The organism is Tautonia sociabilis (assembly GCF_003977685.1).
Lineage (GTDB): Bacteria > Planctomycetota > Planctomycetia > Isosphaerales > Isosphaeraceae > Tautonia > Tautonia sociabilis.
Genome location: NZ_RYZH01000006.1, coordinates 1 through 56,971 on the forward strand (window position 1 = coordinate 1; position 56,971 = coordinate 56,971).

General features: G+C 69.7%; 44 protein-coding genes (1 of these 44 cut by a window edge). 22 read left to right on the forward strand and 22 right to left on the reverse strand.

The window, feature by feature from the left end; translation table 11 throughout:
* Nucleotides 1-269: 269 nt before the first annotated feature.
* Nucleotides 270-1,817 carry a sigma-54-dependent transcriptional regulator gene (locus TsocGM_RS04350; RefSeq protein ID WP_126724098.1) on the reverse strand — a complete coding sequence of 516 codons (1,548 nt, stop codon included), beginning with the start codon at nt 1,815-1,817 and terminating at the stop codon, nt 270-272.
* Between the two features lie 250 nt (nt 1,818-2,067).
* Complete coding sequence (locus tag TsocGM_RS04355; protein ID WP_126724099.1) at nt 2,068-2,958, reverse strand: tyrosine recombinase XerC; 891 nt, start codon at nt 2,956-2,958, stop codon at nt 2,068-2,070.
* A 1,033-nt stretch (nt 2,959-3,991) separates the two neighbouring features.
* Between TsocGM_RS04355 and TsocGM_RS04360 the strand changes: the two genes are divergently transcribed.
* Nucleotides 3,992-4,477, forward strand: a complete 486-nt coding sequence (locus TsocGM_RS04360; protein ID WP_233578317.1) for an acyl-CoA thioesterase — start codon at nt 3,992-3,994, stop codon at nt 4,475-4,477.
* Between the two features lie 35 nt (nt 4,478-4,512).
* Here TsocGM_RS04360 and TsocGM_RS04365 read toward each other — a convergent pair whose 3' ends face one another.
* Complete coding sequence (locus TsocGM_RS04365) at nt 4,513-6,222, reverse strand: ATP-binding protein (protein ID WP_126724100.1); 1,710 nt, start codon at nt 6,220-6,222, stop codon at nt 4,513-4,515.
* A gap of 337 nt (nt 6,223-6,559) precedes the next feature.
* On the opposite strand from TsocGM_RS04365, the gene TsocGM_RS04370 reads away from it, so the two are divergent.
* Complete coding sequence (locus tag TsocGM_RS04370) at nt 6,560-7,867, forward strand: lactate racemase domain-containing protein (RefSeq protein WP_126724101.1); 1,308 nt, start codon at nt 6,560-6,562, stop codon at nt 7,865-7,867.
* A 440-nt stretch (nt 7,868-8,307) separates the two neighbouring features.
* On the opposite strand, the gene TsocGM_RS04375 is transcribed toward TsocGM_RS04370, so the two are convergent.
* On the reverse strand, nt 8,308-9,246 hold the full coding sequence (locus TsocGM_RS04375; RefSeq protein ID WP_126724102.1) for an NUDIX hydrolase: 939 nt from the start codon (nt 9,244-9,246) through the stop codon (nt 8,308-8,310).
* Between the two features lie 260 nt (nt 9,247-9,506).
* Nucleotides 9,507-10,349 (reverse strand): HAD family hydrolase, encoded by an 843-nt coding sequence (locus tag TsocGM_RS04380; RefSeq protein ID WP_126724103.1) that lies wholly within the window; start codon nt 10,347-10,349, stop codon nt 9,507-9,509.
* Nucleotides 10,350-10,507: 158 nt separating this feature from the next.
* Here TsocGM_RS04380 and TsocGM_RS04385 point away from each other — a divergent pair, with 158 nt between their 5' ends.
* Nucleotides 10,508-11,401 carry a sugar phosphate isomerase/epimerase family protein gene (locus tag TsocGM_RS04385; RefSeq protein WP_126724104.1) on the forward strand — a complete coding sequence of 298 codons (894 nt, stop codon included), beginning with the start codon at nt 10,508-10,510 and terminating at the stop codon, nt 11,399-11,401.
* A 12-nt stretch (nt 11,402-11,413) separates the two neighbouring features.
* On the opposite strand, the gene TsocGM_RS04390 is transcribed toward TsocGM_RS04385, so the two are convergent.
* Nucleotides 11,414-11,809: a tetratricopeptide repeat protein gene (locus tag TsocGM_RS04390; RefSeq protein ID WP_126724105.1), complete on the reverse strand. Its 396-nt coding sequence runs from the start codon at nt 11,807-11,809 to the stop codon at nt 11,414-11,416.
* A 37-nt stretch (nt 11,810-11,846) separates the two neighbouring features.
* Between TsocGM_RS04390 and TsocGM_RS25780 the strand changes: the two genes are divergently transcribed.
* Nucleotides 11,847-12,011 (forward strand): hypothetical protein, encoded by a 165-nt coding sequence (locus tag TsocGM_RS25780; RefSeq protein ID WP_158633375.1) that lies wholly within the window; start codon nt 11,847-11,849, stop codon nt 12,009-12,011.
* 248 nt (nt 12,012-12,259) lie between these two features.
* On the opposite strand, the gene TsocGM_RS04400 is transcribed toward TsocGM_RS25780, so the two are convergent.
* Complete coding sequence (locus TsocGM_RS04400) at nt 12,260-12,625, reverse strand: hypothetical protein (protein ID WP_126724107.1); 366 nt, start codon at nt 12,623-12,625, stop codon at nt 12,260-12,262.
* Between the two features lie 1,735 nt (nt 12,626-14,360).
* On the opposite strand from TsocGM_RS04400, the gene rimO reads away from it, so the two are divergent.
* The 6 genes from rimO (at nt 14,361) to TsocGM_RS04430 (ending at nt 25,316) form a co-directional block, all read left to right on the forward strand.
* Complete coding sequence (gene rimO / locus TsocGM_RS04405) at nt 14,361-15,809, forward strand: 30S ribosomal protein S12 methylthiotransferase RimO (RefSeq protein WP_126724108.1); 1,449 nt, start codon at nt 14,361-14,363, stop codon at nt 15,807-15,809.
* A 78-nt stretch (nt 15,810-15,887) separates the two neighbouring features.
* On the forward strand, nt 15,888-16,496 hold the full coding sequence (gene pgsA, locus TsocGM_RS04410; protein ID WP_233578320.1) for a CDP-diacylglycerol--glycerol-3-phosphate 3-phosphatidyltransferase: 609 nt from the start codon (nt 15,888-15,890) through the stop codon (nt 16,494-16,496).
* Nucleotides 16,497-16,662: 166 nt separating this feature from the next.
* Entirely contained in the window at nt 16,663-17,739 is a 1,077-nt protein-coding gene (locus TsocGM_RS04415) for an undecaprenyl-diphosphate phosphatase (RefSeq protein ID WP_126724109.1), read from the forward strand.
* On the forward strand, nt 17,654-20,941 hold the full coding sequence (locus tag TsocGM_RS04420) for a PD-(D/E)XK nuclease family protein (RefSeq protein WP_158633376.1): 3,288 nt from the start codon (nt 17,654-17,656) through the stop codon (nt 20,939-20,941). The genes TsocGM_RS04415 and TsocGM_RS04420 overlap by 86 nt, the downstream gene beginning before the upstream one ends.
* Entirely contained in the window at nt 20,938-24,474 is a 3,537-nt protein-coding gene (locus TsocGM_RS04425) for a UvrD-helicase domain-containing protein (RefSeq protein ID WP_126724111.1), read from the forward strand. The genes TsocGM_RS04420 and TsocGM_RS04425 overlap by 4 nt, the downstream gene beginning before the upstream one ends.
* Nucleotides 24,471-25,316: an inositol monophosphatase family protein gene (locus tag TsocGM_RS04430; RefSeq protein ID WP_126724112.1), complete on the forward strand. Its 846-nt coding sequence runs from the start codon at nt 24,471-24,473 to the stop codon at nt 25,314-25,316. Before TsocGM_RS04425 ends, TsocGM_RS04430 begins: the two co-directional genes overlap by 4 nt.
* 123 nt (nt 25,317-25,439) lie before the next feature.
* Here the strand turns inward: TsocGM_RS04430 and TsocGM_RS04435 are convergent, their stop codons facing one another.
* On the reverse strand, nt 25,440-27,284 hold the full coding sequence (locus tag TsocGM_RS04435; RefSeq protein ID WP_126724113.1) for a peptidase MA family metallohydrolase: 1,845 nt from the start codon (nt 27,282-27,284) through the stop codon (nt 25,440-25,442).
* A gap of 642 nt (nt 27,285-27,926) precedes the next feature.
* Here TsocGM_RS04435 and rsmD point away from each other — a divergent pair.
* Both rsmD and TsocGM_RS04445 read left to right on the forward strand, forming a co-directional pair.
* Nucleotides 27,927-28,529, forward strand: a complete 603-nt coding sequence (gene rsmD / locus TsocGM_RS04440; protein ID WP_261341620.1) for a 16S rRNA (guanine(966)-N(2))-methyltransferase RsmD — start codon at nt 27,927-27,929, stop codon at nt 28,527-28,529.
* Complete coding sequence (locus TsocGM_RS04445) at nt 28,530-29,831, forward strand: CCA tRNA nucleotidyltransferase (protein ID WP_126724115.1); 1,302 nt, start codon at nt 28,530-28,532, stop codon at nt 29,829-29,831. It abuts the gene before it with no gap.
* Between the two features lie 6 nt (nt 29,832-29,837).
* On the opposite strand, the gene TsocGM_RS04450 is transcribed toward TsocGM_RS04445, so the two are convergent.
* The 3 genes from TsocGM_RS04450 to TsocGM_RS04460 form a co-directional block, all read right to left on the reverse strand.
* Nucleotides 29,838-30,356 carry a 3-hydroxyacyl-ACP dehydratase FabZ family protein gene (locus TsocGM_RS04450; RefSeq protein ID WP_126724116.1) on the reverse strand — a complete coding sequence of 173 codons (519 nt, stop codon included), beginning with the start codon at nt 30,354-30,356 and terminating at the stop codon, nt 29,838-29,840.
* 190 nt (nt 30,357-30,546) lie between these two features.
* Complete coding sequence (locus TsocGM_RS04455; RefSeq protein WP_126724117.1) at nt 30,547-31,854, reverse strand: homoserine dehydrogenase; 1,308 nt, start codon at nt 31,852-31,854, stop codon at nt 30,547-30,549.
* A 506-nt stretch (nt 31,855-32,360) separates the two neighbouring features.
* Nucleotides 32,361-33,113 (reverse strand): 3-keto-disaccharide hydrolase, encoded by a 753-nt coding sequence (locus tag TsocGM_RS04460; protein ID WP_126724118.1) that lies wholly within the window; start codon nt 33,111-33,113, stop codon nt 32,361-32,363.
* A 273-nt stretch (nt 33,114-33,386) separates the two neighbouring features.
* Here TsocGM_RS04460 and TsocGM_RS04465 point away from each other — a divergent pair, with 273 nt between their 5' ends.
* A complete protein-coding gene (locus tag TsocGM_RS04465) occupies nt 33,387-33,812 on the forward strand; it encodes a hypothetical protein (protein WP_126724119.1) in 426 nt (141 codons plus the stop codon).
* Between the two features lie 91 nt (nt 33,813-33,903).
* On the opposite strand, the gene TsocGM_RS04470 is transcribed toward TsocGM_RS04465, so the two are convergent.
* Nucleotides 33,904-34,392 carry a hypothetical protein gene (locus TsocGM_RS04470; RefSeq protein ID WP_126724120.1) on the reverse strand — a complete coding sequence of 163 codons (489 nt, stop codon included), beginning with the start codon at nt 34,390-34,392 and terminating at the stop codon, nt 33,904-33,906.
* A 264-nt stretch (nt 34,393-34,656) separates the two neighbouring features.
* Nucleotides 34,657-35,394: an SDR family NAD(P)-dependent oxidoreductase gene (locus tag TsocGM_RS04475; RefSeq protein ID WP_199756698.1), complete on the reverse strand. Its 738-nt coding sequence runs from the start codon at nt 35,392-35,394 to the stop codon at nt 34,657-34,659.
* A 189-nt stretch (nt 35,395-35,583) separates the two neighbouring features.
* On the opposite strand from TsocGM_RS04475, the gene trpA reads away from it, so the two are divergent.
* Nucleotides 35,584-36,405 (forward strand): tryptophan synthase subunit alpha, encoded by an 822-nt coding sequence (gene trpA, locus TsocGM_RS04480; protein ID WP_126724121.1) that lies wholly within the window; start codon nt 35,584-35,586, stop codon nt 36,403-36,405.
* Nucleotides 36,406-36,750: 345 nt separating this feature from the next.
* Here trpA and TsocGM_RS04485 read toward each other — a convergent pair whose 3' ends face one another.
* Both TsocGM_RS04485 and TsocGM_RS04490 read right to left on the reverse strand, forming a co-directional pair.
* On the reverse strand, nt 36,751-37,068 hold the full coding sequence (locus tag TsocGM_RS04485) for a hypothetical protein (protein WP_126724122.1): 318 nt from the start codon (nt 37,066-37,068) through the stop codon (nt 36,751-36,753).
* A gap of 96 nt (nt 37,069-37,164) precedes the next feature.
* Nucleotides 37,165-37,431, reverse strand: a complete 267-nt coding sequence (locus tag TsocGM_RS04490) for a hypothetical protein (RefSeq protein WP_126724123.1) — start codon at nt 37,429-37,431, stop codon at nt 37,165-37,167.
* Nucleotides 37,432-37,753: 322 nt separating this feature from the next.
* On the opposite strand from TsocGM_RS04490, the gene TsocGM_RS04495 reads away from it, so the two are divergent.
* The 3 genes from TsocGM_RS04495 (at nt 37,754) to TsocGM_RS04505 (ending at nt 41,422) form a co-directional block, all read left to right on the forward strand.
* Nucleotides 37,754-38,353, forward strand: coding sequence for a hypothetical protein (locus TsocGM_RS04495; RefSeq protein ID WP_126724124.1), 600 nt, complete (start codon nt 37,754-37,756; stop codon nt 38,351-38,353).
* Nucleotides 38,354-38,627: 274 nt separating this feature from the next.
* Nucleotides 38,628-39,224, forward strand: a complete 597-nt coding sequence (locus TsocGM_RS04500) for an RNA polymerase sigma factor (RefSeq protein WP_158633377.1) — start codon at nt 38,628-38,630, stop codon at nt 39,222-39,224.
* A complete protein-coding gene (locus TsocGM_RS04505; protein WP_126724126.1) occupies nt 39,221-41,422 on the forward strand; it encodes a serine/threonine-protein kinase in 2,202 nt (733 codons plus the stop codon). The genes TsocGM_RS04500 and TsocGM_RS04505 overlap by 4 nt, the downstream gene beginning before the upstream one ends.
* A 250-nt stretch (nt 41,423-41,672) precedes the next feature.
* Here the strand turns inward: TsocGM_RS04505 and TsocGM_RS04510 are convergent, their stop codons facing one another.
* Nucleotides 41,673-41,891, reverse strand: coding sequence for a hypothetical protein (locus TsocGM_RS04510; protein ID WP_126724127.1), 219 nt, complete (start codon nt 41,889-41,891; stop codon nt 41,673-41,675).
* Between the two features lie 1,039 nt (nt 41,892-42,930).
* Here TsocGM_RS04510 and TsocGM_RS04515 point away from each other — a divergent pair.
* Nucleotides 42,931-44,091 carry an endonuclease/exonuclease/phosphatase family protein gene (locus TsocGM_RS04515; RefSeq protein WP_126724128.1) on the forward strand — a complete coding sequence of 387 codons (1,161 nt, stop codon included), beginning with the start codon at nt 42,931-42,933 and terminating at the stop codon, nt 44,089-44,091.
* Between the two features lie 21 nt (nt 44,092-44,112).
* Here the strand turns inward: TsocGM_RS04515 and TsocGM_RS04520 are convergent, their stop codons facing one another.
* Complete coding sequence (locus tag TsocGM_RS04520) at nt 44,113-44,943, reverse strand: hypothetical protein (protein ID WP_126724129.1); 831 nt, start codon at nt 44,941-44,943, stop codon at nt 44,113-44,115.
* A gap of 326 nt (nt 44,944-45,269) precedes the next feature.
* On the opposite strand from TsocGM_RS04520, the gene TsocGM_RS04525 reads away from it, so the two are divergent.
* From TsocGM_RS04525 to TsocGM_RS04535, 3 genes are all read left to right on the forward strand, one after another.
* Nucleotides 45,270-46,496, forward strand: coding sequence for a HEAT repeat domain-containing protein (locus TsocGM_RS04525; RefSeq protein ID WP_126724130.1), 1,227 nt, complete (start codon nt 45,270-45,272; stop codon nt 46,494-46,496).
* Between the two features lie 314 nt (nt 46,497-46,810).
* A complete protein-coding gene (locus tag TsocGM_RS04530; RefSeq protein ID WP_126724131.1) occupies nt 46,811-47,419 on the forward strand; it encodes an SCO family protein in 609 nt (202 codons plus the stop codon).
* A 61-nt stretch (nt 47,420-47,480) separates the two neighbouring features.
* Nucleotides 47,481-48,443 carry a diacylglycerol/lipid kinase family protein gene (locus TsocGM_RS04535; protein ID WP_126724132.1) on the forward strand — a complete coding sequence of 321 codons (963 nt, stop codon included), beginning with the start codon at nt 47,481-47,483 and terminating at the stop codon, nt 48,441-48,443.
* A 215-nt stretch (nt 48,444-48,658) separates the two neighbouring features.
* On the opposite strand, the gene TsocGM_RS04540 is transcribed toward TsocGM_RS04535, so the two are convergent.
* From TsocGM_RS04540 to TsocGM_RS04555, 4 genes are all read right to left on the reverse strand, one after another.
* Nucleotides 48,659-49,708, reverse strand: a complete 1,050-nt coding sequence (locus TsocGM_RS04540) for a tetratricopeptide repeat protein (protein WP_126724133.1) — start codon at nt 49,706-49,708, stop codon at nt 48,659-48,661.
* 66 nt (nt 49,709-49,774) lie between these two features.
* Nucleotides 49,775-52,441 (reverse strand): tetratricopeptide repeat protein, encoded by a 2,667-nt coding sequence (locus TsocGM_RS04545; protein ID WP_126724134.1) that lies wholly within the window; start codon nt 52,439-52,441, stop codon nt 49,775-49,777.
* A gap of 238 nt (nt 52,442-52,679) precedes the next feature.
* Complete coding sequence (locus TsocGM_RS04550) at nt 52,680-53,093, reverse strand: iron-sulfur cluster assembly scaffold protein (protein WP_126724135.1); 414 nt, start codon at nt 53,091-53,093, stop codon at nt 52,680-52,682.
* Nucleotides 53,094-53,128: 35 nt separating this feature from the next.
* Nucleotides 53,129-54,397, reverse strand: coding sequence for an aminotransferase class V-fold PLP-dependent enzyme (locus TsocGM_RS04555; protein ID WP_126724136.1), 1,269 nt, complete (start codon nt 54,395-54,397; stop codon nt 53,129-53,131).
* Between the two features lie 268 nt (nt 54,398-54,665).
* Here TsocGM_RS04555 and TsocGM_RS04560 point away from each other — a divergent pair, with 268 nt between their 5' ends.
* Nucleotides 54,666-56,096 carry an oxidoreductase gene (locus TsocGM_RS04560; protein WP_126724137.1) on the forward strand — a complete coding sequence of 477 codons (1,431 nt, stop codon included), beginning with the start codon at nt 54,666-54,668 and terminating at the stop codon, nt 56,094-56,096.
* A gap of 9 nt (nt 56,097-56,105) precedes the next feature.
* Here the strand turns inward: TsocGM_RS04560 and TsocGM_RS04565 are convergent, their stop codons facing one another.
* Nucleotides 56,106-56,971, reverse strand: the 3' portion of a protein-coding gene (locus tag TsocGM_RS04565) for a GTPase (RefSeq protein WP_233578323.1). Its footprint extends 715 nt past the window's final position; only the last 866 of its 1,581 coding nucleotides appear in the window; the start codon falls outside the window, past its right edge; it ends in the stop codon at nt 56,106-56,108.

Consider the following 56,971-nt stretch of genomic DNA (forward strand, 5'->3'; position numbering starts at 1 on the left):
AGAGCGTTGACGTACACGACGGGTCGCTGGGAGCAGTTCTGGGGCAGGCTCAGCCGGGAGGGATACCCGGTGGCGGCGTAAGCGAGTCCGGAGGGGCCGCGAACCACATCATTCGTCGGTCACACCCGGTCGATCGCGAGGTCTCGGAGGCTGACTGACTCCTGATCGGCGCCGGCGCGCAAGCAACGACGGCCGACGTCGGAGACCTCGTCCCCGGCCTCGGCCGTCGTCGCGATCCTGGGCCAACCGGAGGGGACCCACCCCCTGAGTCAGTTGGCCCAGACGACCTCGTCGCAGAGCAACCCGTACTTCTTCATCTTCTTGTAGAGCGTGGTCCGGTTGATGTCGAGGACGCGGGCCGTTTCCTGGCGGTTCCAGCCGAGGGCTTCGAGCGCCTCTAGGATGATCCGCTTCTCCGGCTCCTCGAGTGCCTCCTTCAGCGGGCGGATCTGACCGGTACCGACCCGGCCGCCGGGGGTGCGGAGGCCGCCGGACATCGGGTTCGCGGAGACGACAACGCCCAGGTCGCCCGGCTCGATGTAGCGGCCCCGGCAGAGCAGCACCGCGCGTTCGATGGCGGCCTCCAGCTCCTGGACGTTCCCCGGCCAGTGGTAGCGTCGGAGCATCACCAGGGCTTGCGGGGCGAAGCCGATGATCGGCCGGTCGAACCGCTTGGCGGCGCGGGCCCGGAAGTGCTCGGCCAGCCGCTCGATGTCGCTGCCGCGATGCCGGAGTGGAGGCAGCTTCAGGGTGACGACGCTGATCCGGTAGTAGAGGTCCTGGCGGAACCGGCCGCGCTCGACCTGTTCGACCAGATCCTCCCGGGTGCCGAGCACCAGCCGGACATCGGATCGCTCGACGCGGCTCGAGCCGAGGGGCTCGTACTCGCCGTCGCGGAGCAGGCGGAGCAGCCGGCCCTGGAGCTCGGGACCCAGGGTGGCGACGTCGTCGATGTAGAGCGTGCCGCCTCGGGCTCGGGCCAGCTCGCCAGCGGTGGCGGGCCCGACCGCCGGGCGTTCCCCGAAGAGGGCCCGCTCGATCTCCTCGGACGGGTCTCCCAGGCAGCGCAGCTCGATGAAGGGCCCTCGTCCGCGAGGGCTCTGGTGGTGCAGGGTGCGGGCCACCAGGCTCTTCCCCGTGCCGGGCTCGCCGTGGATGAGCACCGGGGCCCGGGTGGCGGCGATCGTCTCGGCCAGCTCGATCGCCTGCCGGAGGCTTTCGTCCTCACCGACGAGGACGGCCTCGGTCCGCTCTGCCCCCGTCCACGACGCGGTGGCCGGGGGGGCGGTGGTCGAGCTGAGGACCGTCCAGCCGTGGCCGGCGTCAGCCTCCACGGTGGCCGGTGAGGCCGAGTTCATCGCGCTCTCGCCGTCCGTCGGGCCGAGGGGCCCGCCGTGGCCGATCGCCGCGGTGGGTCCGTTCCCGAGGGCCGACGAGCGTGGGGCCGGCTCGGCCTGACCCAGCAACTGCGCCACCGCGGCCCGCAACTGAGTGGCGGGCAGCGGGAAGCGGACGACCACCTCGGCGCCGCGCTGGCGCGCTTCCCGGGTGCGCTCGGCGTCGGCGACCGAGAAGAGCAGGATCACCGGCAGGCCGGGGAATTTCCGTTTGACATAGTGCAGCAGTTCCAGGGCATCCGGGTCGTCGGGGTCGACGCCCGCGATCAGCAGGTTGATGTCCCCCCGCTCGAGGCGGCGCACGGCCGCCCGGTCGCTGTCGGCCTCCTCCAACCGGACGCCGAGCGTCTGGAGCATGGAGGTCATCAGCGTGCGCGCCGAGGAATCCGGGTGGACGATCAGGATGCGAGTCTCATTCATGGGAGCATCTCGATGCGAGGCCGCCGCCATCTCCGGCGGGGCTCCAGCGTCTTCCGCGATGGCCGAAGCCCTTCGGCCGACTCGAGCAGGCGCGACGTGACGGTGTCCGCTTCGATCGATCGGGGCCGCGACGGAGCGGCGGGGAGAGTCCCGGGGCCATCAAGGGGCCCTTGGCGGAGGGGTTGGCGGGGGGGCCGGCCCGACTCGGGGGCGGCCAAAGCGAGGGCGAGCCCGGAGGGATGGGCCCGGCTCAGGCGTTCGGTAAGCTTTTCCGGTAGGCTTCCAGCAACCGCTCCCGAGAAACGTGGGTATAAACTTGGGTTGTCGTCAGGCGACGATGCCCCAGCAATTCCTGAACGCTGCGGAGGTCGGCACCCCGGTCGAGCAGGTGCGTGGCGAAGCTGTGCCGCAGGGCGTGGGGGCTGGCCTTGGGATCGAGTCCCAGGGCGAGCAGCCGGGCGCGAAACAGCCGATCGACGCTGCGCGTCGAGAGTCGCTTGCCGTATCGGTTCAGGAAGATCGCCGGTTCGTCGGGCCGGGCCGGGCGACGGGAGGCCAGCCATCGGCCGAGCCAGTAAACCGCTTCCGGCCCGATGGGAGCGAGCCGTTCGCGACGCCCCTTGCCGCGCACCCGGACGGTCCCCCGCTCCGTGTCCAGGTCGTCCAGATCCAGACCGACCAGCTCGGCCACCCGCAGTCCGCCGCCGTAGAGCGTCTCGAACATCGCCCGGTCGCGCAGGTCCAGCGGGGTCGCCGAGGGGATCGACTCCAGCAACCGGATGACGTCCTCGACCCGAAGCGCGCGCGGCAGCCTCCTCGGCTGCTTCGGGTTGCGCAGACTGGCCGTCGGGTCGACCGGCACCGTCCCCTGCCGGCGATGGAAGCGGAAGAACGATCGAAGGCTCGCCAGCCTCCGGGAGATCGTCCCCGCCGAGTAGCCCCGGCCCGACAGCCAGGCCGCATACGCCCGGAGCCGCTTGCCGTCCGAGACGAGCGGATCCGGGGCGTCCTCCCCCGCCGACTCGCCCAGGAACTCCAGGAACACCGCCAGGTCCCCCTGATATCCCCTGAGCGTGTGGGCCGAGGCTCCGCGTTCCCTCCTCAGGTGCTCCAGGAACTCCAAGATCGACGGATGTGTCATCTCCCCGGTCCACCCTCGATCGCACCTCGACTCGCTCTCCCGGACGGACGTCGCCCGGGGCCGTCCCGCTGCCGACCAGGAGTACTGATCGGCAGGACGACCGGCCCGACGACAGCGCGGTGACCGCGGACGCTCGCCCAGCCGGCGATGCCGGCCCTGCGAACCTCCTCGAATCACCCTGTCGGCTTGCCGGAAGCCAGGTCATTGTTTGAATAAGCTCAAGGTTGGCTGATTAAACGTGAGTGGTGATCGTGGGCCTCATGGGGGTGGCTCCGCATCAACGCGAAACCGCCGACTCTACGATGCCCCGCCCTCGCTGTGACCGAATCTCGTGGACTCGGGGTCCTGAGCGGGGGCGATCGCCAGTATGAAAGCCATACCACGAGCATGCGATCCAGGGCGGTCGAACCCGTGAATGATCGAAGAAAACCTATGTCATTCCCGGGGACTCGTCTGAGTCGCGGATGGTCGGTCCCTGAGGGGAGACTGTCGAGCCTAGGCTCGCCCCGATCCCGGGGGGGGGAGGCGTCGAGGTTCGGGTGGTGGGGGCGGGCGCCGGAGTTCAGAGGGGGTGCTCGCCGGGAGCGCAGGCCTGCCGATCTCTTCGACAGGGGTGGAGGTCGGCCGACCGTCTCGCAACCCAGGGCCTCCGGCGTGGTTTGTCCGTCTTGGACCCTGGCGGGGCCGCACCGCGAGGGATCGACGACGGCGCGATCGCACGGGAGGGACCCGAGGCGGAGGGTCTAGAGAAAACCCTGTGCCGGCCCGATCGGAGTCAGGAACTCGACCTCGGTTCGACTCGGGTCGGATCCGACTCCCAGGGGCTCGGCGATCGGTGCTTCGATCGGGGAACCCTGGGCAGACCCGGCGCTCGAGGCACCCAAGCCTCCAGGACGAATCGACGTCGATCAATCGAGCCGAGCGCCCCGGGAACTCACGCCGGGCCGAGTTGCCGACTGGGGACTGCCGTGATAGGCTCGGGGCGATCGGGGACGGCTGGGCCGCCCCTCGGGTCGTTCGGAGGATCGTCGGGATGGCAGCCGAGGAGCCCAGTGAGACCCTCACGCATCGCCTGATCCTCCCCCGGGATGCCAACCACCACGGGACCCTCTACGCCGGAGTGCTGCTGTCCCTGGCGCTGGAGGCAGCCTACGCGACCGGATATCGCGCCGTGGGGGAGTCGGCCAACCTCGTGCTCAAGCGAGTGCTCGACCTGCGGTGCTACGAGCCGGTCCCCGTGGGCCAGGTCGTCGAACTCCGAGGGAGGGAAGTGCATCGCTCCCGGGCCCAGGTCGTCGTCGCCCTGCGGGGAATGCCCCTGGCGGGGAGATCGGACGACTGGATGGATGGGCTGATGCAGTTCGTCCAGGTCGACGCCCACGGCCGTCCCGATCCGATCGATGATCGGGCCGGGAGTGCCCCCGGACCGCTCCCCGAGCGGTGGCGGGAGCTCGGCCAGCGTGCCGGCCGGCTGCTGGCGGTCCGGATCCGGCCGAACGAGGCGAAAGGCGGCCGGTGACGGAGGGGGGCTCCCTCTTCCGGGCGATTGAGCGATCAGTCGCCGCCGGTGGCGAGGCCGTCCTCGTCGGCGGCCTCCTCGGCCGGTCGAATCGGCAGCTCGATGGTGAATCGGGAGCCCTGGCCGGGGGTGGACTCGACGAGGATCCGGCCGCCGTGCTCTCGGACGATCTTGTCCGAGACCGGCAGGCCGAGCCCGGTGCCTCGTGCGCCCTTGGTCGAGGCGAACACCTCGAAGATGGTCGCCTGCTCGGCCTCCGGGATGCCGATGCCGTTGTCCTCCACCGAGATCCGGGCGAGGGTCGCCGTCGGGTCGATCCCGGTTGAGACGACCACCTTCGGATCCGGCCGGCCCTCGGCGGCGTCGAGGGCATTGGTGACGATGTTCAGGACGGCGCGGTGGATGCCGTCGGGGTCGAGCTGGACCTTGGGGAGCTTGTCGGCGGGCCTCCACTCCAGGGTGACGGCGAGCTCGGCGGCTCGGGTTTGCATCAGCTCGACGACGTCGCCGACCACCTCGTTCAGGTCGCTGGGCTCCAGGGCCGGCTCGCGGTCCTTGGAGTAGGAGAGCATGTCCATCACGAGGTTGTAGATCTTGGCCTGATTCTTCTCGACGATCCCCCAGCCCTTGCGGATGATCCCCTCGTCTTGCTGGCTGAGCCCCATCTCGACGAGGTAGCTGCCTCCCTTGATACCCTGCATGATGTTTTTGATGTGATGGCTCAGGGTGGCGATCGTCTGGCCGACGGCCGCCAGCCGCTCGGCCTCCAGCTTGTCTCGGTAAAAGTTGGTGCTCTCGATCGCCATCCCGGCCTGGTGGCCGATGGCGACCATGAGCATCAGGTGCTCCTGGGTGAATTTCCCCTTCGGTCGGCCCCGATCGGGTCCCTCGACCTCGACTTCTCGGGAGCCTCGGACGTCGGCGTACAGGACGCCGAGCGTCGTGTGCCGGCCCTGGACCGGGACGCAGATCGCCTCCCGGATGCCGTAGTCGACGATCGACTGGGAGGGCCCGAAGCGGCGGTCGACGGGGGCGTCGAAGGTGATGACCCCCTGGCCCTCGGTGAGCACGTGGTCGACGATCGACCGGGAGATGCGCATCCGCTCCTCGGGGTCCTCCACCGGGCCTCGCCAGCGGACGGCCTTGGGGTGGAGCTCCCTCCGATCGTCGAAGAGGAGGATGGCGCCCCGGTCGGCTCCGATCGACTCGAAGACCAGTTGGAGGATCTGGGGCAGCAGGGCGTCCGGGTCGAGGACGTGGCTGATCGCCCGGGTCGCCTGGTACATGACCGAGAGGTTGGCCAGGCGGACCTTGAGCCACTCGTTGGCCGACTCGGGTTCCCCGAGCACCCGCTGGCCGTGGCCGACCGGCAGGCTGCGCACGATCTCGGAGCGGTCCTCGGCCCGGGCCAATGCGAGCACGTCGACCCGATCGGTCAGGTCGTCTCGGGAGGCCGGACTGGAGTCGAAGAGAAGGACGGTCGAGCCGATCTGCACGCGGTCGCCGGGGCGGAGCGTCGCCTGGTCGACGAGCTGACCGTTGACGAACGTGCCGTTGGCCGAGCCGAGGTCGACGATCCGGTATCCTTCAGGGCCTTCGGGGCGGACCTCGGCGTGGCGTCGGGAGACCTCGCTGTCGTGCAGCCGGATCGGGCTAGTCCGCTCCCTCCCCAGCGCCGCCGGGCCTCCTGGCAGCTCGAACCGCTTTCCCCGATCGGCCCCCTGGACGACGAACAACGAGGCCACGGCGCACCCTCCCCGGGCCCGGCTCCGGCGGCCGGCCGTCCCCTCGGACCCGACTTCCGTCAGGCTATCGGCCTCCCGCCGGGGCCGTCAATTCCCCTTTGCCGCCGCCGGGAGCCGACCGGAAGGACCGGAGCCGGGTCAGGAGGGCTCGGATCGGTTGCGAAGGCCCCGCATTCTTGCGGCTCGCCGTGGCCAGGAGCGTCTCCCACCCCTTCCAGGAGGCCGTCCCCACCTTGTCTCATCGGTTATGCCCGATTCTAATGAGGGACAGGAGCCCCGTGGGCTTCTTCCCGCCAACGTTCCCCCGCCTCGAACCGCTCGAAGAGGGTCCGCCCCGATGGAGTTCCCGCCGATCGCCCGGGTCCGGCAGACGATCCCCCAGCCCTGTGTCGAGGACGTCGCCGGCACGGTCCGCCGCCTGATCCGGGGGAGCCGGATCGCCGAGCGCGTGCCCGCCGGCGGGAGGGTCGCCGTGGGGGTCGGCAGTCGGGGCATCGCCGCGATCCCGACGATCGCCCGGGCGGCGGTCGACGAGCTGAAGGGGATGGGCTTTCGCCCCTTCATCGTCGCCGCGATGGGCAGCCACGGCGGGGCCACCGCCGAGGGCCAGCGCGAGCTTCTGGCCGGCTATGGCATCACTCCCGATCGGATGGGGGTCGAGGTCCGCACCGAGATGGAGTCGGTCGTCCTCGGGACGAATCCCGTCGGCCTGCCGATCTACTTCGACAAGAACGCCTACGAGGCCGACGGCATCGTGCTGCTCAACCGGGTGAAGCCGCATACGGACTTCACCGCCGATCACGAGTCGGGCATCCTGAAGATGCTGGTCATCGGCCTGGGCAAGCGAGAGGGGGCCAGCCAGGTCCATACCCTCGGCCTGACCGGCATGCGGGAGGTTCTTCCCGCCGTCGGCCGGTTCCTGGTCGAGCACACCCGGTTCGCGCTTGGCCTGGCGATCCTGGAGAACGCGAAGGACGAGCCCGCCGAGATCGTCGCCCTGGAGCCGGAGACGATCTTCGAGCTCGAACCCCAGCTGCTTCGCCGAGCCCGGGAGCTGATGGGGCGCCTGCCGTTCGACCAGATCGATGTGCTGATCGTCGGAGAGCTGGGCAAGAACTATTCCGGTGCGGGAATGGATCCCAATGTCATCGGCCGCCTGATGGTCGAGACGATGCCCGACTTCGACCGGCCGAAGGTCACCCGGCTCGCCGTGCTGGATGTCTCGGAGGAGAGCCACGGCAACATCGTTGGCGTCGGTTTTGCCGACCTGACGACCGAGCGCCTGGTGAAGAAGATGGACCCGGAGCCCTTCCGGATCAACGTGCTCACCTCGTGCTTTCTCGAGCGCGCCCGCATTCCGATCACCCTGCCCACCGATCGCGACGTGCTCCGCGTCTGCCTGGAGACGTGCTGGCGGATCCGGCCGGAGGAGGCCCGCGTCGTCTTCATCCCCAACACGCTGGAGGTCGACACCCTCTGGGTCTCTCCCGCGATGAAGGCCGACGTAGAGGCTCACCCCCACCTCACGTTCGAGACCGACTTCCAGCCCATCCCCCTCGATCCCGCTGGCACCCTGGACCAGGAAGGGCTCTTCCCCCACAGCGTCCGGGGTCGGCGATCCGCCGGCGCCTACGTCGCCGGCTGAATCGCGCCGCTGCCGGTTCGCGCCTCCGGGATCGTCGCTCGCTCTCCCGCGGTCGGGACGAGGAGGCGGAGGTCGGCCGCCTCGCTCGGCGGTCGAGCCGACCTCCCGAACGATCGAGCCAACCGAGCCTGCCAGGCCGAATCGGACCCAGACAAGCGGAAGGCCGGCGGTCGAGTCCGGCCCTGGTGAGCTGGCCGATTGTCGAGCGGCGGCCGGCTCATCGCCTCGGATACCGGAGGAGGATCGGTACTTGGCCGGGCCCTGCCTCCTGACCGATCCACCGCAAGGGCCCTCCCCAGGCGCTCTACCCGTTTCCTCGGACCCGATGCCCTCGATCTCCGTTCAGGATCTTCGCGAGCCCGGGATCCACGAACGTTCCCCCGGATCGCTTGAGACGTGCTCCGCCCTGAGCCGGGAGGGCTTCGCTTCAAGGGGGAGGATCAGCCCTGGGAAACCCAGAGCACCAACGCCCCTCCGACCCAAAGGAACAGGGCGAGGCCGAAGCTGGCGAGGAGCCGGATCAGGCTTCGTCGGGCGAGGCGGGGCCTGGAGCGGGAGAGGATGGAGCGGGGTCGGGGATCGAGGACGCGATCGACGAGGAGGTAGGACGGGAGCAGGAGCATCAGGTACAGCAGGAAGAGACTGATCGGCGGGTCGATCGCGGAGATCCAGCGGATCGAGCCCAGGACGAGGGCGACGACGGAGACGGCGATCATCACCGAGGAGAGGTTGAGCTGGCGGTCGGCCGGGCGGAAGACCTCGGGGAGCTCCAGGGGGGTGTCGGGGAGTTCGGAGACGAGCCACCAGAGCAGGCCCTGAACGCAGAGCGCGTGGCTGATCCGGCCGTCCCGGAGGAGGCGGGGGACTTCCCGAGCGGGGACGAGCTCCAGACGCAGCTCCTCGCCCTCGTCGCACGTCGGCTCCGAGACGCGGCGGGCGTTGGTGATCAGGATGGTGCTGATCCGGGAGGTGAGCAGCGATGGGCAGGACCAGACCGTGTTGAGCAACACCGGCGGGTCGCCGGCGTATCCGGTTTCCTCCAGCAGCTCCCGGGCGCCGGCGGCCAGGGGATCTTCCCCCGGGTCGAGCAGCCCGCCAGGCGTCTCCAGGCTGTCTCGTCCGGAGCCGGCGCGAAACTGGTCGACCAGGAGGAGGCGGCGATCCGGTGTGAGGGCGATCACGTTGACCGCATCCGCCAGGTGGACCACGTAGAACTCATGCACCAGGCCCGAACGCCGAGATCGATACCGCTCCCGACGGAGGCTGAACAGCCAGTTCTCCTCGATCGTGGCGTCCCCCTCCGGCTCTCGGGACCAGGACGCCGGCGGGGTGGAGCGGGAGGGAGTCTGGGAGTGGCTGGGCTCGGGGTCGGAACGCATGGCGGGCTCTCGTCGGTTTCGGCGACGGATCCTCCTCTCGGATCCGTCGGCGGGAGGGGAGGTCGAGTGGGGGAGGACGTTCACGAGCCGATGGTAGGTGATTGAGGCTCGCTGGGTGTCGTCACCGGGCGGCTGATGGCGGTCGCTTGTCCGATGGAGGAGGAGGGACGGGGGTCGGACGCGATCCTCGGTGCCGGTCAATTGGCCTGATCCCCGGGCAGCATCTCGTGGAGATCGGGCATCGCTCGCCATCGCCCTCCTCAGGAGAGGAGCACCTCGTCGATGACGGCCGCCACCCCGTCGGCCTCGAACTCGGGGGCGACGAGGTCGGCGGCGAGGCGGACGACCTCAGGGGCCTGGCCCATGGCGACGCCGAGGCCGGCGCCCCGGATCATGGGGAGGTCGTTGACATCGTCGCCGACGGCGGCGATCGCCTCGGGGCCGATCCCCCAGCGCTCGGCCAGGTGGAGCACGGCCGACCACTTGCTGGCCTCGGGGTGGAGGATCTCGCACATCGTCCCGGGATAGGCGGAGGTGTGCAACACGAAGGTGCGAATCGACTCGGGCACGGCGTCGAGCAGCGCGGCCTCGACCTCGAGCATCGCCTCCCGTTCTCCGACGGCGAAGAGGTGGAAGTGGGAGTCGTCGCCGGGCCGGTTCATCCAGTCCGGGTCGACCAGGGCGTAGGGCCCGTTCCGCTCCACGAAGTCGTCGAACAGGAGGCGGCCGGTCGGCCGGGCGGGCACGAGGAAGTCGGGGGGGGATTCGGCGTGGTCGACGATCGAAACCGCCGGTTCACCCAGTCGTCTCAGCTCGGAGAGCACCGCCCCGGCCAGCTCCGGACCGAGTCCCGCCCGCCAGAGCGTGGCGTGGGTTCCGGTTTCCTTGACCAGAGCGCCGGAGTTGCACACGACCGGGGCGTCGAGGCCCAGTTGCCGGGCCACCGGCAAGGCCCTCCGGTAGCGTCTCCCGGTACAGAGGACCGGGCGAATCCCTGCGGCGGCGGCTCGGGAGACGGCGGCGGCGGTGCTCGGCCGGAGGACGCCGTCCTTGCCGATGAGGGTGCCGTCCACGTCGAGGGCGAGAAGCTTGAATTGGGGCATCGGCTCGGCGAAGGTGGGGCGGTCCGGACTCCCGGGAGATGGTCATGGTAGGCCGCTCAGGGGCGTCCGGCAATCGATCCTTCCCGACCCCGCTCTCCCGACGGTCGCGATCTCCTCCGGAAGGTGAGAGCCTGGCTGTCCCTCGGAGCTTGACGACCATGTTCACCGCGATCCTGGCCCCGATGCTGCTCTGGACGCCGCTCGCGTCTTCGACCGCGCCGGGGGCCGACGACCCGGACGGCCTGTTCGCCCGGGAGAATCTGGTCGCCTGGTGCATCGTGCCGTTCGACGCTTCGAAGCGGGGGCCGGAGGAGCGGGCCGCGATGCTCGACCGGCTCGGAATCCGTCGCCTCGCCTACGACTGGCGGGCGGAGCACCTGCCAACGTTCGACGAGGAGCTGGAGGCCCTCGACCGCCACAGCATCGAGCTGACCGCGCTCTGGTTCCCCGGGACGATGGACGCCGACGCGAGGTTCCTGCTCGATCGCATCGCCGCCCGGGGCCTGACCCCGCAGCTCTGGGTGACGGGAGGAGGAGAGCCGACCTCCTCGCCGGAGGAACAGGCCGCCCGAATCGCCGCCGAGGCCGACCGCATCCGGCCGATCGCCGAGGCCGCCGCCAAGGTCGGTTGCTCGGTCGCCCTCTACAACCACGGCGGCTGGTTCGGCGAGCCGGAGAACCAGATTGCCGTCATCGAGGCCCTCAACCTGCCGAACGTCGGCCTCGTGTACAACCTGCATCACGGCCACCCGCACCTTGACCGATTCCCCGAGCTCCTGGAGGCGATGAGGCCGCACCTGCTCGCCCTGAACCTCAACGGCATGGACCGCGACGGCGAGGCGAAGGGCCGCAAGATCCTCGTGATCGGCCAGGGCGAGGAGGACCTCCTCCTGCTCCGCACGATCCGGGAGAGCGGCTGGACCGGCCCCGTCGGCATCCTCGACCACGTCCCCGAGGCGGACGCCGAGGCCCAGCTCCGGGCGAACCTGGAGGGCCTGGACCACCTCCTCGATCATCTTGATCGCGAGGTCGGAACGCCGGGCCCGCGTTAAGGACGGCCGAGGTCACTCCGAGGGGTTCGTCTGGCCGGGCGATCCGTCCGAGTCGGGCACGAGCATCCGCCAGCCCTCCGCTTCCCGTTCCCAGCCGAGTTGCTCGCAGAGCAGGGCCAGGTGCTCGACGGCGATCCGAAACGCTCCTGGTTCGGCGTCGGGCTGCTTGACGACGTCGAGATAGGAGTCCAGGGCCTCCTTAAGCTCGGCACCGGCCTCCTTGAGTCTCCGGTGGATCGCGAGGTGCTCGGCGGCGCGGTCGGTCTGGCCGAATCGGTTGGCGATGATCGCCAGCCGGTAGTGGTATTCCGGCTCAAACGGCTCGAAGAGGATCGCCTCGGTGAAGGCGGCGGCGGCCCCGTCGAGGTCGTCCTCCTGCTCCCGGTCGAATCCGAACCGATTCGGCAAAGACCCCTTCGCAGTCTTGGTCGAGCGGCACGAGCAGATGCTGCTTGGCGCCTACCGCTGGCGGTTCAGCGACCCGCGTGTGGGCGACGACACCCTCCAGGCCACCTTCCTCATGCTGGCAGGGCGGATCTCGAGCATCCCGGGCCGGAAAGGGGTCGAGAACCGGCGTTCGAGGTCGGTTTGCAAGCTCCTTGCAAGGTGAGAGTTCGCGAAGCCCGGTGGGGAGTCGGTCAGAGACGGCGTGGATTTCCGGAGCGTTCCCCTCGGGGGAGGTACTCCTCGAGCGAGCCGTCTCGGATCCTCTCGGAGATTGAACTGTGACTTGGCATGATACAACGAGGACAATTGAACCGTAATTTGATGTGATATAACGACACGCGGGCAGGGAACCGCCGTGACAGCCCCGATACCAGATACAATTCGGGGCCGTCACGGGTTATCGGCAAGTCCTCACCACGGCCGATCAACTCGATAGGCCGTGACGACAGCTATCCTCCGGAATTCACTCAGAAAAGTGTTTGGATCCAATTGACCGCCCAATCCAAACCAGCTACTTTCTGCTTGAATACGTAGATCGTGTCGTAGCCCCCAACGGAGACGTCGGACATCGCGGCGCAGGGGGGAGAGAATGCATAAGGTCCCCGTCAGGTTGTAGGTCTTCACTTTATTCGTGGTGGCGTTGATCCCGTGGCCACCGATGACGCTGCCTCCGGTGTCGATGTATGCGACGGCGATCGTCCCATTGGTCCGCCCCATCGCGACCCGAGCATTAGCCCCTGCGTCGACCAAAATTGGTGCGGAGTCGTTGATCTTCAAGTAGACCGTTCTGGTGTTGGAATTATTCGGGTTGGGGGCGATCCATACAATCGCAGAGTTCCCGTTGTCGTCGACGTCGTTGCATGGGAGACTGCCACTGGCAAACGGGACAGGGGAAGCCCCATTACGAGAAACTACATCAGCGAGCCAGTGCCGCTCTTGAAAACAATATCGACGTATTGGCCGTTGCGGTCGACGGCGACCCTCGGATCAGTGCTTCCTGGGAACTGGGCGAGTGCTGTGATTCCGGTTAGTAGCGCAAATGTTGCAATCATGTTGTTTCCTCCGTGGAATGCGCGGACGCTGAACCAGCCCTTCGATAATGAAGAACAGGTTCGTCGTCGGTGAGAACTCCGAATCGCTCCGCGAACGATCTCTAGCCGAGCCGCTTTCGGCCCGCGCATTTCGTCTGCAGCATAGCCTCCTCCGGTCTGTTCTCGTAGAACCGGCGGCTCGCTATGGCCGAGTCTTGCTTGTTCAAGCGATCGCGCATTGCATGCGCGGGATAGAATAAAGTCAAGAAAAAAGTAGGCGAGTTCGCGAAAATCGATGGTCGGTTGAGAGCAGCACTGTTGTATGTGCAGTCGATCGTTGTCCACTCGGCTGTGGGTAAGGAAAACCCTGACGGCGTCAGAATCGTCGGTGATCGCTCCCGGGAGGCCTCGCTCCGGCCCGGATCTGGACTCATCCCGCATCTCGTGACCTGGCATATGAGGAGGTCGGAAGAGATCGGTGTTGTTCGTTTTGAGTCGAACTCGCGTGGCCTGGAGCTGGATACGGTCGCCGTCGCCAGCTGCGGGGGCGCGGGGCGCTCGAGCGGCCCAACCGCCGCATCGGAGAGACGAACATCGACCGGAGGAGAGGCCGATCGGGAAGGGACTCGCACGGAGCCGAGCCACCGATTCTGGCAGAACAGCTCCCATTTTGTTATGAGCGAGGTGTTTCGGGCACAGCTCGGCCGGTCGAGCCTGTCGGGGTGGAGTCGCGACGCTCGATTACTACCTCGACCGCGGCAGTGATGGCGACATTGAACCGTTCTTCGCCTAGGGCGATCCCTTGCCGGTCGGTTCGCCAGGGACACTACCCGGCCGACGTGGCGCTGGAGATCCTCGGGTCGGCTGGTTCGAGGGGGGGGGGAGGATGCTCCGGAACCGGGCTGACGAGTCCCGAGGGGCGGCCCGGGCCCCGCTCGGGGAGCCCCGGCATCATGGCCTCGAGTGTCGGATCGAACCGGATTGATCCTCAATGACCTCCAGTAGCAATTCGAGGTGATCGCATGCGGAATCGCATCTGGGCGTCGATGGCCCTCTCCATCCTGATCGGCTGCGGAGGGGGGGATGAAGGACCCGAAGCCGGGGCTCCCGATCCCGGCGTCCCCTCGGGGCCGGTGTCGGGCCCGGGAGAGGGGGCCGATCCCGAAGTCCAGGGGGGTGGGGGCGGTGCTCCGAAGGGAATGACCGGCCCCTCGGAGCGGCCTCCGGGGTATCCTGCCCCCGTTTCCCCGAAGGCGGAGGAACCGGCCGAGGAACCGGCCGACGAGGTCACGGCCGATCCTGCCGGGGACCCGAACGGCTGAGCACTCCCGGCCTTCCCGAGTCGCGCCGACCGATTCCAACGGTGGTCGGCGATTCCTCCATCGATTCCTCGGACCTCGGGCTCCTGGAATCGGGCGGCCTTGGCGGTAGCGGTGGCCCTCGCCTATGATGGGGGGTCACCAACCAGGAGCCGAGCCGGGATGAGATCAGACCAAGACGCGCCCCCGAAGACGTTCGCCTTCGTCAGCCTGGGCTGTCCGAAGAACACGGTCGACTCCGAGCGGATGCTCGGCCTGCTGGCGCAGGACGGCTATGTGCCGGTTCGGGAGCCGGACGGCGCGGACCTCGTGATCGTCAACACGTGCGGGTTCATCGACGCCGCCCGGGCCGAGAGCCTGGCGGTGATCCGGGAGATGATCGACCGCAAGCAGGCCGGGCAGATCAAGGGGGTGGTCGTTGCCGGCTGCCTGGCCGAGCGGCAGAAGGAGCTGCTGCTGGAGGAGGTGCCCGAGGTCGACCAGATCATCGGCGTCTTCGGCCGGGAGGAGATCGTCAAGGCCGCCGATCGCATCCTCGGCGGCCTGGACGAGCAGCGGACCATCTTCAATCCCGCCCCCATCCGGGCGCTCGACGATACGGCCCGGCTCCGCATCACGCCTCGCCACCTGGCGTACCTCAAGGTCTCCGAGGGTTGCAGCCGCTTCTGCACCTTCTGCGCGATCCCTTACATGCGGGGCAAGCACGTCACCAAGCCGATCGAGGCGGTCGTCGCTGAGGCGAGGGAGCTGGCTGCCGATGGCGTGGTCGAGCTGAACCTCGTGGCGCAGGACATGACGTATTACGGTGTCGACCTCTACGGCCGTCCCCGGCTGGCCGAGCTGCTCCGGGAGCTGGACGAGGTCGACGGCATCCGCTGGATCCGCATCCTCTACAACTATCCGAATTACTTCTCGGACGAGTTGTACGAGGCGCTGTCGGGATGCAAGAAGGTCATCCCGTACCTGGACATGCCGCTCCAGCACGTCAACGACCGCATGCTCAAGCTGATGAACCGCCGGCACACCCGGGCCGAGACGGAGGAAATCATCCGTCGGCTCCGAGAGGCGATGCCCGGTCTGGTGCTGCGGACGACCTTCATCGTCGGGTTCCCGGGGGAAACCGACGAGGAGTTCGAGGAGCTGCTGGCGTTCGTCGAGCAGACGAAGTTCGAGCGGCTGGGAGCCTTCCCCTACTCCCTGGAACCCGACACCCCAGCCGCCAAGCTGCCCGACCACCTGCCCGAGGAGGTTCGGCGGGAACGCCGGGATCGCCTGATGGCCGCCCAGCAGCCGATCGCCTTCGGGTTCAATGCCTCGCTGGTGGGGAGGACGCTCGACATCCTGATCGACGCGCCGGCGCCGGCGGAGCTGGGCCCCGGGGTCTGGTCGGGACGGTCGTATGCCGACGCCCCGGACGTGGACGGCCTGGTGTTCGTCCGAGATCGGGACCTCCGGCCGGGGGACCTCGTCTCCTGCGAGATCCTCTCGAGCGAGGGGTATGATCTCGTCGCCCGGCCGATCGAGGGGGCTTCCCCAAGGCGGAAGGGACGGAGCCGCCCGAGGCCGAGGAAAGCGCCGCCGGCCTCCCCGTTCACGATCCTGCCGGGCTAATCGACCGGGGGGAGGGGCTCGGGCCGTGCGTGGCCGGGTGGCAGGGGATCGAAGACCAAGAGCCGAGGGGGGCGGGCCATGAGCGTCGAGGCGGGGCCGGGGCCGAAGACGAGAACGTCGATGGGGATTGTCAACGTCCCGAACGGGCTGAGCGTCTCTCGATTGTTCCTGGGCGCCTCGGCACTCGGGTTGATCCATGCCGGAATGTTCGGCTGGGCGCTGGTTCTCTTCCTGCTGGCGGCGATCACCGATACGCTCGACGGTTACGTCGCCCGGCTGCTCCACCAGGAGACCGCGTTCGGCCGCCAGCTCGACCCGATGATCGACAAGCTGCTGATCGCCGCGGTGCTGATCTTCCTTGTCGCCGTGCCCGGCGGCGGGGTGCCGGCCTGGATGGTGGCGGTGATCGTGAGCCGGGAGCTGATCATCCAGTGGCTCCGGAGCATGATGGAGGGCAAGGGAGTGGCCTTTGGGGCGAAGTCGGCCGGCAAGTTGAAGACGGTGCTCCAGTGCGCCGCGATCGTGGCCGCGCTGCTCGCCCTGGCGATGGCCCCGGACGCACCGTCCTGGGTGGTGAGTGCCCGGGACGTGTTGCTCTGGGCGGCGGTCCTGCTGACGATTTATAGTGGAGTGGAGTACTTCGCAGCCGCCGCCCCCCTCCTCCGAGAGGATCGGGCCGGGGGCTGACCCGAGGAGCGGCGAGCCGGCGTCCTCCGATCGGGGGCTCCGCCGGGAGGGAACGCCCGCCGAGGGAGGCGGGCCCGAAGTCTTGTTGTCGATCGAAGGCATTCCGCCCCTTCCGGTTCGGGCGAGGCCGAGTCGACCGGCCGGCTCCAGTGAGGTCCCCGCCTTCATGGATTGGCTCGAAGCGCTGACCCTGGCGGTGATCCAGGGCCTGACGGAATTCCTCCCGGTTTCCAGCAGCGGGCATCTCTCGGTGGCCGACGCCGCCTTCGAGGCGATCCGGGGGGCGCCGACCGAGGGCGGGCTCTTTTTCGCCGTGATGCTGCATGTCGGCACGCTGGGGGCGATCGTCGCCTACTACCGGAAGCCGGCCCTTCGAGGAGCCGTCGACCTGGTCGGTGGGGGCATCCGCCGGGAGACCTCGAACCCCGCCCAGGCCCTGGTGATCCGGTCGGTCTTGCTGGCCTGCGTGGCGACCCTGCCGGCGGTCGTCGTCGGGCTGGGGCTGGAGGACCAGGTCGAGGCGGCCTTTGAGAGCCGACTGGCGCCGGCCTTCGGTTTCCTCGTCACCGCGACGCTTCTCCTGGCCGTCGGTCGGCTTCCCGAGGGGGAAAAGGGCCCCTCCCAGACCTCCTGGCGGGACGCGCTGCTGGTTGGGATGGCCCAGGCGATTGCAATCACGCCCGGGATCAGCCGCAGCGGCTCGACGATTGCCGCGGCGCTCGCCCTGGGATTCTCCCGGACCTGGGCGGTCGGCTTCAGCCTCTTGATGGCGGTGCCCGCGATCCTCGGTGCCGCCCTGCTGGAGGCGAAGGACATCGACCCAGGCTCGCTCTCGCCCGAGACGGTGCGGATGACCGCCTCGGCGACCGCCCTGGCCGGGGTGATCGGATACGGCGCGATTGCCTGGCTGGTCCGGATTGTCCGGGCCGGTCGGCTGTGGTATTTTTCTGTATACCTGCTCGTGATGTCGGGCGTCGTGCTCGGCTCGGTCGCCCTCTCGGAGGGACCTTCGTCGAGTGGGGAGAGGCGAGGCGAGCGATCGTCGTCGGTGGAGAGGACCGATGGGCAAGGCCGCCGATCGGAGGCTCTGGACCGGCCCGGTGGGGTCATCCTGGGCGGATCGGGTGCGGGGGCAGTGGGGGGCGTCGACCTGGGTCATGCCGACCCCGCTGGCCAGGGATCGTCTGGCCCGTCGGCTGTCGCTGGCGTCGGGGACGATCGGCCCGTCCCGGTCGGAGAGTGACCGGGTTTACTGCTGGGACGATCTGTGGCGGTCCCTCCGGGCCGATCGGCTCGACGGGCCGCTGGTGCTCTCGCCGGCCGGTACCCGAGCGGCGCTGGTGGAGGCGATCGATCGGGCCCGGCGGGAGGGGGAGCTGACGGTCTCGGCCTCCGTGGCCGGCTCGTCCGGGTTCCGACGGCGGGTCGCTCGTCGGATCGCTCCCTGGATGTCCGCCGGCCGGGCTCCGGACGACCTGCCGGCGCCGACGGGGGCGGTCGAGCTCGAGCTGCATCGGATCTACCGTCGCTACAACGAGGTGCTCGCCCGGCTTGGCGCGGTCGACGCTCCTGGCCTGGAGGCGTACTATGCGTCGCTCTATCGTCTGACCCGGGAACTCCCCCGGTCGTGGGGGAGAGTGGATCGGCTGGTCCTGGTCGAGCCCCCTGCCGAGGACCGTCCGGTTCGGCTGGCGATCGATGCGATGCGGCATTCGATCCGGCAACTCGGCGTGGTGCTGACCTTCGACGGCGACCCGAGCCGCGCCGAGGTCGACGCGACGGCCGCCCGATTCCGAGAGCGCCTGCTCTCCTGGGGATTCCTCGAGGAGCGGATTGAGCCCCCCGAGGATCGGCCGGCCGGCCTCCTGGCGATCGGCCAGGCGCTGTTTCGCGAGGGGGATCCGGGCGGATACCGGATCGACCGGTCCGAGGGGATCGCCCTGCGGGGGGCCTCGACCGGCGAGGGGCTGGCCCGGCTGGCCGCGGTGTGGGCGAGACGGCTCCTGGACGAGGGGGAGGCGCCGGAGGAGCTGATCATCCTCGTGCGCTCCTGGGACGAGCAGTCGAGGATCGCCCTCGACCAGCTTCGCACCTGGGGCCTCCCCGTGGGCAACGGGAAGGGGAGGGGAATTGCCTCGGACGCGGCCGTCCAGGCGCTCCGGCTGGCGATGACCATCCCGGTGGAGGACTGGGATACCGACCTCCTCGGCCGGTTGCTCCGCAACGGCCGGCTCCGGCCCGACTGGAACGAGGCGGCCGCGCACCCGATGGCCCTGGCCGCCACGGCGGCCGCCTTGCGCGAGACTCGCGTCTTCCGGGGCCGGGACGCCATCGCCGAGGCGATCGACCGGATGGGGGGAGATCCTTCCCCCGAGGCGGAGCAGAGCGGCGGCAAGCCGGATTACCTGCGCCGGTACCGTCAGCGCCGCTCCTGGCTCGCCGGGATCGCCGGGCCGGTGTTCGGGAGGTTGTCGGCGTTGATCGATGCGGTCGCCCAGCAAGGGCCGTGGGCCTCGCAGGTGGACCGCCTCTCCCGGCTGGCGACGGGCCTGGGGCTCGACCCGAACGAGGAGCCGCTGGGCCTCCTCTTCGCCGCCCTGGATGATCACGGCCTGGTGCTCGATGGGGTCGGTCGCGGCGGTGAGCCCTGGACCTGGGCCGCGTTCGTCGCCGAGGTGGAGGCGATTCTCCGGGATCTGCCGGCCCCGGAAGCTCCGGGGTCGGGAGCGCTCCGCATGGCGACGGTCGACGAGGCCGCCGGGGTCGTCTCCCGGCACGTCCTGCTGACGAACCTGGCCGAGGGGGCGTTTCCCGATCGTTCCGCCGTCGGGCCGGCCGCCGAGCCGGACGACGGCTCCCATGACGAACCGGAGCCCGGGGACGACTCGTCGACCGAACCGGACGCCGAGCCGGGGCGGGCCGAGCTCGGCGTCCGGGACCTCCGGATCGGCCCGCTTCGCCTGCCATTCGACCCGGCCCCGACCGCTCCCTCCCGACCGACCCCCTTCGGCCGGGAGATGGCCCGGTTCCTCCGCGTCATCGGTTCGGCCGAGCGGAGCCTGACGCTGGCCTACCCGACGGCCGACGAGAAGGGGGTGGCTCTGTCCGACTCCGGGTTCCTGGCTGAGGTCAAGGCGCTGCTTACGCCGGACGTGGACAGGGAGATCGTCCGGGAAGACCGCTCGCTCGACCCCGCACTGCGGGAGACGACGCCGCAATCGCCGCTCGAACACCGAGTCCGGGCGATGGCGAGGGCCGCGATCGAGGACCCGAGCATCCTGTCGAGTCTGGCACGATCTCCCGAGCACCGCTCGGCGCTGCTCGCGTCGGCCTCCGCCCTGCTGGTCAACGAGCGGAGAGCTCGGGCGGCATCGTGGCGGAGGGTCCGGCAGCCGCTTAGCCGGTACGAGGGAGTGCTCCGCGATCCGGCGATCGTCTCCCGACTCGCAAGCGACTTCGGGCCGGAGTACGCGTTCAGTGCCAGCCAGCTGGAATCGATGGCGTTCTGCCCGTTCCAGTTCTTCCTCCGATACGTCCTGCGGCTCGACCCGATCGAGGAGCGCGACGAGCTTGAGGAGGACCGCACCCTCGGCGGCAGCCGGATGCACGCGGCGCTGGAGTCGCTCCATATCGCGCTGAGGGACGATCCCCCCGGAGACGGCATCTCGCTCGACGAGGCGGTGGCCGACCGCATCGAGCTCGCCGTCCGTGACCAGCTTGAACGCGAGGCGGAGCCCCCCTCCGACGTGGGCCGGGCCTTGCGGGCGATCGAGGCGGAGCGGATGGTCCGGGTCGGCAAGACCTACGCCGACCAGTTCCGGAGGTATGCCGAATCCCATGGCCTGGGACTCCGACCCGCTCACTTCGAGTTCCAGTTCGGCAGCGGGAACGAGGGGACCGGCCCGGCGCTGGTGATCGGTGAGGGGCAAGGGCAGGTCCGATTGCAGGGGATGATCGACCGGATCGACGTGGCGCACCACCCCTCCGGCCTGTTGTTCCGAGTGATCGACTACAAGACCGGCTCGACGCCGTCTCGGACGAAATTGCAGAAGGGACTGGCGCTGCAACTGCCGCTCTACGCGATGGCCGTCGAGCGGGCGTTTCCCCCCGAGCCGGCTCCAAGGGCGCTGGATGCCGGCTACTGGGCCTTGCGGGGCAAGGGGTATACCCCCCTGGTGACCATGGCCGAGTATCGGGACGGCGACCTGCGTCCAGGGAAGGTCTGGGAGCCCGGCCCCGAGAAGATCGTCGGCTTCGTGCTCGACCTGGTCGACCGCCTCCGCCGGGGCATGCTGCCGGTCCATCCCGCCGAGCCGGATTGCGACCGCACGTGCGACTACCGCACCGTCTGCCGAATCCACCAGGTCCGGCAGGCCCGCAAGCCCTGGCCGGAGGCCCCGACCATGAGCGACCCCGACCAACCTGGCGAGGAGGACGGCCGATGAGCGATCCCGGACTCGCCGATCTGGCTTCCCGAGTGCTCGCCCCTCCTCCCCCCCCCACCCCGGAGCAGCGGCAGGCCCTCGAGGCGATCGTCAGCGTGGCGCTCAGCTCCGGCGCCGGCTGCGGCAAGACCCGGGTGCTGACCGATCGGTTCGTGAAGGCGCTCGAGAACCGAATCCCGATTGATCGGCTGGTCGCCGTCACCTTCACCGAGAAGGCGGCGGCCGAGATGAGGGGCCGCATCCGGGCCGAGTGCCGGCGCCGGATCGCCTCGGCCGGGGACGACGCTGGGCAGTGGCGCCGGGTGCTTCGGGCCCTCGAGGCGGGGAGGATCGGCACCTTCCACGGCTTCTGTCTCGACCTGCTGCGGCGGTTCCCGGTCCAGGCCGGCCTGCCTCCGGAGTTCTCCGTCCTGGAGGAATCGGTGGCGCCGACGCTCCGGGACGACGCCCTCCGCTCGTGCTTTCGCCGCTGGCTGGCCGACAGTCATCCGGACCTGATCGCCCTCGCGGTCGAGCTGGGGCTGGATGCCGTCCGGGAGGGGCTCCGCTCCCTGCTGCTCGGCCGGGTCCTGGCCGATCCGGGACGGTGGGCGCAGCTCAGCCCGGAGGAGCTGATGGAGCACTGGCGGGAACGATGGTCGGTCGAGGGGCGTCCCGCCCTCCTCCGTCGCTTCGTTGAGGATGCCCGGCCGCTGCTCGATCTGCTGCGGGAGTACGAGTGCGAGCACCCCGTCGGGGCGGAGCGCCGGGCGGTCCTGCTCTCCGAGATCCCGATGTTGCCCGAGGCCCCGCACCCGGAGCTGTCCTTCGACGTGATCCGGGAGCACGCGACCGTCTCCGGAGGGGGGACGGGCAAGCACTGGCCGGCGATCGCCGTGTACGAGGCGGTGCGCGACCATTACAAAACGCTCCGAGACGCGGTCGATCGTGCCCGCAAGGCGATCCGGTGGGACGAGGACCTCACTCGTCGCTCCGCCGAGCTTGGCGTCCGGTTCGCCCGACTGGCTCGGGAGGCGCTTGAAGAGGTCGACGCGCTAAAGCGTCGTCGAGAGCTGGCCGACTTCGACGACCTGCTCGTCCGAGCCCGTTCCCTGCTGGAGTCGGACGCGGACGCCCGGGGCCGGATCCGGGACGAGATCGCGCTGCTGCTCGTCGATGAATTCCAGGACACCGACCCGGTGCAGGGGGCGATCGTCCAGACGCTGGCCGGCGACGCCCTGGAGGCGGGCCGGCTGTTTCTGGTCGGCGACTCGAAGCAGTCGATCTACCGCTTCCGGGGGGCGGAGCCGCAGATCTTCGATCGCTTCCGGTCGGCCCTGCCCGGGGACGGCCGCCTCTCGCTGACGGGGAACTTCCGCAGCGTGCCGGGGGTGATCCATTTCGTCAACGCCCTCTTCCACGACCTGTACGCCGACCCCTCGGAGGCCCTTCGCGCCGAGCGCGACGTGCCGGCGGCCGAGGAGGACCCGCCAAGCGTCGAGTTTCTCTGGGCGTTCGACTCGAACACGTCCGGCAAGGGGAAGGCCGCGAACCGCCGCGTCGAGGCCGGCTGGATCGCCCGCCTGATCGCCGATCGACTGGACCAGGGGTGGCGGATCCCGGACCCGAAGGATGGCTCCTGGCGGCTTGCGAGGCCATCCGATGTGGCGATCCTGTTTCGGGCGCTGACCACCGTCGGCGTTTATGAACAGGCGTTGGCCGATGAGGGGCTGGACTACCACACGGTTGACGGCTCGGCCTTCTTCGCTCAGCAGGAGGTGCTCGACGTCGTCAACCTGCTGGCGGCGATCGAGGACCCGTTCGACCCGCTCTCGCTGGCCTCCTCGCTGCGCAGCCCGATCTTCTGCCTAAGCGACGAAGGGCTGTACTGGCTGGCCAACGCCCGGCCCAACGACCGCCCGGCGGATCTGCTCCAGAACCTCCGCCGGGCGGAGCACGTCGCCGAACTCGGCCGGGTCGATCGTCGGCGGGCGATCCGGGCCCGGACCTTGCTGGACCGCTGGCGGTTGCTGAAGGACCGGGCGCCGATCGCGACCTTGCTGGACCGCGTGCTCGACGAGTCGGGCTTCGAGGCCGCCGTGGCCGCCGAGCCGCTGGGGGACCGGAAACGGGGGAACATCCGCAAGCTCGTCCGGTTCGCCGGGGAGTACGACCGCGGCGGCTATCCGCTGGCCGACTTCGTCGCCCGGCTCCGGGCCGACCTCCGCCAGCTCGCCCGCGAGGATCAGGCCGCGACCAACACGGAGCAGGGGGACGCCGTCCGCCTGATGTCGATCCACCGCGCCAAGGGGCTCGAATTCCCGATCGTCATCGTTCCGGACCTGGACCGTGTCTCGCCGCCGTTCTCGAAGCCGGTCGTCGTGCACGACCGCTTCGGGCCGATCGTTCGAGTCGCCCCCGAGCCGGGCGAGGAGTCGTCGTTCTCGAGGCAAGACGACTCCCCGAAGGGCCTGGGAGAGCTGCTCTTTCGGTCCGCCGAGGAACTCGAGGAACGCGCCGAGGCCGACCGGCTCTTCTACGTGGCGACGACCCGGGCGGCCAGCCACCTGATCCTCTCGAATGGGCTCGACAATCCGCTGCCCCCCGGGCCGGGGGAGCAGGAGGCTCCGTCACGACGGTGCTATCGCCCATCGTCTCCGGCGATGGAGCGGATCGCCCGACGCTTCGACCTGGCGACCGGCATGCTGAAGGACCGGCTCCCCGAACACTGGCCGGCTCCTCGAGTCCATGTGATCCGCACCTCTCCGGAGCGGCAATCGCTCCGCGGAGCGGCCCGTCGCCGTCGGGCGGATCGGCTGACGATCGTCCGAAGCATCACCCGGGTGCGTCCCGAACCGGAGCCGGAGCGGGTGGCGGCCGTTCTCCTCCCGGGTTGGGTGGAACACGATCCCGAAGCGGGGCTCTCGCCGTTCTCGGCCCGGGTGCTCCGCCTGGTGCTGGCGGTGGTTGGCGACCCGGAGGCGAGCTGGGCATCGGATCCGTCCTCGGCGATCGCGAAGGCGGCCCGGGCCACGATCCCGGCGTCGCCGACCCGAGTCGCGGAGGAGGCCCGGGGCCTGTTGCTCCCCTGGCTGAACGGCGGCCTTGCGCGGCGGATCGCGGCGGCCGACGAGCGCGTCGGGCGCATCTCCTGGACGATCGGCGGCGACGGCGAGGGCCAGGACGCCTCGAGCGTGGTTCATCGCGGCGTACTGGACCTGGCGTTCCGGGAGGGCCGGGCCTGGCGGATCATCTGCTGGGAGCACCCGGAATCTCCTCCGGGCCAGGCGGCTCGCCGACTGGTACTCTCGGGCCGGGCGGCGCCGGGCCTGGGGCTAGGGCGGGTCGCGGGGGGCTGGCTCGTCTCCCTCGGGCCCGACCCGGCCGGGGCGAGGGAGGAGGCCCTCGACGGACGGCAACTCTCCCGTACAATCCCCGGCGACGATCCCCGACGATCTTCCCCCGGTTCCCACCCCCGCCCCCGGCCCCGGCCCCGATCCGGCTCGGCCACCCGGCCGACGGGAGGGGCGCCCTCCACCGAGTCCGACGCATGAGCCCCGCCTCCGATCCGAAGTCCCTCCAGGCCGACCTCGACCTCGCCCTCCGGCTGGCCGAGCACGCCTCGGAGGTCATCCTGCCGAAGTTCCGCCGCTGCGCCGTCGAGATCAAGCCGGACGGCACCGAAGTCACGGCCGCCGACCGTTCCGCCGAGGAAGTCATCCGCGACGTGCTCGGCCGAGAGCGGCCGGGTGACGGCGTGCTCGGCGAGGAGTTCCCCGAGCGCGTCGCGGCGGAGGGGATCTCCCGCCAGTGGATCGTCGATCCGATCGACGGCACGGCCGCCTTCGCGCTTGGCCTGCCGACCTTCGGCACCCTGATCGCGCTGATGGAGGGAGGGGAACCGGTCGTGGGAGTCATCCACCTGCCCGCCATGGGAGAGACGACCTACGCCGCGATCGGCCTCGGCTGCTGGTGGCGTCCCTCCCCCGGCGAGCCGGCCGAGCGCGTTCGAGTGGCTCCGCCGACTCCGCTGGGCGAGGCCTACGCCTCGACCACCAACCCCCGCTCCAGCGACATCGTCTCCAGGCCCGGCCAGGTCCGCTACCGTCTCGGCACGCTCATCCGATCGGCCGGCAAGTTCCGGTTCGTGGGGGATTGCGTTCAGTTCGCCCTCGTCTGCCGAGGACGCTTGCACGTGGCCTTCGACTCGATGATGGCCCCCTGGGACATCGCCGCGCTGGTCCCCTGCATCGAGGAGGCGGGCGGTGTCGCCTCGGCCCTCGACGGCTCCCGTCCTGGGATCGTCTTCAGCCGGAGCGTGCTCAGCTCGTGCGACCCGGAGCTGCACCGAGAGGTGCTTCGCGTGCTGACCCCGGACGAGACCGATCCAGAATGACGCATCCTTGATGGCCAATGAATGGGCCATGCCGGAAGGCCGATAAGGGATGACACGCTCGGATGACCACCGGTGCCCGGCGATTCCCGGCGTCATCCCTCATCCGCCTTCAGGAGGCGATCGTCATCGCGCTTGGGCCGCTCCGCCTTCCGGCCGAGCGGCGATCGCTTCGGTTCCACCCCCGCGCCGGGCATGGGAGAGCCATCGGGCGTGGAGGTCGTCGAACCCCTCGAAGCCGTAGATCTGGCGAAGGGCGGGCTCGATGCCGAGCCGTTCGGAGGCTCGGAGGAAGGAGACGAGCCGGTCCGGGGAGTCGAGCTGGATGAGGTATCGGGTGAGCGAGGTGCTCTGGGCGATGAACAGGTCCCAGTATCGGCCGTCGGGCATGGGGGCGGTCATCAGGGCGCCGGATCGGAAGACGCGTCCCTCGGCCAGTGCGGTATTGAGGGAGGAGAGCCGGTCGGCCTGGGCCTCGATCGGCTCGGCGAGCACGGCGAGGCCCTCGTCGACCCACCGAGGAAGCTGTCGGGTCGGGAAGAGGTCGGCCATGACGACGTGGGCGACCTCGTGAGGCACGACCGCCTCGACCAGCCCAAGGCGATCGGCCCGCAGGTTGATCCGGCGGGCCACCACCTTGCCCGCGCTGAGGCCCATGGTCGAGAAGCCGGGAGAGCTTCCCGGCTGGCCGGTCATCTGGGAGAAGATGGCGGCGTCGGGGTAGACGTACACGTCGCACCTGGGGGACCAGGGGGCAGGCGTCTCGGCCCCGTTCCAGTACCGGAACAGTTCGGCCCTCGCCTGTTCGGCCCTCCGGGCGATGCGGTCGGCCAGGGAGGCATCGGCATGGAAGATCCGGAAGTTCTCGGTTTCCATCACCTGCCACGAGCCTCCCGGGGAGGACTTGGGGACCGACGAGGAGTCGCCGTCTGGATCCGGCTCGGACTGCCCCCGGATGACGAAGGAGCTGGGCCGCGCGCCGACGGCGGCCGAACGCTCGGTGGCCAGGCGGCGGAGGTATTCGCTGAACCAAAGCTCGGGGGCCAGGGCGCGGACCTCCTTGATCTCGGCGTGGATGGACGCCCATTCGGTCGGGCTGGTCGGCTGGGCGTTGATTCGCTTCGCCACGGCCACGAACCGGCAATAGGCCCACACCGGGCGGTGTGACTCCGGCAATTCTCCCTTCCGGTAGAGGCGGGCGTAGATCGCTCCTGCTTCCTCGTACTTCTGGGCTCGGAAGGCCGCATCGGCCGACCGGAGCTGTTCGGCCGCGGTTGCCGGGGCCGGCGACGAGGGGGAAGGCGTCGGGGCCTCCGATCCCGGGCTGGCCATCGGGGCGGAATCGGCCGGGGCGGCGTTCCGGGCCGGGGCGACCTCCCGATCGATTCGAGAGGGGGCCGGCGAGGACCGTGGTGGAGTCCCGGGATCGACGGACAGGAGGGCCGGAGCCTCTGGGCGAGGCCTGGGGTTGGCCGGAGGCGGAATCGTCTCGGGGGCGGGCGACTCCGGCGACGGTTGACCGGCCGGGGGTACGACGGGGGAGGGAACCGGCTCGGACCGCTCGGGAGATTCGGGGGTGTCCGCCGGGGAGTCGGTCGGCGTCGCCTCCGGCGACGAGGCCGGATCCGGCGCCGGTCGTCGGGAGCGGTTGATGATGAGCAGGTTCTCGCGATAGGAGCGGGCGCGGAGCGCGTCGCCAGCGGCCTCGGCCTGGGAGGCGGCCCGTTCGTAGGCGCGGCGGAGGTCGTCGAGCACGGCCGGCCGCTCGGCCGCGGGGGCGGCGATCAGCGCCGACTCCAGCAGCTTGACGGCGGCCGGCCCGTCTCCTCGGCCGAGTGCCTCCCGGCCGGCCTCCAGGTCATCGCCGGCCGGGGCGGCTCGGCCGATCGTCGACATCGCGAGCGGGAGCAGCAGGATGAGCCTCAGCGCCAGGGCCGGCGCGGCCGGGCGCGGGGAGCAGGGCCGGTGCATGACGATCCGTGTCCTCGGTTGGTGGAGCCGGCCCGAATCCGGACGGACCCGACCCGGGATCGGGTCGATCGCCCAGCCGCTCCTGGGGGCGCGTCGATGAGTCGGGAGGTGCGGGGTCGTGATGCGGTTCGACGGGCCGAGAGGCCGGGAGCCGTCGCGTCGGGCCGACCCAGGCGTCCTGGGGGTCGACCTCGCCGAGAGTCGGTCAAGGGGGCATCGCTCGTGTTGCCGGTCATCGACGGCCAGACACGGGGCGTTGCGAATCCTGCGGGCAATCCGAGCGAGGAGTATGGCCAGGATGCCCGGGACGGTCAACCCGAACCGCCATGGGAGACGAACCGTCGCCGATGGGGCCCTCTCCTGGCCGCCGAGAAGGGAGACCGTCTTCCGGAAGCCCGACGATCGAGGGCTCGGAGCGAGTCGCCTCGGTCGGCCGAGCAGACCGTCAGGGGATGCTCGGTTCTTGAAGCCGGCATGGCCTCCGCTCGGGGAGCCGGGTGCTCGAGGAGCACTGATCCCCGGCGGCAGGGCGGGGACGAGCCGATCGACCCGGGGAGAGCCCTCGGGCGAGGCTGATCGGTCGGGCCATCCCTGGTATGATGGGACAATGGGGCATCGGCCGATCGGGACGCGAGGCGGACGATCCAGGAGGGGCGAGGAACGATGCGGATCATCGCCGGCATCCGGCGCGGGCATACGATCCAGGGGCCGAGCGGTTCGGATCGGACCCGGCCGACGAGCGATATGGTGCGCGAATCGATCTTCAACATCGTCGGGCCGGAGGTCGACGGCCGACCGGTGATCGACCTCTTCGCCGGCACTGGAGCGCTCGGGCTGGAGGCGCTGAGCCGGGGAGCGACCTCGGCCACCTTCGTCGAGAAGCGGGGGCAGAACGCCGCCCTGATCCGGAAGAACCTGGCGACCTTGCGGTTCGAGGGGATGGGAGAGGTGGTCGTCGCCAACGCGTATGCCTGGGTCAATCAGCTTGAGCCCGACGCCGACGACGGGCCGGTGATCGTCTTCATCGACCCGCCCTACCGGGACTACGAGCAACAGCCGGGCAAGATCCGGACATTGTTCAAGACGCTGGTGGAGCGTCTCCCGGTCGGGTCGATGATCGTCGCCGAGGCTGGAGGCCGGCCGGATCCCGAATTGCTGCCGGATCCCGACCGCTGGGATCTGCGCCGCTACGGCGGCACTCACCTGGCGATTCGGGCCCTCGAACCCCCGGGCGAGGAGGAGTAGATGGGGGCGCAAGGCCATCGGATCGAGGACCCCGAGCGCAAGCGATCGTTTGCTGTCGAGGTGGTCCGCCGCCTGAGGGAGGCCGGCCACCGGGCACTCTGGGCCGGCGGCTGCGTTCGGGACCTGCTCATCGGCCTGGAGCCGAGCGACTACGACGTGGCGACCGACGCTCCCCCCGAGCGCGTCATGCAGGTCTTCCGGCGGACGGTGCCGGTGGGGGTGAGCTTTGGCGTGGTCAAGGTGCTCGGACCAAAGGGGGCGGGGGAAGTCGAGGTCGCGACCTTCCGGAGCGACGGGGCGTACATCGACGGGAGGCGTCCCGAGTCGGTCGTCTTCAGCAGCCCGGAGGAGGACGCCTCTCGGCGGGACTTCACAATCAACGGGATGTTCCTCGACCCCATCTCGGAGGAGGTGATCGACTATGTCGGCGGCCGTCGCGACCTGGAGGCGGGGCTCCTGCGGGCCATCGGCGACCCCTCGGCGCGGTTCGAGGAGGACAAGCTGCGGCTGATCCGGGCGGTCCGCTTCGCCAGCCGGTTCGGCCTCCGGATCGAGCCCGAGACGAGGGCGGCGCTGGTGGCGATGGCGCCGAAACTGCCGGTGGTGGCCGCCGAGCGGATCGCCCAGGAGCTGCGGCGGATGCTCGTCCACCCGAGCCGGGCCGCGGCGATGAGGGAGCTCATGGAGGTCGGCCTTGCGGCGGCCATTCTGCCGGAGCTGCCTCCGCTGGTCGGCGAGCCGAGCGATCGGTCGGGGAGGGATCGCTGGGAGCACACGCTGGCGGTGCTCGAGGCCCTGCCGCACGATCCGAGGGTGCCGATCTCCCTGGCGGCGCTGCTGCTGGAGGCGTCTCGGTCGGACCCGGACGTGGTCGAGCGGGTGGCCGATCGGCTGAGACTGGCGAACGTCGAGCGGGATCGGGCCTCCTGGCTGGTCGCCCGGCATCGGGACCTGGACGATCCGGCCGCGCTCCCGGTTTCTCGGCGGAAGCGGCTGCTGGCGGAGCCAGGCATCGAGGATCTGCTGGTGCTGCTCCGGGCCGAGGCCGAGGCGTCCGGCGTCCCTGCCGAGCACGTTGAGTACTGCGAGCGCTACCTTCGGGAGCTGCCGGATGGCCCCATTCGGCCGGAGCCGTTGCTCAGCGGCAACGACCTGAAACGGCTCGGCCTTCCGCCGGGGCCGGCCTACAAGGAATGGCTCGATCGGGCCTACGATGCGCAGCTCGAGGGGACGATCGCCGATCGGGAGCAGGCGATCTCCTGGGTCGAGCGGCTGGTGGCGTCCGGGGGAGGGGCGGGATGAGCGGGTTCAGCCGTCGCCGCGCTCGCCGACGGGGGCGCCCTCGGTGGCGATGATCGGTACGCCGATGATGCGGCCGTGGTAGACCATCGTGTCGTCGACGAACCCCTGCGTGTCGAAGATGGTCTGGCGGCGGTGCAGGCGCTGGGCCTTGCCGACGATGACGAGGCGGTCGCCGGGGCGGACCTGGCCTCGGAAGCGGACGTCTTCGAGGCCGCCGAAGCCGAGGAAGCCGTCGGGCACCAGGCGGACGGCCTGGCAGTAGTAGCTGCAAAGCTGGGCGGCGACCTCGCAGATCAGGACGCCGGGCATCAGGGGGAATCCGGGGATGTGCCCTCGGCACCAGAACTCGTCGTCGGTGATGTCCTTGTAGCCAACGATCAGGTGCTCATCGGTGTCGATGTGGACGATCGCCGAGAGCTGCTCCATCTCGAAGCGCTGGGGGTTGAAGCGTCGGATCTGCTCCTGGTCGGCGACGACTCGGTCCAGGTCGATTTCGCTGGGCGGGATGATGGCGACGGGTGGCATGATAACGCTCGGTCCCCTCCGGGAGCCGTCTCTCGACCTCGGGGAAAGGGGGCACCGGCGAGGTCCTCCGGCCCGGTCGGCTGGCTCGGAATCCCTGTTTGAGTCCGCCCCGGGGGCGAACGATCCTCGTATGATGACGACCTCGCCACTGGCAAACAAGTCATTTCCCGGCGTCGCGTCGGCGTCGCAATCAGTCCTCCACGCCCAGCCGGACGCTCGGCGGCGAGACGACCAGGAGGCGGTCGATCGCATCCAGCGCCGCGTCGAGGTCGGCCTCGGAGGCGACGTGGGTCATCATCACCAGGGGGACCGGTGCGTCGGGCTGGTCGTCCTCGCCGGGGTCGTGCTGGATGACGCTGGCGATGCTCACGTTGTGTCGGCCGAGCACCTGGGCGATCGAGCCGAGCACCCCGGGGCGGTCGGCGATCGAGAACCGCAGGTAGGCCCGGCCGCGCACGTCCTTCGGGGAGCAGAGCCGGGGAGGGGGAGCCGCCTCGGGCCAGAGGGCCAGTGATCGGGCGGTCAGCGCGGCCCGGCCGACGATGACGTCGATCAGATCGCCGAGGACGGCGGAGGCCGTCGGCCCGGCGCCGGCTCCCTGGCCAGAGATGAGGGTCGATCCCACCGGATCGCCGACCGTTCGGATCGCGTTGTCGGGGCCCGATACCTCCGCCAGCGGCGACCCCTTTCTCACCAGCCGGGGGGCGACGCGCAGCTCGAGGCCGGCGTCGCCGTGGTCCCGGGCGACGGCTAGGAGCTTGACGGTGTAACCCAGCTCGGCGGCGTACTGGATGTCGGCCGATTGCAAGGTATCGATTCCCTGCTTCGGGATCATGGACGTCGTCACCGACGCCCCGAAGGCGAGCTGGGCGAGGATGGCGAGCTTGTGGGCGGTGTCGGTGCCGTCGACGTCGAGCGTCGGGTCGGCCTCGGCGTAGCCGAGGCGCTGGGCCTGGCGGAGCGCCTCGGCGTAAGAGAGGCCCGATCGCGCCATGCTGGAGAGGATGAAGTTGCAGGTGCCGTTGAGGATCGCCGCCATCGCCTTGAATCGATTGGCCGCCAGGCCAACACCGATCGTGTTGATGATCGGGATCCCGCCACCGACGGCCCCCTCGAAGGCCACGGCCCTCCCCGATCGCCGGGCGGCGGCGAAGAGCTCGGCCCCGTGCTCGGCCAGCAGCGCCTTGTTGGCCGTCACCACGTCCTTGCCCGCCTCCAGCGCCGCGAGCACCGCGGTTCGGGCCGGCTCGATTCCCCCCATCAGCTCGACCACGATGTCGACGGCCGGGTCGGCCGCCACGGCGATCGGATCGGTCGACAGGACGTCGATCGGCAGGGCGAGGCCCCTCGACTTGAGCCGGTCCCGGACGGCGACCTTCTTCAGGACCACCTCTCGGCCAGCCCTCGTGGCGAACGGCCCGTTCCGGTCCTCGACCAGCCGGGCCACCTCGGCCCCGACGGTCCCCAGGCCGAGCAGGCCGATGGAGACGGGTTGCATCGATCCTCCGTGTTCGAGCGGGCGCTCCGACCGCGATCGGGGCGGTCAGAGGGTAAGCGAACCAGGATATCATTCCCCGAGGCAGCCCGATCGGATCGGGAACGCGGTGAGGCACCAGGGCGGCAAGCCGGACCACCTTCCCAACCCTCCCTCGAGGAGCCTCGCCCCTCGCGAGACGGCCGTTCGGGCCATTGCCGCCGACGGACCTCGACCGTCCAGGAGCCCCGGCCGACTCCAGGTCCGGGAAGGCCGGGGAGGGAGAACGATCGAGGAGACCGCCCCGGGAGAGGAGATCGCCTCGCGATCCTTCGGAAGGACCCGGATCGCCAGGATCAGGATGAGGCCGACCTCCCCATCAGCGATCGGCCTCGGGGGCGGTCGGCGACCTGTCGCAATCGAACCGAGCGGGGCGACCCGGGATCATGGGAGGGCCGGAGGCCCTCCGTCCGTCCGATTCGGGAGGGGAGCCCCCCGGGGAGCCTTCGGGATCGGGCAGTCGTTTTCGCTCAGTCCAGCGGCTTGATCCGGATCTTCCGGAACTGGACCAAACTCGGCGGCCCGGTGTACTTGCCGTCCCGGAAACCGCCGTGGTGCTGGAGTTGGAGGTTGCCCCGCTCCGGGATTCCGGGGAGCTGGGCGTCCTCGAGGACGGTCACGCCGTTGAGCACGACGGTCAGCCGGTCCCCCTTCATGGTGATCTGGAACGCATTCCATTCGCCCACCGGCTTGTCGGCCTGGGTCTTCGGTGTCACGCCGGCTCGGACCTCGGGAGGCAGGGAGCCGTCCATCCGGTAGCCGTACACCTCTCCCGAGCCGATCGGCCAGCACCAGATGTTCACCTGGCTCTTGCTCGAGCCGCGGAGGTACACGCCAGAGTCCGAATCGGGCAGGGCCAGCTTCAGCGGCTTGCCGTCGACGCCCCGGGCGTGGGTGCCGTCGGGGAGCACATACGGGATGTTCGGGTTGATGTACGGCGTCTCCTTGATCCGCCACTCGAATTCCAGGACGAAGTCGCCAAACTCCTCCCTGGTCACGAGGTTCTTGTCGCCGGGAGCCTCGCTTCGGGCGTCGTAATCGATCACCGGGGAGCCGTCGACGGTGAGCACCTTCCAGTGGCCGTTGTCCCCCTCGGGGACGATCCAGTGGTCGAGCGAGCCGTCCTTGAAGAGCCAGGTCCAGCCCTCGTCGTCGGCCATCGCCGGTGAGCAGGTGATCGCCAGCGCCGCCAGAACGGCGGTCAACCAGGTGCGGAGCGTCATCGGTTCGATCCTCGGGAAGATGTCCGGGTGGGGCCGACGACCGCGTCAGGGCCCCCGAGAAGGGCCACGCTATCGGGAGCGAGCCGTCAGGTCAATCGGTCGCCGATCAGCGCGGGAATCCCTGGCGGTCGCACCGGTTGTGACGGTCGAGCGGGCCCAGGGTTGTACGGAAGTCCATCGACAGGATGGGGGGATTCGCGTAGACTGTGGGAAATCGCGAAGCGAGCGAGCCCGCGTCACCGCGCATCGATTGCACGTCGGAGGGAGACGCCGATGGGACCGGCCGAGATCGTCGCGAGCCTCAAGGAACTCTGCGAGGAGGAAGGGCCCAGGATCCGCACCGAGTCGATCGTTGACTGGATCGACCGGCACGGCGGCTTCGAGTCGGAGGCCGAGCTGATTGCCTTCGCGAAGAAGATGAAGGCCCGGCAGTACGCCCGGCAGCTCACCTACGAGGACGAGGAGACCGGCCTTAAGATCAAGCGGCTCTGGAGCTTCCGCGATCCAATCACACGGGAGCGCTATTACAACGACATCCTGCAACTGCCCGAGGATCGCCGCCGCCGCTTCGTGCATCAGTACGCGCACTTCCTCGACCAACTCCGCTCCGTCCGCCGCGCCATGGCCGACTACTTCGCCGGACAGGAGTTCTTCCCCTTCTACGTCGCTGCCGAGGCGGATTCGGAGTTCGACTCCTGATCGGCCGGATCAGGCCGTCGAGCGCGAGAACTCGCCCCGGTTCGGCTCGAGGCCGGCACCGGGGCGAACTCCGTACCGACGGAGGGTGAGATCAGTCGGGCCGAGGCCGGGGAGTCTCCTTCGAGGCGACGGTGCTGGTCCTCAGGTAGAAGGTCTTCGACAGCTCGGGAACCGTGTCGGCGTCGGGCTGGGGGAGCAGCCGGACGCTTCGCTTGAAGGTTTGCTCGACGCCGTCCGGGCCGGTCAGCACGATGGCGAGGGCGCAATCGCGGTCGGCGGTGAGGCTCGTGGCGTCGATGGAGATCTCCTCGAGCCGGACGGGACCGTCGTCGCCGTGTTCGACCTCTCGGACAACCGGCTCGAAGCGGCTCCCGGCGTGGGCCGGCTTGATCCGGACTTTCCACCCGGCGCCGACCCCCGAGATCTGAAGGTCGAGCTTCACCGTGTTGGCCACCCCGTCGACCTTGGGGGTCGGCTTCGGCTCAGGGGAGGGGCCGGGTTCATCGGCCGAGACGGCCGGGACGCTGGCGAGCAGGGCGATGAGGAGGGAGAACATCCGAGGGCGGGCGACGATCGGCATCGGGACCAGCTCCTTTGCCTTCCTTGGTCCGGGAGTCGGCGCCGCGGGGTCTGGCCGCTGGAGGCGGCCCGGAAGGCGCCGATCGGGTTGGATCTCCATCCTGGAGCGCCGCGCGTCGGTCGGGCAGGGGGGCGATGCGGAGGGTCGGCTCCGGGGATCGGGGCCGGCGCGGATCGTCGACGGGTGAGATGGCACTTTATCCCGATCGCCGGGGAGAGGCAAGGCCGACCAGTCGCATCGCGAGGGGCCCGAGCCGGGCTGGGATCACATCGTCCGGCCGCCGTCGACGACGAGAATCTGGCCGGTCGTCAGCGTCGCCCGGTCGGCGAGGTAGACGATCGCCTCGGCGATGTCGTCCGGAGTCGCCGCCCGTTTCAGGGGGGTTAGGGAGACGGCCTGGTCCACCATGTCCTGGTGGTCGGCGAGCCATCGCGTCAGGACCGGCCCCGGGGCGACGGCGTTCACGCGGACCTGGGGGGCGAAGGCTCGGGCCAGGCTCTTGGTGAGCGTGATCACCGCCCCCTTGCTGGCCGCGTAGGGGATCGAACTGCCCGAGCCGGCGATCCCGGCGACCGAGGCGACGTTGACGATCGAGCCGTTCCGGTGCTGGAGCAGGGGCATGGCGGCCCGACAGGAGTAGAAGGTCCCCTTCACGTTCAGCTGGAGGATGTCGTCCCAGACGGCGTCGGTCACCGAGTCGAGGTCGGTGTGGGGGATGAAGTGGGTGGTCGCGGCGTTGTTGACCAGCACGTCGAGGCCGCCGAAGGCCGAGGCGGCCGATTCGACGAGCGATCGCACCTCGACATCCTTCCCGGCGTCGGCCCGGATAACGAGAACCCCCGCCCCTCGGGAGCGAACGCCGTCGGCCGTCTGCTCGGCGTCTTCCCGTGACTTCGAGTAGTTGACGACCACATCGTACCCCAGCTCGGCGAACCGCCAGGCCGCCGACCTGCCGATCCCCGTGGCCGATCCGGTCACCAGGGCGACCCGTCGCTCCGCCATCACAATGCTCCTCGACTCGATCCGGCCCGGTTCTTCCCGATCGTGCAATCGCGGGACGATCGGCCGGGGGGGAGGTTTGTGGTACTCTAGTCGGCTCGAGGCCCCCGGATCCACCGGCTGGCCCCCGGCCGCGCCGCCATCAACCGAAGCCCCCGCCCCGCACCGCGGGCCGAACCGGCCCGACGAACCATGAACCGCATCGACGCCCTCTTCGAACGCCTCCGATCCGAGGGCCGCCGCGCCCTGATGCCCTTTCTCACCGCCGGGGATCCGGACCTGCCGACCACCTCGGCGCTGATCCGCGAGGCGATCCGGCGCGGGGCGCACATGGTCGAGGTCGGGATCCCCTATTCCGACCCCATCGCCGACGGTCCTGTGATCGCCGCCAGCTACCAGCGGGCGCTGGACGGAGGGATTCGGCTCGGACCGATCTTCGAGGCCCTCGCCTCCGTCCGCCGGGGAGGGGAGGGCGAGGCCCCCGTCGAGGCTCCGATGGTGACGATGTCGTCTTACGCCATCATCCTCCGACGTGGTCCGGAACGATTCGCCGACGAGGCGAAGGCGGCCGGGGTCGACGGCCTGATCGTCCCGGACCTGCCGGTCGAGGAGGCCGGCGAGCTGGCGACGCTCGTCGCCGATCGCGACCTGCGCCTGATCCAGCTCATCACGCCGCGCACCCCTCGGGACCGGGCCTCGGCGATCGCCCGCACGACGACCGGATTCATCTACTATGTCTCGGTCGCCGGGATCACCGGGGAACGCACTGAGCTGCCCCCCGACCTGGCCAACGCCGTCTCCTGGCTCCGGACACAGACCGACCTGCCGATCTGCATCGGGTTCGGCATCAGCCGAGCCGAGCACATCCGGGCGCTGGCCCCGGTGGCCGATGGCCTGATCGTCGGCAGCGCGCTGGTCCGTCGCCTCGCCGAGGCAGCGGACCAGCCTCGGGGAGCGCTGGTCGATCGGATCGGCTCATTCATCGAGGAGCTGGCCGGAGCGCTGCCCTCCTGAATCTCGGAGGGCTGTCGAGCGGTGATCCTCGAGGGACGTTCCCACCAACCGATCTGGAGGCGGAGCGTGCCGAGCGATCGAGACAGGGGTCTCAATCCGGATCGTCGCGCCGAAGGCTCGGACGAACCGTCCGGCTCCGAGGCCGGAAGGTCGGCGATCGGGATCCCGGGCACCGGATCGCAGAGCGGGCCAGCCAGGCCTCCGCGCCGGCCCTCCCCGGCATCGAGGTCGACGGGGCTGCCGCCGCCGTCCGATCCGGCCCCCCCTCGGAGGGGAAGTCGACGTCTCCTGGTGCCTCAGACGGTCGAGAACCAGTTCGATGATCCCCGGGGATGCGACCGCCGCTCAGGTCGTGACGACGGCGTCCGGGGAGGAAGGGGAAGCGGAGACGGAGCCGGCGAGGCGGTCCTGGATCACGGCGCGGTAGGCGTTGGGGTCGGTCCCCTTCGGAGACGCGACGCCGATGCCAGCACACGAGGAGATCGGGACGATCCGGACGATATTCCGCTCCTGGTCGCCGAGCAGGGCGACCCGAGTCGGGCCCATCTGAGCGGTGTTGTCCCAGTGGCAGCGACAGGCGCTGCCGTCCGGGAGAAAGAGCATGACCTCGGGCATGCCGGCGTCGCGGAGCTGCTTCCAGAGCTCGAGAATGAGATCTCCCATCGTCTCGTCCCTCGAGGGCTCGGATCGGGGGCCGGTCGATCGGGTGGCCGATGCCCCGAGGAGACTCTAGGACACCGGCCGCACCGGGGGAGGGCCTTAGGACGACGATCGGAACTTCGGCCCCTCGCCGGTGAGCAGCCAGTGGGGATCGGCCTGAGTGAGCATCAGGAAGCGGAGCATGATCTCCCCCGGCATGGCCATTCCGGATTCGAACTCGGCCCAGCGGTGGAACGGGAGATCCAGCGCGGAGGCCAGCAGCGGGCCGCCGTTTTCGCCGTAAAGTTCCAGCCGGATTTCCCGGATTCGTCCGGCCAGGTCGGAGCGGATGACCATCCAGTCGTCTCGAGGGTCGGGGGTCGGCATGACATCTCGCCGGGGTTCGTGACGATCGGGCGGGAGGTCGGGATGCCCGAGGCGACCCATCGTCGCCACTCTAGCCCGACCGGGACGGGGGATCCAGGGGAGGAGCGCTTCACCAGGCAGGAGAGGAAGACTCCGCAGGGGCCTTCGGCGAGTGAGGGGGGGAGGCGAGATTCTTTTCCGGAATTCCTGTCGTCGCGGGTCGCGTCTTACGGTCTAGCGATTCGGCGGAGGAGATCCGGATGGGCCGCCCAGTGCGCCGCGATGGGGCGGCCAGGGCCGAGTCCGAAGGCTCGCTCGCCCCTTTCCTGCAGGCGAGGGAACCGTGCTCGCGACACAGTTCTCAACCCGATGCCTGGCAGATCGGATCCGCCGGGCCTACCTCAGGCGACGCCCCTGGTGGTCCGGGGGGGATCCGGGTTCGAGCGTCTGGGCGGCGGCGGCCTCGGCGCTGATCCAGGCGCACGGCACCGATCGCCGTCTGCCCCTGGATCCCGAACTCTTCGTGGCCTCCCAGCCAGCCAGCGACGCCCTGGCCGACCCGTGGGGTGATCTGGTCGGAGCGCTGCCGATCCGGCGCTACCGTCGCCGAGTCCGGGACATTGTCCGGCGGCTCCGAGAGGAGCTGCGCGGCGAGATTCGCTTGATGATCGGCCGGGCCCGTCGCGGCCAGTCCCTCGAGCTTCAGATCAAGTTCGGCGGACCGGGCCTGTCCCCGCTGGGCCGCTATGTGGCGGCTCGTCGGATCAACCGCGAGGATCTGGCGGAAGCGATTCGAGAGGCGGCGCTTCGGCAGCACGAGGGTTGCCCGCTCTATCGACTGGCCTGCCGAGGCCTCCTGACCGAGGGCGACTATCCCGCCTCGGCGCCGCTTCCGTACCCGATCAATCCAATGCCCGCCGGGGCCGTGGTGGGCTGGAACTGAGCCGGTCCCGCCGCCCTGATCGCGAATGCGCCCGGCCGGATGCCGACCCCGACCGCTCGGCCTCGATAGGGCCGGACGACCCCCGCGAGCGGCCTCCCTCGATCTCCGCCCCCCGACTTTGGCGCGGATTTCCCTTTTCTTTCCACACCGACGTGTGGCACCATGATTATTAGACGGGAACGGGCGGGGTCCATGGGCTCGCGTTCGTGAGGGCGTGCACTCCTGCACGATGGAAGCCATCAAGCCCGAGACGGTTCCATGTGGGAGCCCTGAGATGCACGGATCGTCGGGTCAGTCGGTCGACGGGTTGTTCGCTCGCGCGCAGTCGGGTGACGAACAAGCCTGGGAGGAATTGTTCCGGCAATGCTACCCCAAGGTGGTCCGAGTGGTGCGCCGGCGGCTGAATCAGCCGATGCGCTCCTTGTATGACTCGGCCGATTTCGCCAGCGACGTGTGGCGGAGCCTGCTTGCGAAATCCGACCGGTTCGACTTTCCCTCGGTCTCGGCGCTGATGGCCTTCCTGGAAAAAGCGGCCAAGCAGAAGGTGATTGACGAGCACCGCCGGTTGCACAGCCTAAAGCGCGACCAGCGGCGAACGACCAGTCTGGATGCCGCGCCGGAGGGATTTGGGGCGCCGTTGCCCCTGGCTTCGACCGACCCCACCCCCAGCCAATATGCCGTGGCCAATGAGGGTTGGCAGCGAGCCAACGACCGGCTCGACGAGACGCATCGTCGCGTCCTGGAGATGGCGCGTCAGGGCTATTCGACCAAGGAGATCTCGGAGGAGGTCGACTGGTCGGTGCGCAAGGTCCAGCGCGAGCTCAAGGTGATGGGGGACTACTGGCTCTCCGACCGAGGGAGGCGCGAATGACCGAAGAGACCATCGGCCGGCCCGACGTCGAACCGGACCGATTCGCCGAACTTCGCACGCTCTGGCTGCGGCAAGGTGGAACTCCGTCATCCCTCGCCGGGCTGGTCAAATCCGACCTGAGACGCCGGTTCGCCGAGGGGCAGCGGCCGGCCATCGCCGATTATCTCGAGGCACTACCCGACCTCGGTGCCGACTCGGAGCGGATGCTCAGCCTCATCTACGAGGAATTCTGCCTGAGAGAAGAAGCGGGAGAGGCCCCCGATCCCGACTCCTTCTGCGAACGCTACGCCCCCTGGCGCGATTCCCTCGCCTCTCAGCTCAATTACCACCGGATGCTCAGCCAGGCCGTCGGCGTCCCCCCGGGGACGCCACCTCGATACCCCGAGCCCGGCGAACACTTCCTGAGGTTCCGCCTGCGCTCGGTGCTGGGGCAGGGGGGGGCCGCCCGCGTCTTCCTGGCCGACGATGAGGAGCTCGGCGGTCGGCTCAGCGCGCTGAAGATCTCCTCCGATCGTGGCGAGGAGCCGTCGATCATGGGGAGGCTCCAGCACCCGCACATCATGCCGGTCTTCAACGTCGTTCGTGACGAGGAAACCGGCCTCCGCGGCCTGTGCATGCCCTATCGGCCTGGTCGGCCGCTCGATCAGGTCATCCGCCGGATGGAGAAGATCCCCCCTGCCAGGAGGTCGGCCCGGACACTGCTCGAGGCGGCCGCGCCGGAGGATCTCTCGGTCAAGGTGGAGTGGCCAGGATTCCCCCGCCGCGGCTCCTACGTCGACGCCTGCTGCTGGCTCGGCGCCGCCCTGGCCGACGCGCTCGGCCACGCCCATTCCCGCGGGATCATGCACCGCGACGTCAAGCCCGCCAACATCCTCCTGTCGGCCACCGAGGGGCCCCAGCTGCTCGACTTCAACCTGGCGCACGACCCGAACGCCCCCGATCGGGCTGAAAGTGCACTGCGGGGCGGTACGCTCCCCTACATGGCTCCGGAGCAACTGGAAGCCTTCAAGGACCCCGATCGCTGGAAGGAAGTCGGTCCCTCGGCCGACCTGTATGCCCTTGGGTTGGTGCTCCGGGAGCTGATCACAGGCGATCGTCCCGAGGCTCCCCCCCCGGACCTTCCCCTGCCTCGAGCCATCAACGACCTGCTGGCGGCTCGGGTCGACGGTTGGCCCCCCGTCCGATCCGCCAACCCGCAGGCGTCTCATGCGCTGGATTCGGTGCTCCGTCGCTGTCTGGCGTACCATCCGGCCGACCGCTACCGCTCCGCGAGCGAGCTGTCGGACGATCTCCGGGCCGTCCTGTCCCGTCGGCCGATGCTCCACGAGCACAATCCGAGTCGTCGCGAACGCATCCGGTTCTGGTTCTGCCGCCATCGGATCGGCCTCGCCGTCTCGGCGGCCCTGGCCCTCGGCACGGTCGCGATGGTCCTTGTCAACCGGGAGACGGTCGCCGACTCGAACCGGTACGTGAGCCTCGGCCGGGTGGCCTTCGCCAAGTCGGAAAACTCCGATGGTGCCGAGAAGCACCAGTGGATCGTCGAATCCAAGACCGCGTTCCACCGGGCGTTGGAGCTGGATCGAACGAACGTCCGAGCGTACCTCGGGATGGGAATCATCGCCAACGCCGAGGGGAACCACGCCGCCGCCATCCGGTACCTGTCCCGGGCTCTCCAGCTCGTCCAGGCGCCCCAAAACCTTTCTCCCTTCGAGTTGGCCGAGTTGCATTTCACCCTCGCGCAAGCGAGAGTGGGCATCGCCTTGCAAGACCATTCCCAGGTCGAGCCCATGATCGGACTCGCCCTGGAGGGGCTGGACATCGCCGCTCGTGAGATGGCCCGGGCGGATTCCGACGGTCGGAACGCCGACCCCGATCCCGTCCGGTCGGCTCCCGACAGCCGGATCGCCGATCCCGACCGAGTCCGGCGGAACGCATCCTTTGAGTCCCTCAAGGCCGAGATCGCCCTCTGGAGGGTACGCGCCCTCGTCCATCTCGCTGCGGTCTCACCCACCTCCTTCATGGAACGGGTTGAACTCTATGAGAATGCCTTACAACTAATCGATCCCTATCGCGACCTGCTCCGCCGAGAGGAACTCGGAATGGTTAAGAAGTTGGAGAACCTGGTCGGGCAACGAGCGGGGACGGCGCGGGAGTCGTCGGATCTCCTCGACGGCCTCGAACGTCCCGGATCGCCCTGATCGCGGGAACTTGATGCCCATCCCGGCGGCAGCTGTTCGCAAGCCGGTCGAGTTGGGGGGGCCATGCCATCACGCTCCTCCCGATCGGAGCGGCGATTGCCTGCCATGGCCCCCTCGGTCGTCCTCTCGATCTGATCCTGGCTCCCTACTCGGACGACACGCGACCCTCATTCGGTCTGGGAATCGTTCCGGTTCAATCGGACACGTCACATTCGCGGTCCTCGTCGCGTAAGGTCACCCTGGCGCGGGCTCAGATATCCTCGGCGCCTGATCGGCAGACGGCGTCGAACTCGGCGAGCAGGTCGAGCATCTCTTGGTCGATGGGCGCGATCTCGGCCGGGGGAGGCTCCGGCGGAGGGTCCATCGTCGGCATCGGGGCCACGGGGAGGACGCGAGCCGAGAGGGAGTCAACGGCCGGGGAGAAGCGAGCGGCGCGGCGGGATCGGCTGTGGCGGGGGGTCGCGAACATCGGAATCTCCTTCGCTTGGAACGATCGATGGAATGAATATAAGTGGATGCGTATAGGGCCGGCTGCGCTCGTGCGGCCACGGCCGGCCGAGTCGTCGAATCCGCGAGGCGCGGAGGCTCGCGGTGGTCGAGATGTCGGACGCGAAGGGGCGTCCGGCGTTGATCTGGGGAAGCCTGGAGGGACAGGCCGTCCTCGTGCTTCGTCGCGATCCGAGGTGGGAGTCTCGCTCGCTTGGTCGGTGTTATTCACCGGATTTCGTCCCCGGTGGCGACACGCGAGACCGGTTTTTTTTGCGGCGATTGGGCAGGAGGCGCCCGTTAGCGTCCGGGGAGCATGGCCGGGTTCACGCCGGGCGAGCGGTGGGCCGACCGGGATGCGAACCAGACCCGGTTGCTGCGCGCCGGACGTCGGTGCACGGCCGGGACAAACGCTCTCGACGACCGAACCTGGGGAGGGACTCCCTGGGGACCGTCGAGGATCAATACCGGCTGATGGCTCCAAATGGCGCCGGAGGCCGAGCCGAGGGCGGCCGACCCGGCGGAAGTCCTGGCCAAAGGGGATGCCGGTGGGAGGACGGGCGAGGTTCGCTCGGCGGTCATCGCCGAGGCGGCCATCGCGTCGATCCGCCGAAGGGACTCTGATCGGTCGAGCCTGGAGGCAGCTACGCCTCCATCAGGGAGCTTGGGACAACGCTCCGCCAGTACGAGCCAGATCGAGTACATCAGGCGCCGAGGGACCCAGCCGGGGCAGGCGAGGAGTGCGAGGGTCGTCATGGTTCCGCCCCTCTCCTCCGGGACCACCACAGTCCCGTCCCGCCGATTCCCGGGGGCGAGTGCCCCAGATCGGGCGGTGTCACTGATAAGTCAATGACAATGATCGATCTTACTCTCACCTCTTCCTCGCGGCAAGCGATCCTCCTCGTGACCTGGACGGGGGCCTCGCCCAAGGCTACGATCCGATCGGCCGGCGGCCGGCGGCCGGCGGCCGGCGGCCGGCGACGGCCCTCGATCCCCCGACGCTCATCGACCGAGTTGCCGCCATGTCCCAAAGGCCGATCCCGACCGAGTTGCAGGCTCTCATCGTCCGGCTCTCCCGGAGGGACCCGAGGTGGCTGCTCGCCCTCCTGGCGATTCTCGTCGCCCTGGTGTTGCTCGATCGCTCGGGAGGGCCCCCCGACCTCGGCCCTTCCCCCTCGCCTCCGGCGGAGGGCTACCTCGTCGTCTCCTGGAACGTCGAGAACCTGTTCGACGACACGGACGACCCGAAGAACTCCGACCCGCTCGACTCCTGGTTCGCCAGGGACCCCTCGGCGCTTCGTCGCAAGCTCGACCTGCTGGCCGATGCCCTGCTGACGCTCGACGGGGGCCGGGGTCCGGACGTGCTGGCTCTGGTCGAGGTCGAGAATCGCCGGGCCGTCGAGCTGCTCCGCCGGGCGTTGAACGACCGCCTGCCGACCGAGTGGCGGTACGAGGGGGTCATCCACCGCGATAACATCAGCGGGCGCCGGATCGAGCCGGCCGTGATCACCCGATTGCCCGTCGATGATCGGGCCACCGAGGCCCTGGCCGATCGCCGCCTGCTGCGGGGGCGGCTGATCGTCGAGGGGGAGCCGCTGGAGCTTGTCGTCGGCCACTGGACGAGCCGGGTGACCGACGCCGAGGGCTCTAAGCGCCTTGCGTATGCCAGGGCGATGTACGAGGCCTACCTGGAACTCGAGCGTACCGATCCGGGACTGGCCGACGTCTTGCTCTGCGGCGACTTCAATGACGAGCCCGACGACGATTCGCTCCGGATCGGCCTTCGGACCTCGGGAGACGCCTCGGCCGTGCTCTCCTCGGCCCGGTCGGCTCGGCCCCGGCTGTACAACCTGATGGCCGGTCGCGATCCCGAACGGTTCGGAACGTATCGCTACCGAGGGCGCTGGCAGATTCTCGACCATCTTGTCGCCTCCCCCGGACTGCTCGACGCCGAGGGCTGGGCCCTCGTGCCCGATTCGGTGCGGACGATCAACACTCCTTTCCTCCGCGATGATCGCGGAGGACCGCTCCGGTTCGGGGACCAGGAGCACGCGAATCCGAGGGGGCCCTCCGACCACTTCGCGGTCGCCGTGCGCCTCCGGCTCCCCTCCAGTCGTTCGGAGGGGGCTGTTCCCCAGGGCGAGGCCCGAGCGGGGGACGCCCCGACGGCCGTCGCCGAGTGAGCGAGCGGGATCCTCGGTTGTCTACCGAGTATCGGCGACCACCTCTTCGGCCAGCTCCGGGCGGCCGGGGGAGGAGTTGGGTCGGCGGACCCGGGCGACGACCTGGAGGAACTGGCCTCGGATCTCCGAGGGGAGGCCCGGGTGGGAGGAGACCACCTGCTCGGCCCAGTTGGGGTAAGTCTCGACCAGGCGCCCCATGAGCGAGACGAACCAGCCGGCCTCCTGCAACTGATCGACCAGCAGTCGTTCGATCAGCGGTCGGAAGGTCCGGGCAACGGCCCGCCAGCCGCGCGAGTCGATCTTCACGAAGGCCTCGACCTCGTGCTGGATCCAAGGAGCCCCGGTCGCCTCCTTGTAGTAGCTCGTCCGGACGACGAGCACGATCCGGCCTTCGAGGTGTGCCGACCCCTTCGGATTGTGATACTCCATCCGGCAGAGCAGGACATGAAGCTGGGGGGACCGGAGCACGAAGCTCCAGGTCGCCGTCGTGCCGTTGCCGTCGGTCCCCTGGTAGACGCCCGGGGCGACGGCAGTCAGGCGAACCGGGCTGGAGCTGAGGTCCTGCCAGAGGGCGAGGGTCAGCGCCGGCTCATTGAGCAGGCTCAGATATAATTGCGGGTCACAGGGGAAGGTTTCGGCCTCTCCTCGGTGGTGGAAGCTGTGCTCGGAGATGATCTCGGCGACCTCGGCTCGGGCCTCGGGCACGACCAGATGCATGGGCAGCACCTGAGCCGGGTCGACCCGACGTCCCGTGAGGCCCCCAGGCGTCCCCGGCCCGGCACCCCCCGCCCCGATCGCTCCCAGGGCCACGATCGCGGCCGAAAGCGCCCGGATCGCCGTTCTCCTCATCATGGTCGTTGCCCCCGCCCGGACCGAGGACCCGGCGTGATCGCCGAGGCCCTCCGGCCCGTCGCATCCGTGCTGGTGACCGCCGGCCGTCTTCCCTCGAACCGGTCTTGACTACTGATCGGCCCCTCGGATCCAGAAGATAACTGGAAAGCGGCAGTCCCGGGAATTTCGCGGCGTGGTGGCCGTTCGGGCAAAATGGGCAGAATTCACGGTGCGGAAGCTGGACTTGTCGAGGTGAGGGGGCCGGCTAAGATGACCGGCCCGTACCGAAGGAGGGCGGGGAGGGGCTCGGACGGCGAGCCGGGCGAGGCCCGGTCAGGGAGGCGACCATGCCACTGGGACGAGGCGCGCGGATGGGGCTGGGGATCGTCGGCGTGGTGGGCTTGGTGCTCGCGGCCGGACTGGCGGTCATGATGGCCCCCTCGGGCCCGACTGGGGCTGGCCCGGAGGGGGCTCAGGAGGGCGTGACCACCACTTCCTCCTCCCCCGATGAAGCGGGGGAGGCGGCCGGGCGGGAGGGCCGGGCCTCTCGGTTGGCCGTCGGCGACACCGAGGCGCTGGCCCAGGCCGAGGCGCTTGTCGCCCCCGACACCGGCGACGAGGGCGCCGGGACGGTTCCCCTGGTGGGGATGACCGACGACGAGCTGGACGCCTGGCTCGGGGACCTCGCCGGTCTGGGGGCCGGATTCTCCCGATTCGGTCCGGTGGATCGCTCGAAGGTGGTGGCAATGGTCGGCTGGGCCCTGGATCGGCTGGCCGTCGAGCCGGCTCCCGAGCGCTGGCCCGAGGCGCTGACGCCCTCGGCCGAGTTGCTGACCGTCGGCCTTGCCGACGCCTCGCCCGCCGTCCGCGCCGTCGCCGCCGAGGTGCTCGGCCGCTGCTGGTCGTGGCAGCCGGGGAAGACGACCTGGCCCGACGACGATCGGAGGATCGCGTCCTGGAAGAATCGGCTCCACACGCCGCTGGTGGCCCTGCTCGATGACCCTGAGCCGGGGGTCCGGCTCGCGGCGGTGCTGGCGCTCGGCAAGCTGCCGATCGACGCGATGGCCGAGCCGGCCATCTCCCGGCTCCACGACGATGTGGCCGCCGTTCGGATTCAGGTGCTCAATAGCTTCGCCCCGCGTCCCGACGTGCTCACCGAGGACGCGATTTTGCCCATGCTGTACGACCCCGAAACCGCCGTGGCCCTGGCCGCCCAGATCGTCCTCCGCGCCCGGGGGCTCGACGAGGAGCTGATCGGTCTGGCCAAGCTGCTGTACCATCCCCGGGCCGAGCTCCGGGCGTCGGCTGTTCCGCTGATCGAGGGCCGGGACGACATCGACCCGGTCCTCTGGCTGCTTCGCCTTTCCCGGGACGAGGACGAGTCGGTCCGCTCCAAGGCCCTTGAGGCACTCGGCCACCGAGCCTCTCCCGACGCCCGACGCCGGCTCGCCGAGATGGCCGACTCCGACCCCTCCCTCGAGATCCGGGAGGCCGCCCGCCGGACGCTCGACGGGATGACCGCCGATCTTCCCCCGCTTCCCGAGTCGTCCGGGGTCATGATTCGGGCCAACTGACCCGGTAGCCGACCCCTGCCCCCGGCTCGATCGAACGCTCAGCTCCCCCCGACGCCCCGCCCTGGCGGGGCGTCTTCGCGCGCCTTCCGGGCGATCTCGGCCGCCTCTGGCTCCCACTCGCTGTGTGGTCGCCCCGTGATCGGGACCCTCGAATCGCCGCCTTGCGCCATCGGGGACGATCCGTTGAGCTCCCCACCCGATCGGGCCCTTGTCCGACCGGAGGAGGCCGGATACCCTCGACTCGATCGGGAGCATGCCACGTCCCTCGACGGGAAGGGAACCTTCGCCGCCTCGGCGCGGAGGAGAGGATCGCGATGAGACAGTTCGTTTCCGGGATGGCCGCGGTCGTCGCGACCGTCTGCTGCGGCGCCGCTCCCCCGATCGAGGATTCCCGACTCGCCGACATCGGGCCGGCTCCCGAGACGGTGCTCATCGATGCCCGATCGGGGGAGCCGTTCTCACTGGCCGAAGTCCGATCCCGGGGCAAGGTGGCCCTCGTCAGCTTCATCTACACGACCTGCAACGGCAGTTGCCCGGCGACGACGCACACGATGTACCGCGTGCAGGAGGCCCTCAAGCGGGACCGGCTGTGGGGCGATCACGTCGAGTTCGTGTCGATCACCCTTGATCCGAAGACCGATCGGCCCGAGGTGCTCTCACGATATGCCGACCTCTATGACGCCGATCCGAAGGCGTGGCATTTCCTCACCGGGGAGCCGGAGGACGTGTCCCGGGTCATCTCCTCCTGGGATATGTGGGCGAGGATCGGGCCAAGTGGGACGCTGGATCACCCGTCCCGCATCTTCCTCGTCGATCCGAAAGGCCGCCAGCGCGAGATCTACAACCTCCAGTTCCTGAACCCGGAAGGGGTGGTGGCCGATGTCCGAGCCGTGCTCGACGAGTCGGCAGCACCGTCTCGCTGACGCCTTCCCGAACAATGGCACGCGGGTTGCTCAAGGAAGGGCTTGGAGGTGAACCATCGCGATGAGCACCGAAGCCCTGCTCCGACTTGGCACCGTCTTCGTGGTCTTGAATCCGAACTCGGGCCGTTTTGCGACCGAGATCCGGACGATCCTCTGTCGCCACTTCGGGGCGGAAGCGGATGGGAGCTGCCGCATCCATCTGCTCGCCGAGGGGCAGGAGGTGAAGGCTCTGGTGAGCGAGGCGATTCGCGCCGGGGCGAAGCTGGTCGTGGCGGCCGGCGGGGACGGCACGGTGGCCGCCGTGGCCGATGGGTTGATTGGTTCGGGCGTGCCGATGGGAGTTCTCCCCCTGGGCACGGCGAACGTGCTCGCCCGGGAGCTGGGACTCCCGCTGGACCCCGACGAGGCGTGCGCCATCCTCGCCAGCTCGAACGAACTGGCCACGCTGGATGCGATGCGCGTGGGAGGCCGACCGTTCTTCACTCAGGTGGGGGTCGGCCTGGACAGCCTGATGATCCGGGATACCGACACCGAGTCGAAGCGGAGGCTTGGCCGTCTGGCCTACCTCTGGACGGGAGTGGTGCGGCTGGCCGGGTTCCAGCCCAGGCGGTTCGTCATCCGGATTGACGACCAGGGGGACCTGCGGCTCCGGGCGTCCCAGGTCCTCGTGGCCAACGTCGGCACGCTCGGTCAGCCGCCGTTCCGCTGGGGGCCCGACATCCGCCCGGACGACGGCGAGTTGGCAGTCTGCGTTCTGCGCGCCCGGTCGGCGTTCGACTACCTTCGGTTGACCATCAACCTCCTCCGAGGTGCGCAGCGGAGCGACCCGAGCATCCGCTACTTCAAGGCCCGGAAGAACGTCCGCATCGCCCTCGCTCGGTCGTCCAGCCCGCTGCCGGTGCAGGCCGACGGCGAGATCATCGGGCAGACCCCGGTCGTCGTGGAACTGATCCCGCAAGCCGTTCGGGTGATCGTCCCTCCTGGGTTTGAGAGGAAGACGCCCGGGAGCGAGACGCTCGATTGATCGATCTGGTCCGAGCTGAGGAGCCGGGTTCCAGGCTGGGGACGGAGGCCTCGACGCCGACCGAGACAAGGGGAAGGGCGTCCCGGGAGGGATCGGCAGCGCCCGATTCGAAGAGCGGACGATTGGAGCGGGCCAGGGACGCTGCCGATGGCGGATTGACCGTTCCGAAGTCGTCCTCGGGGCGGCCGTCGTGACCGGGCCGGCCCGCTCGATGGTCAGCGATCCGGGCGATTGGACATCACGCCTCGGGCGGCGGGCAGGTAGGGGCTGTTGGGGTACTCCCGCTCCAAGCGCTCGACGACTTGCGCCGCTCGGCTGTTCTCGTCCAACACGCGCCAGAGCTCGGCGATGGCGGCGAGGGCCCGAGCGTGCTCCTCGGCCTGGGACGGGTAGAGGATGTCGGTATGTAAGTAGGCGAAGAGGGCGTCCCGGGTTCGGCCGGCGGCCCGGAGGCAGTCGCCGAGGGTGTTGTAGGAAGGAGCGAGCGTGGCGGCGTCCTCGGGGTCGGCGGCGTCGATGACCGCTCGGGCGGCCTGCTCGGCCTCGTCGAACCGGCTGAGGCCGACCAGAGCCTCGGCCCGGGCGAGCTCGGCCTGACGACGGGCGGGAGTCCCTTCCCTGAGCCGGCCGATCAGCGTCTCGAGCTCGCGCAGCGCCTGCTCCGACTGGCCGCGTTTGACCATCACCTGGGCCCGGAGCACCGCGGCCCGGTCGGCGGCCCAGGAGAGCGTGGCCAATTCCCGGAGAGCTTGGTCGGCGGCGTCGAATTCCCTGGCCTCGAGCCGGAGTGCGGCTAGCAGCTCGAGGGCGGGGCCGAGGTGCCGGCTGTTGGCGAGCTCGGTGGTCACGGACTCGAGGGCCTGGATCGCCGCGTCCCGGGTCGAGGGATCGACCCGGGCGTGCTGGGCCAGCACGGCGGCGCGCCGGAACCGGGCGTCCTGCGCGACGAGGGAGTTGTTCGTCTCGCCGACGGCCTTCTGGTACAGCTCGGCCGCCTGCGGCAAGTTGCCGTTACTCGCCTGGATCCGGGCCTGCGAGTAGCTGATGCCGGGAGCGTCATAGATGACCTCGGCGACCTGGTCGAGCGGCACGTCCCGAGCGCCGATCCGGATGGCCGTTGGCGTCTCGCGCTCGATCTTGCCCCGGATCCTTCCCCCCGTCGCGGGGATGTTCGAGCCGGGAACAAGCACCACGTCGTCGGCCATCGCGGTCGCGGCCAGCAGCAGCGTCAGGGAGGCGGCGATCGGGCAGCGGAGGCGTCTCATTGGTCGAATCGCCCTCAAGGTCGGGGTCGAGTCGGGGATCGGCGTGGGGAGGCGGTCCGGGAGGCGTCAGCCCCCGACTTGGCGGAGGAGTTGCTCGTATTTTTGCTTGATCTCTGGGCTGCCCAGAGTCTCGGACAGGGCCATGACGCTCTTGAGCGTCCGGCGGGCGGCGTCGGAGCTTCCCTTGCCGAGCTGGCAGAGCGCGACGTGATACCAGCACTCGTAGTATTCCGGGGGGCGAGGCCGGGTCCCCTCGAGCTTCTTGGCGAGATCCTGCCAGTGCCGGATGGCGACGTTCCAGTAGCCCGGCTCGACCTCGGCCCAATCCTCGAGGATCTGGCACTGCTCGATCAGGAAGTCGAGTCCTCTCGGGTGCTCGGCGACGAGCTTGGCGGCGATGGACCACGCTTCCTTGAACTTGTGGTCCTGCCGGTAGGCGGCCGACAACTTCAGCCGGGTGCGCAGCAGCCCCGGGTTCTCCGGGAATTCCTCGAGGACGCGACGGAAGATTTCCACGGCCCTTCCCGGCCGCTCCAGCGCGAGCATTTGCTCTCCGGCCCACTGGAGCGAGGCATAGGACTGGCCCGATCGACTCTCGATCAAGGCGTCCAGGAACTTCTGGAAGGCGTCCCGGCTGGCGTTGAGCCGGGCGATGTCGCCGGCTTGCCGCTGGGCCTCCATCTCCGCCTCCAGCACGCGGCCGAGCCCGAAGAACAACTGGGTGAGCGGCTCGTCCGTTTCGACGGACTCCAGTGCGTTCATGTCGGCCAGGGCTTCCTCGGTCTGCCCCTGGGTGATGTGCGCCTGGAGCCGAAGCCGGAGCAGTCGGGAGGAGAGCGGCCGGGTCACGGAGTTGAGCGTCGCGGTCGCCATTGCCTCGACGTGCGGATCGAGCACTGCCAGAGCGTCCTCGGGGCGGGACTCGGCCAGGAGGATCTCGGCGAGGTCCCCGGCGTTCCGGAGGCGTTCCGGGTCGGTTGGGGGGACGCGGGACTCGACGCGCTCGTCATACGCGGACCTGAGCAGTTCGAGCGCCCGGTCGGCCTCGGCCCGGGCCTCGGGAGGGACGGGGCCCTCACCAGCTTCCTTGCGGAGCAGCAGGCTGCGGCGCCAATGGGCGGCGGCGGCCTTCCCCCGGGCCTCCAGGGCGTGCGCCGGGGTCTTGACCGATTCAAATGCCTCGGCCGCCTCGGCGTAGCGTCCCTGACCCAGCGCCACGTCGCCGAGCAGGATCCGGGCCACATCCGCCTGGGCGGCGTCGGGCCAGGTGGCGATGGTGTAATGGGCCAACGACCGCAGCCGGGCCAGGTCCTCAGCCTGCCCCGGCCCGCCGACCGACTCGTACGCCATCGCCAGGGCGCCCATGCCCAGCTCGGCCGCTCCGAGGGAGGAGTCCCACTCGGGGTATCGCCTCGCGAGGAAGTCGGCCAGCACGGCCGCCTCGTGGTATCTCCGGGTGGAATACAGACAGAAGGCGAGCAGATACCGCGCCTCGTTTGCCCGGCTGGGGTCGCGACTCGGGTTCGCCTTGGACAGCGCCGCCTGGAAGAGGACGATCGCGTTCTCCCAGGAGCGGAGCCCCATCTCCTCCCGGGCTCGTTCCATCGCCTGGTCGAAGCTCAGGCCGGCGAGGCTTCTTGGGTCGATGGTGCTGCCGGGGCGGTACTTTCGCAGCAGGTCGACCGCCTCGGCCTTGTACGGCGAGGCGTAGCGGACGACCTCGGAGAGCTGCTGGACGAGGTCCTTGACCAGGTTTTCCTTGTTCGAGACCGCGGGCCCGTACTCGGCTTCGAGCATCGCGTCGATGTTCTTCGCCAGTTCCAGTTGCACGCCAAGCCGCTCGTACGACCCGGTGTCCCCCCGGCTGAGCGCCAGCCACTCCCGGGCGAGGCGCTCGGCCAGCGGGTATTCCTCTCGCTTGCGGTGGGCGATCACCTTGAAGAAGGCGACCTGGCGCTGGAGCTGGGTGAGCCTCGGGTCGTCGTGCCCGAGCAGCTCGTTGTAGATCCCCATCGCCGAGCCGATCTCCCCGTTTTCCTCCAGGCTCTTGCCCTGCCACATCCGGGCGGCGAAGCCGGCCATCCAGGTCCGGTAGGAATCGTAGATGTTCTTGAACGCTGTGGCGGCCGAGTCGAGCAGTTTTCCCCGCTCCTCGGAGCCCTCGGGGTAGGTCTGGGCTTCGTCGTAATCGATGAGCGCTCGCTTGAGGGTCGCGTCGATCAGCCTGCGCTGGGCCTCCTCCCGGAGGGCGTGGGTGGGGTCCGATTCCTCGATGAACCCGGCGGGGAAGGCCTCGTAAGCGTTCCGCAGGTCGATCAGTGCCTGGTCGAACGACGCCTTCGCCTGGGCGAACGCGGCCCGGGCGGCGGCGAGGAGGGTGTCGCGTTCCTCGGGCCGTTCGGCCTCGTCCGCTTTCAGGGCGGCGGTCTGACCCCGCTGGTAGAGCACCTGGGCGAGCTGCACCTTGGCCTCGGGGGCCAGCTCGTGAGTCGGGTACTCCCGCAGGAAGGCGTCGAACGCCGAACGGGCCTGGTCGAGCAGCAGGTCGCGGCGTTCGAGATCCTGGGCGACCTGGGACTCCTCGATCTTTCCCCGCCCCCGCTCGAACGCCAGCAGCGGGGCGATCCCCTCAGGGAGCTGAGGGTCGTCGCGAAGCCGATCGAGGTAGTCGTCGGCCAGGTCGAAATAGCCCCGATCGCGGAGCCCTTCGAGGAACGCGAGGTGTCGTCGCATGCCTGGGTCGGAGGAGGCGGGCTGCGGTCGGGCCTCGGCGGTCGAAAGGAGGAGAAGGAGCAACACGGCCGCGATCCGGGCCGCGACGCGACGGACTCGGGGCATCGGGGGATCTCCCTGGTCGGGCGGTGCGATTCGAGTCGGGTCGGATCGGATCGGACGGGAGACGGGCGTGCCGACGGGGTGCGATCGAGGGGAGCGTGTCTGTGGGAACTCTACGGCGCCCGCTCGATGGTCGTCAAGCGGGCGAGCCCGAGCCGGCGGGCGCTCCCGGGGTTCCCTGGTCGATCGCGCGATGCAGGGTGCGCAAGGCCAGCAGGCCGCACTTCCGGCGGGCCGGGGTGAGGGGGATGCCGAGCCACTGGATCATGTGATCGGCGGTCAGCGCCCTCGCCTCCGCGATTGGCCGGCCCTCGACCTGCTCGGCCAGGATTGACGCCGCGGCCTGGCTGATGACGCAGCCGTGGCCGTCGAACCGGGCGGCGGCGATGCGCCCGGGATCCTCGGCGTCGAGGGCCACCTCGAAGTGGATCTGGTCGCCGCAGAGGGGGTTGTCCAGGTCGGCCCCGAGGTCGGCGGCTTCGAGCCGGCCCCGGTGCGGCGAGCTGTCGAAGTGGTCCAGCAGTTCTTCGCGGTAGAACGCATCATCCATCGTCGGTCGTCTCTCGGTCGATGCCGGTCGGCGTGTCAGGCCGGTCGGCGCGGGCGACGGTCGTGAAGCAGCCGCCGGGCGTCGGCGATCGCCTCGGCCAGACGGTCGAAGTCGTCGGTCGTGTTGTACAGGTAGGCGCTGGCCCGGGCCGTCGCCGGCAGCCCGAGCCGATGGTGCAGCGGCATCGCGCAGTGTTGGCCGGCCCGGACGGCGACCCCGTGGCGGTCGAGCAACTGGGCCAGGTCATGCGGGTGGACCCCCTCGACATCCATCCCCAGGATTCCGCCCTTGTACTCGGGCTCGGGGCCGAGGATGCGGACGCCGCCGACCTCCGCCAGCCTCCGATGGGCGTACTCCATCAGGGAACGCTCGTGGGAGGCCACCGCTTCTGAATCGAGCCGGGAGAGGTAGTCCACCGCCGCCCCCAGGCCGATCGCCTGCGCGATGGGAGGCGTGCCGGGCTCGAACTTGTAGGGCAGCTCGTTCCACTCCGCCCCCTCCCGGGAGACGCGGAGGACCATGCTCCCGCCTCCCCAGGCCGGCGGCATCGCCTCCAGGAGCTCTCGGCGGCCGTAGAGCACTCCGATGCCGGTTGGGCCGCACATCTTGTGGCCGGAGAAGGCGAGGAAGTCCACAGGGAGCCTGCCGACGTCGATCGCCCGGTGTGGAACCCCCTGGGCGCCGTCGACCACGACGATCGCCCCCCGGTCGTGCGCCATCGCCACGATCGGCTCCAGCGGCACGACCGTCCCCAGCACGTTCGACATCGCCGTCACGGCCACGACCCGGGTTCGGTCGGAGAGCACCCGCTCGACCGCCTCCGGCTCGAGTCGGCCATCGTCCGAGATCTCGGCGAACCGCAGCACCACCCCGCGCTCCTTGGCGAGCATCTGCCAGGGGATGAGGTTCGCGTGGTGCTCAAGATCGGAGAGGACGATCTCGTCTCCTTCCTTCAGGAAGGTTCGGCCCCAGGACTGGGCGATGAGGTTGATCGCCTCGGTCGTGCCCCGGGTCCAGACGACCTCCTCGACTTCCGCCGCGCCAATGAATCGGGCGACCTTCTCCCGGGCCGACTCGTACGCCTCGGTGGCCCGCTCGCTCAGCGTGTGGATCCCCCGGTGGACGTTGGCCGGATACTCGGCGTCGAACGCCTGAACCGCCCGGATGACGGGCCAGGGCTTGAGCGTCGTCGCCGCGTTGTCGAGGTAGGTCAGGCGGACTCCGGGCCGGACTTCCTGGTCGAGTGCGGGGAAATCGGCGCGGAGATCGTCGAGCGCGGGGGTCGTCGGTACGGCGGTCGCCATCGTCCTCGGGTGGGCTGGTCGCGGGATGATGCCGGAGAAACGCCTCCCCATCATACGAGATCCGGGGCGGTTCTGCTCGGTCCTCCGCCGGGAAAAGGCCGATCGCGGTTCGGGAGCCCTCCCAAGTTGCCCAGCCGGGCCCACATCCCTCCCCTTGCTCCCCTCCCGGGGGATGGGAGGCCCGAAGGCCTCCCGAGGGCTTCTCTCCCCGGCCTCGATCGGCCAGAATAGGGCCCTGACCGGCCCTGCTTGCCATCGGAGCCTGCTCGTGTCCCGCTATTTCAAGTACAAGACCGCCGACGCCCTGCTCGCCGATGCCAAGGCGATGGGGCTGGACATCCGCCTGAGCGACGATCTGTCCTTCCTGGCGGCCCCGATCACCGTGAGCGGCCGGACGGTCGGCAATCGCCTGGCCATCCACCCGATGGAGGGTTGCGACGGCGAGCCCGACGGCTCTCCCGGCGAGTTGACCCTGCGCCGCTACCGGAGATTCGGCGACGGTGGCGCGAAGCTGATCTGGGGAGAGGCCGCCGCCGTCGTCCCGGAGGGCCGAGCCAACACCCGGCAACTCGTCTGCGACGCCCGGCGGGCCGACGGGCTCGCCCGACTGCTCGACCAGTGTCGCCGCTCCCATCGCGAGGCATGGGGGGACGATTCCGACCTGCTCGTCGGCCTCCAGCTCACCCACTCGGGCCGATACAGCGTCCCCCGGCCCTGGCTCGCGCAGCACGACCCGGCGCTCGACCCTCGCACCGTGATCGACCGGGAGACGGGCCGCACCGCCGACGCCGATACCCCGCTGCTCTCCGACGACGACCTCGACCGACTCCAGGACCGCTACGTCGAGGCCGCCGAGGTCGCCTTCCGGGTCGGGTTCGACTTCATCGACCTGAAGCAGTGCCACCGCTACCTGCTCTGCGAGCTGCTCTCCGCCCACTCCCGTCCCGGTAAGTACGGCGGGTCGTTCGAGAATCGGACCCGGTTCATCCGGGAGGTCGTCGGGAAGATCCGGAATCGGTTGCCGGACCTGATGGTCGCCACCCGGATGAATGTGTACGACGGCATCCCCTGGAAGATGGGGGACGACCACCTCGGAGTCCCCGAGACCGTCTCCTATCCACTGCGGTCCTCCTGGGGCACCGACCCGAACGACCACACCAGGCCGGACCTGACCGAGCCGATCCAGTTGATCGGCCTGCTCCGGGAGCTCGGCGTGGCGATGATCAACGTCTCGATGGGCAACCCCTACGGAAGCCCCCATATCATTCGCCCGTTCGAGTATCCTCCTCCGGACGGGTACGAGACGCCCGAGCACCCGCTCATCGGCGTCGACCGCCATTTCCGGGCGACCGAGGAGATCCAGCGGGCCTTCCCCGACCTGCCGATTGTCGGCTCGGGCTATTCCTGGCTTCAGGCCTTCATCTTCCACGCGGCAGCGGCCAACGTCCGAGACGGCCGGGTGGCCATTGTCGGGGTGGGCCGAGCGTCCCTGTCCCACCCCGACTTCGCCCGGAACGTCCTCGAAGGGAGGCCGCTCGACCGCAGGCGCATCTGTCGGACCTTCAGCTACTGCACCGCCCTGATGCGCTCCAAGCACAACGACCTGGGCCAGTTCCCCACCGGGTGCCCGCCGTTCGACAAGGTGGTCTACGACCCGATCTGGAAGCTCGCCCAGGAAACCGCCCCGCCTCGGGGATGAGCCGGGCGGTCACTCCTCGTCGTAGTCGGCCCGAGAGGCGGCCTTCTTCCGGACGCTCCGCCACAGGGCCTTACCCTGCCGGCCGATCGCCGAGACGACCCGGCGCGCCTTCGACCGCGTCGAGTGCTCGTGCAGGTGCCGGAGCAGGGCGATCCGCTCCGCTTCCGGCAGACGGCGAGCGATCGCGGGAAGCACCGCTTCGGCCACCGCCCCCGCCGGCTGGTCGCCCAGCTCGACGGCGATCACGCGATTGATCCCCTCGGGCAGCTCGGCTTTCAGCGCCGCGATCGCCTCCTCCCGGGAGAGGGGCCGCACCCTCGTGCCGACCGCCGAGCCGCCTCCCGAGGTCGTCGACTCCACCACCATCGCGTCCCGAAGCCGGTCGAAGCCAGTGACAACCACGAAGGCCGGCGGCCGATCCAGATGGGGCCGACCCGAGTAGGATTCGATCCATTCCCGGGCGAAGTTGAGGTCGTCGCTCAGGTCGCCTCGGGAGGCGTCGGCCACCAAGACCAGCAAGTCGACCTCGCCCGCGGCGGCCACGGCATCCTTCCGGCTCGCGCGCTCCCGGGAGGTGTCTGGGCCGGCCTGGGCCCGGTAGCCGGGGATCTCCAAGAAGGTCGCGGTGCCAAGCCGGTCGGCGAGCCCCGGCTCTCGACCCGCTTCGAGCAGCTTCGACTTCACGGCGGCCAGCTCGCCGTCGCCGATCACCTTCTCCAGGCTCGCGATCAGCAGCGACTTGCCCGCCCCCTTCGCTCCGGCCACGCCGATGACCGGCTTCGGCGCGTCGGCATGGGCGGCGGCCGCCTGGTCCCCGGCGCGTCGGGTCAGGCGTCGGTAGTGCTCCGAGCCAATCGCGAGCCGGCCGCTATACA

What these genes read in the sequence shown, in the direction of transcription:
- trpA (WP_126724121.1), top strand. Translation starts at nt 35,584, where the DNA reads ATGAACCGCATCGACGCCCTCTTCGAACGCCTCCGATCCGAGGGCCGC.
- TsocGM_RS04415 (WP_126724109.1), top strand. Translation starts at nt 16,663, where the DNA reads ATGGATTGGCTCGAAGCGCTGACCCTGGCGGTGATCCAGGGCCTGACG.
- TsocGM_RS04505 (WP_126724126.1), top strand. Translation starts at nt 39,221, where the DNA reads ATGACCGAAGAGACCATCGGCCGGCCCGACGTCGAACCGGACCGATTC.
- TsocGM_RS04475 (WP_199756698.1), bottom strand. Translation starts at nt 35,394, where the DNA reads ATGGCGGAGCGACGGGTCGCCCTGGTGACCGGATCGGCCACGGGGATC.
- TsocGM_RS04370 (WP_126724101.1), top strand. Translation starts at nt 6,560, where the DNA reads ATGGAGTTCCCGCCGATCGCCCGGGTCCGGCAGACGATCCCCCAGCCC.
- TsocGM_RS04445 (WP_126724115.1), top strand. Translation starts at nt 28,530, where the DNA reads ATGGGGGCGCAAGGCCATCGGATCGAGGACCCCGAGCGCAAGCGATCG.
- TsocGM_RS25780 (WP_158633375.1), top strand. Translation starts at nt 11,847, where the DNA reads ATGCTGCTTGGCGCCTACCGCTGGCGGTTCAGCGACCCGCGTGTGGGC.
- TsocGM_RS04555 (WP_126724136.1), bottom strand. Translation starts at nt 54,397, where the DNA reads ATGGCGACCGCCGTACCGACGACCCCCGCGCTCGACGATCTCCGCGCC.
- TsocGM_RS04485 (WP_126724122.1), bottom strand. Translation starts at nt 37,068, where the DNA reads ATGGGAGATCTCATTCTCGAGCTCTGGAAGCAGCTCCGCGACGCCGGC.
- TsocGM_RS04510 (WP_126724127.1), bottom strand. Translation starts at nt 41,891, where the DNA reads ATGTTCGCGACCCCCCGCCACAGCCGATCCCGCCGCGCCGCTCGCTTC.
- TsocGM_RS04380 (WP_126724103.1), bottom strand. Translation starts at nt 10,349, where the DNA reads ATGCCCCAATTCAAGCTTCTCGCCCTCGACGTGGACGGCACCCTCATC.
- TsocGM_RS04375 (WP_126724102.1), bottom strand. Translation starts at nt 9,246, where the DNA reads ATGCGTTCCGACCCCGAGCCCAGCCACTCCCAGACTCCCTCCCGCTCC.
- TsocGM_RS04535 (WP_126724132.1), top strand. Translation starts at nt 47,481, where the DNA reads ATGAGCACCGAAGCCCTGCTCCGACTTGGCACCGTCTTCGTGGTCTTG.
- TsocGM_RS04385 (WP_126724104.1), top strand. Translation starts at nt 10,508, where the DNA reads ATGTTCACCGCGATCCTGGCCCCGATGCTGCTCTGGACGCCGCTCGCG.
- TsocGM_RS04450 (WP_126724116.1), bottom strand. Translation starts at nt 30,356, where the DNA reads ATGCCACCCGTCGCCATCATCCCGCCCAGCGAAATCGACCTGGACCGA.
- TsocGM_RS04430 (WP_126724112.1), top strand. Translation starts at nt 24,471, where the DNA reads ATGAGCCCCGCCTCCGATCCGAAGTCCCTCCAGGCCGACCTCGACCTC.
- TsocGM_RS04550 (WP_126724135.1), bottom strand. Translation starts at nt 53,093, where the DNA reads ATGGATGATGCGTTCTACCGCGAAGAACTGCTGGACCACTTCGACAGC.
- TsocGM_RS04435 (WP_126724113.1), bottom strand. Translation starts at nt 27,284, where the DNA reads ATGCACCGGCCCTGCTCCCCGCGCCCGGCCGCGCCGGCCCTGGCGCTG.
- TsocGM_RS04525 (WP_126724130.1), top strand. Translation starts at nt 45,270, where the DNA reads ATGCCACTGGGACGAGGCGCGCGGATGGGGCTGGGGATCGTCGGCGTG.
- TsocGM_RS04465 (WP_126724119.1), top strand. Translation starts at nt 33,387, where the DNA reads ATGGGACCGGCCGAGATCGTCGCGAGCCTCAAGGAACTCTGCGAGGAG.
- TsocGM_RS04470 (WP_126724120.1), bottom strand. Translation starts at nt 34,392, where the DNA reads ATGCCGATCGTCGCCCGCCCTCGGATGTTCTCCCTCCTCATCGCCCTG.
- pgsA (WP_233578320.1), top strand. Translation starts at nt 15,888, where the DNA reads ATGAGCGTCGAGGCGGGGCCGGGGCCGAAGACGAGAACGTCGATGGGG.
- TsocGM_RS04490 (WP_126724123.1), bottom strand. Translation starts at nt 37,431, where the DNA reads ATGCCGACCCCCGACCCTCGAGACGACTGGATGGTCATCCGCTCCGAC.
- rimO (WP_126724108.1), top strand. Translation starts at nt 14,361, where the DNA reads ATGAGATCAGACCAAGACGCGCCCCCGAAGACGTTCGCCTTCGTCAGC.
- TsocGM_RS04355 (WP_126724099.1), bottom strand. Translation starts at nt 2,958, where the DNA reads ATGACACATCCGTCGATCTTGGAGTTCCTGGAGCACCTGAGGAGGGAA.
- TsocGM_RS04350 (WP_126724098.1), bottom strand. Translation starts at nt 1,817, where the DNA reads ATGAATGAGACTCGCATCCTGATCGTCCACCCGGATTCCTCGGCGCGC.
- TsocGM_RS04460 (WP_126724118.1), bottom strand. Translation starts at nt 33,113, where the DNA reads ATGACGCTCCGCACCTGGTTGACCGCCGTTCTGGCGGCGCTGGCGATC.
- TsocGM_RS04500 (WP_158633377.1), top strand. Translation starts at nt 38,628, where the DNA reads ATGCACGGATCGTCGGGTCAGTCGGTCGACGGGTTGTTCGCTCGCGCG.
- TsocGM_RS04425 (WP_126724111.1), top strand. Translation starts at nt 20,938, where the DNA reads ATGAGCGATCCCGGACTCGCCGATCTGGCTTCCCGAGTGCTCGCCCCT.
- TsocGM_RS04520 (WP_126724129.1), bottom strand. Translation starts at nt 44,943, where the DNA reads ATGATGAGGAGAACGGCGATCCGGGCGCTTTCGGCCGCGATCGTGGCC.
- TsocGM_RS04515 (WP_126724128.1), top strand. Translation starts at nt 42,931, where the DNA reads ATGTCCCAAAGGCCGATCCCGACCGAGTTGCAGGCTCTCATCGTCCGG.
- TsocGM_RS04420 (WP_158633376.1), top strand. Translation starts at nt 17,654, where the DNA reads ATGCCGACCCCGCTGGCCAGGGATCGTCTGGCCCGTCGGCTGTCGCTG.
- TsocGM_RS04360 (WP_233578317.1), top strand. Translation starts at nt 3,992, where the DNA reads ATGGCAGCCGAGGAGCCCAGTGAGACCCTCACGCATCGCCTGATCCTC.
- TsocGM_RS04540 (WP_126724133.1), bottom strand. Translation starts at nt 49,708, where the DNA reads ATGAGACGCCTCCGCTGCCCGATCGCCGCCTCCCTGACGCTGCTGCTG.
- TsocGM_RS04530 (WP_126724131.1), top strand. Translation starts at nt 46,811, where the DNA reads ATGAGACAGTTCGTTTCCGGGATGGCCGCGGTCGTCGCGACCGTCTGC.
- TsocGM_RS04545 (WP_126724134.1), bottom strand. Translation starts at nt 52,441, where the DNA reads ATGCGACGACACCTCGCGTTCCTCGAAGGGCTCCGCGATCGGGGCTAT.
- TsocGM_RS04455 (WP_126724117.1), bottom strand. Translation starts at nt 31,854, where the DNA reads ATGCAACCCGTCTCCATCGGCCTGCTCGGCCTGGGGACCGTCGGGGCC.